General features: G+C 59.2%; 44 protein-coding genes (2 of these 44 cut by a window edge). 26 read left to right on the top strand and 18 right to left on the bottom strand.

The genetic code is table 11. The annotated features are described in order from the left end of the window. The 3 genes in view from B3M52_RS16870 to B3M52_RS16880 are tightly spaced (at most 35 nt apart) and all read right to left on the bottom strand, a layout consistent with a single transcriptional unit that may run on beyond the window. A protein-coding gene (locus B3M52_RS16870) for an enoyl-CoA hydratase (RefSeq protein WP_036202464.1) crosses the window boundary here: on the bottom strand, positions 1–36 show its start. It extends 744 nt beyond the left edge of the window; the window shows 36 of its 780 coding nt (coding positions 1–36); its start codon is at positions 34–36; its stop codon lies beyond the left edge, outside the window. A gap of 35 nt (positions 37–71) precedes the next feature. Then, complete coding sequence (locus B3M52_RS16875; RefSeq protein WP_041333630.1) at positions 72–1238, bottom strand: acyl-CoA dehydrogenase family protein; 1167 nt, start codon at positions 1236–1238, stop codon at positions 72–74. A 9-nt stretch (positions 1239–1247) separates the two neighbouring features. Then, positions 1248–2738 carry a CoA-acylating methylmalonate-semialdehyde dehydrogenase gene (locus tag B3M52_RS16880; RefSeq protein ID WP_075195413.1) on the bottom strand — a complete coding sequence of 497 codons (1491 nt, stop codon included), beginning with the start codon at positions 2736–2738 and terminating at the stop codon, positions 1248–1250. A 149-nt stretch (positions 2739–2887) separates the two neighbouring features. On the opposite strand from B3M52_RS16880, the gene B3M52_RS16885 reads away from it, so the two are divergent. The 7 genes from B3M52_RS16885 (at position 2888) to B3M52_RS16915 (ending at position 11699) form a co-directional block, all read left to right on the top strand. Continuing rightward, positions 2888–3763: an AraC family transcriptional regulator gene (locus tag B3M52_RS16885; RefSeq protein ID WP_041333627.1), complete on the top strand. Its 876-nt coding sequence runs from the start codon at positions 2888–2890 to the stop codon at positions 3761–3763. A gap of 111 nt (positions 3764–3874) precedes the next feature. Then, the gene (locus B3M52_RS16890; protein WP_075195414.1) at positions 3875–4930 is read left to right on the top strand and encodes an NAD(P)-dependent alcohol dehydrogenase; all 1056 of its coding nucleotides are present in this window, start codon (positions 3875–3877) and stop codon (positions 4928–4930) included. A 158-nt stretch (positions 4931–5088) separates the two neighbouring features. Continuing rightward, positions 5089–6282 carry a GGDEF domain-containing protein gene (locus B3M52_RS16895; protein WP_075195415.1) on the top strand — a complete coding sequence of 398 codons (1194 nt, stop codon included), beginning with the start codon at positions 5089–5091 and terminating at the stop codon, positions 6280–6282. A gap of 34 nt (positions 6283–6316) precedes the next feature. Further along, positions 6317–7123, top strand: coding sequence for a crotonase/enoyl-CoA hydratase family protein (locus B3M52_RS16900; RefSeq protein WP_075195416.1), 807 nt, complete (start codon positions 6317–6319; stop codon positions 7121–7123). Beyond that, positions 7120–7740 carry a metallophosphatase domain-containing protein gene (locus B3M52_RS16905; protein WP_041333624.1) on the top strand — a complete coding sequence of 207 codons (621 nt, stop codon included), beginning with the start codon at positions 7120–7122 and terminating at the stop codon, positions 7738–7740. The genes B3M52_RS16900 and B3M52_RS16905 overlap by 4 nt, the downstream gene beginning before the upstream one ends. A 9-nt stretch (positions 7741–7749) precedes the next feature. Next, positions 7750–9450 carry a VRR-NUC domain-containing protein gene (locus B3M52_RS16910; protein WP_075195417.1) on the top strand — a complete coding sequence of 567 codons (1701 nt, stop codon included), beginning with the start codon at positions 7750–7752 and terminating at the stop codon, positions 9448–9450. Beyond that, positions 9447–11699 carry an ATP-dependent DNA helicase gene (locus B3M52_RS16915; protein ID WP_075195418.1) on the top strand — a complete coding sequence of 751 codons (2253 nt, stop codon included), beginning with the start codon at positions 9447–9449 and terminating at the stop codon, positions 11697–11699. The genes B3M52_RS16910 and B3M52_RS16915 overlap by 4 nt, the downstream gene beginning before the upstream one ends. On the opposite strand, the gene B3M52_RS16920 is transcribed toward B3M52_RS16915, so the two are convergent. After that, on the bottom strand, positions 11696–12892 hold the full coding sequence (locus B3M52_RS16920; protein ID WP_075195419.1) for an MFS transporter: 1197 nt from the start codon (positions 12890–12892) through the stop codon (positions 11696–11698). The two genes, B3M52_RS16915 and B3M52_RS16920, sit on opposite strands and share 4 nt — an antisense overlap. A gap of 189 nt (positions 12893–13081) precedes the next feature. Here B3M52_RS16920 and B3M52_RS16925 point away from each other — a divergent pair, with 189 nt between their 5' ends. The 4 genes from B3M52_RS16925 (at position 13082) to B3M52_RS16940 (ending at position 18669) form a co-directional block, all read left to right on the top strand. Next, positions 13082–15073 (top strand): ExeM/NucH family extracellular endonuclease, encoded by a 1992-nt coding sequence (locus B3M52_RS16925; RefSeq protein WP_083637190.1) that lies wholly within the window; start codon positions 13082–13084, stop codon positions 15071–15073. 127 nt (positions 15074–15200) lie between these two features. Next, positions 15201–17036, top strand: coding sequence for an NAD nucleotidase (nadN, locus tag B3M52_RS16930; protein ID WP_075195420.1), 1836 nt, complete (start codon positions 15201–15203; stop codon positions 17034–17036). Positions 17037–17114: 78 nt separating this feature from the next. Then, the gene (locus B3M52_RS16935) at positions 17115–18119 is read left to right on the top strand and encodes an LLM class flavin-dependent oxidoreductase (protein ID WP_075195421.1); all 1005 of its coding nucleotides are present in this window, start codon (positions 17115–17117) and stop codon (positions 18117–18119) included. A 19-nt stretch (positions 18120–18138) separates the two neighbouring features. Further along, positions 18139–18669: a YqiA/YcfP family alpha/beta fold hydrolase gene (locus tag B3M52_RS16940; RefSeq protein WP_075195422.1), complete on the top strand. Its 531-nt coding sequence runs from the start codon at positions 18139–18141 to the stop codon at positions 18667–18669. Positions 18670–18680: 11 nt separating this feature from the next. On the opposite strand, the gene B3M52_RS16945 is transcribed toward B3M52_RS16940, so the two are convergent. The 4 genes from B3M52_RS16945 to recC are packed head-to-tail and all read right to left on the bottom strand — an operon-like array spanning position 18681 to position 28646. Continuing rightward, positions 18681–19139, bottom strand: a complete 459-nt coding sequence (locus B3M52_RS16945; RefSeq protein WP_075195423.1) for an META domain-containing protein — start codon at positions 19137–19139, stop codon at positions 18681–18683. Between the two features lie 35 nt (positions 19140–19174). Then, complete coding sequence (gene recD, locus B3M52_RS16950) at positions 19175–21346, bottom strand: exodeoxyribonuclease V subunit alpha (RefSeq protein ID WP_075195424.1); 2172 nt, start codon at positions 21344–21346, stop codon at positions 19175–19177. Continuing rightward, positions 21343–25050 carry an exodeoxyribonuclease V subunit beta gene (recB, locus tag B3M52_RS16955; protein WP_083637191.1) on the bottom strand — a complete coding sequence of 1236 codons (3708 nt, stop codon included), beginning with the start codon at positions 25048–25050 and terminating at the stop codon, positions 21343–21345. Before recB ends, recD begins: the two co-directional genes overlap by 4 nt. Continuing rightward, positions 25047–28646, bottom strand: a complete 3600-nt coding sequence (gene recC / locus B3M52_RS16960; protein WP_075195425.1) for an exodeoxyribonuclease V subunit gamma — start codon at positions 28644–28646, stop codon at positions 25047–25049. The genes recB and recC overlap by 4 nt, the downstream gene beginning before the upstream one ends. Before the next feature lie 182 nt (positions 28647–28828). Between recC and dctP the strand changes: the two genes are divergently transcribed. The 5 genes from dctP to B3M52_RS16985 all read left to right on the top strand — a co-directional run bounded on the left by dctP (position 28829) and on the right by B3M52_RS16985 (position 33787). Then, complete coding sequence (gene dctP / locus B3M52_RS16965; RefSeq protein ID WP_075195426.1) at positions 28829–29857, top strand: TRAP transporter substrate-binding protein DctP; 1029 nt, start codon at positions 28829–28831, stop codon at positions 29855–29857. 109 nt (positions 29858–29966) lie between these two features. Continuing rightward, the gene (locus tag B3M52_RS16970) at positions 29967–30560 is read left to right on the top strand and encodes a TRAP transporter small permease (protein WP_036202413.1); all 594 of its coding nucleotides are present in this window, start codon (positions 29967–29969) and stop codon (positions 30558–30560) included. 33 nt (positions 30561–30593) lie between these two features. Further along, on the top strand, positions 30594–31877 hold the full coding sequence (locus tag B3M52_RS16975; protein WP_075195427.1) for a TRAP transporter large permease: 1284 nt from the start codon (positions 30594–30596) through the stop codon (positions 31875–31877). Positions 31878–31910: 33 nt separating this feature from the next. Further along, positions 31911–32351, top strand: coding sequence for a universal stress protein (locus B3M52_RS16980; protein ID WP_041333611.1), 441 nt, complete (start codon positions 31911–31913; stop codon positions 32349–32351). 23 nt (positions 32352–32374) lie between these two features. Beyond that, on the top strand, positions 32375–33787 hold the full coding sequence (locus B3M52_RS16985) for an alanine/glycine:cation symporter family protein (RefSeq protein ID WP_075195428.1): 1413 nt from the start codon (positions 32375–32377) through the stop codon (positions 33785–33787). Between the two features lie 15 nt (positions 33788–33802). On the opposite strand, the gene B3M52_RS16990 is transcribed toward B3M52_RS16985, so the two are convergent. Then, on the bottom strand, positions 33803–36040 hold the full coding sequence (locus B3M52_RS16990; RefSeq protein WP_226909965.1) for a sensor domain-containing diguanylate cyclase: 2238 nt from the start codon (positions 36038–36040) through the stop codon (positions 33803–33805). A gap of 246 nt (positions 36041–36286) precedes the next feature. Here B3M52_RS16990 and phnD point away from each other — a divergent pair, with 246 nt between their 5' ends. From phnD to B3M52_RS17015, 5 genes are read left to right on the top strand one after another with little or no spacing between them, the layout of a single operon-like run. After that, a complete protein-coding gene (gene phnD, locus B3M52_RS16995; RefSeq protein WP_075195430.1) occupies positions 36287–37237 on the top strand; it encodes a phosphate/phosphite/phosphonate ABC transporter substrate-binding protein in 951 nt (316 codons plus the stop codon). Positions 37238–37257: 20 nt separating this feature from the next. Then, positions 37258–38076, top strand: a complete 819-nt coding sequence (gene phnC, locus B3M52_RS17000) for a phosphonate ABC transporter ATP-binding protein (RefSeq protein ID WP_075195431.1) — start codon at positions 37258–37260, stop codon at positions 38074–38076. Positions 38077–38078: 2 nt separating this feature from the next. Beyond that, complete coding sequence (gene phnE / locus B3M52_RS17005) at positions 38079–38882, top strand: phosphonate ABC transporter, permease protein PhnE (RefSeq protein WP_075195432.1); 804 nt, start codon at positions 38079–38081, stop codon at positions 38880–38882. Then, positions 38879–39694, top strand: a complete 816-nt coding sequence (phnE, locus tag B3M52_RS17010) for a phosphonate ABC transporter, permease protein PhnE (RefSeq protein WP_075195433.1) — start codon at positions 38879–38881, stop codon at positions 39692–39694. The genes phnE (B3M52_RS17005) and phnE (B3M52_RS17010) overlap by 4 nt, the downstream gene beginning before the upstream one ends. 4 nt (positions 39695–39698) lie before the next feature. Then, positions 39699–40655 carry an HAD-IIA family hydrolase gene (locus B3M52_RS17015; RefSeq protein ID WP_083637192.1) on the top strand — a complete coding sequence of 319 codons (957 nt, stop codon included), beginning with the start codon at positions 39699–39701 and terminating at the stop codon, positions 40653–40655. A 30-nt stretch (positions 40656–40685) separates the two neighbouring features. On the opposite strand, the gene B3M52_RS17020 is transcribed toward B3M52_RS17015, so the two are convergent. The 6 genes from B3M52_RS17020 to B3M52_RS17045 all read right to left on the bottom strand — a co-directional run bounded on the left by B3M52_RS17020 (position 40686) and on the right by B3M52_RS17045 (position 47323). After that, on the bottom strand, positions 40686–41729 hold the full coding sequence (locus B3M52_RS17020) for an ABC transporter substrate-binding protein (protein ID WP_075195434.1): 1044 nt from the start codon (positions 41727–41729) through the stop codon (positions 40686–40688). Further along, positions 41726–42496 carry a spermidine/putrescine ABC transporter permease PotC gene (gene potC / locus B3M52_RS17025; protein ID WP_041333605.1) on the bottom strand — a complete coding sequence of 257 codons (771 nt, stop codon included), beginning with the start codon at positions 42494–42496 and terminating at the stop codon, positions 41726–41728. Before potC ends, B3M52_RS17020 begins: the two co-directional genes overlap by 4 nt. Then, the gene (potB, locus tag B3M52_RS17030; protein ID WP_286749908.1) at positions 42493–43353 is read right to left on the bottom strand and encodes a spermidine/putrescine ABC transporter permease PotB; all 861 of its coding nucleotides are present in this window, start codon (positions 43351–43353) and stop codon (positions 42493–42495) included. Before potB ends, potC begins: the two co-directional genes overlap by 4 nt. Beyond that, positions 43346–44476 carry a spermidine/putrescine ABC transporter ATP-binding protein PotA gene (gene potA / locus B3M52_RS17035; RefSeq protein ID WP_286749911.1) on the bottom strand — a complete coding sequence of 377 codons (1131 nt, stop codon included), beginning with the start codon at positions 44474–44476 and terminating at the stop codon, positions 43346–43348. Before potA ends, potB begins: the two co-directional genes overlap by 8 nt. Further along, positions 44473–45543: a TRAP transporter substrate-binding protein gene (locus B3M52_RS17040; protein WP_286749913.1), complete on the bottom strand. Its 1071-nt coding sequence runs from the start codon at positions 45541–45543 to the stop codon at positions 44473–44475. The genes potA and B3M52_RS17040 overlap by 4 nt, the downstream gene beginning before the upstream one ends. Before the next feature lie 103 nt (positions 45544–45646). Beyond that, positions 45647–47323, bottom strand: coding sequence for a methyl-accepting chemotaxis protein (locus B3M52_RS17045; RefSeq protein WP_286749915.1), 1677 nt, complete (start codon positions 47321–47323; stop codon positions 45647–45649). A gap of 265 nt (positions 47324–47588) precedes the next feature. On the opposite strand from B3M52_RS17045, the gene B3M52_RS17050 reads away from it, so the two are divergent. Further along, positions 47589–48950 (top strand): CHAD domain-containing protein, encoded by a 1362-nt coding sequence (locus tag B3M52_RS17050; protein ID WP_286749917.1) that lies wholly within the window; start codon positions 47589–47591, stop codon positions 48948–48950. Positions 48951–48957: 7 nt separating this feature from the next. On the opposite strand, the gene rarD is transcribed toward B3M52_RS17050, so the two are convergent. Beyond that, entirely contained in the window at positions 48958–49857 is a 900-nt protein-coding gene (gene rarD / locus B3M52_RS17055) for an EamA family transporter RarD (protein WP_286749919.1), read from the bottom strand. Further along, positions 49854–50312: a YchJ family protein gene (locus B3M52_RS17060; RefSeq protein WP_286749921.1), complete on the bottom strand. Its 459-nt coding sequence runs from the start codon at positions 50310–50312 to the stop codon at positions 49854–49856. Before B3M52_RS17060 ends, rarD begins: the two co-directional genes overlap by 4 nt. Positions 50313–50452: 140 nt before the next feature. Between B3M52_RS17060 and B3M52_RS17065 the strand changes: the two genes are divergently transcribed. Beyond that, positions 50453–51184 carry a sulfite exporter TauE/SafE family protein gene (locus tag B3M52_RS17065; RefSeq protein WP_286749922.1) on the top strand — a complete coding sequence of 244 codons (732 nt, stop codon included), beginning with the start codon at positions 50453–50455 and terminating at the stop codon, positions 51182–51184. A gap of 8 nt (positions 51185–51192) precedes the next feature. On the opposite strand, the gene B3M52_RS17070 is transcribed toward B3M52_RS17065, so the two are convergent. Continuing rightward, positions 51193–51873 carry a hypothetical protein gene (locus tag B3M52_RS17070; protein WP_286749923.1) on the bottom strand — a complete coding sequence of 227 codons (681 nt, stop codon included), beginning with the start codon at positions 51871–51873 and terminating at the stop codon, positions 51193–51195. A gap of 216 nt (positions 51874–52089) precedes the next feature. Here B3M52_RS17070 and B3M52_RS17075 point away from each other — a divergent pair, with 216 nt between their 5' ends. The 3 genes in view from B3M52_RS17075 to B3M52_RS17085 are tightly spaced (at most 4 nt apart) and all read left to right on the top strand, a layout consistent with a single transcriptional unit that may run on beyond the window. Next, the gene (locus B3M52_RS17075; protein WP_286749924.1) at positions 52090–54786 is read left to right on the top strand and encodes an endo alpha-1,4 polygalactosaminidase; all 2697 of its coding nucleotides are present in this window, start codon (positions 52090–52092) and stop codon (positions 54784–54786) included. A 4-nt stretch (positions 54787–54790) separates the two neighbouring features. Then, positions 54791–56353 carry a tetratricopeptide repeat protein gene (locus B3M52_RS17080; RefSeq protein ID WP_286749925.1) on the top strand — a complete coding sequence of 521 codons (1563 nt, stop codon included), beginning with the start codon at positions 54791–54793 and terminating at the stop codon, positions 56351–56353. Further along, positions 56350–57671: the 5' portion of a tetratricopeptide repeat protein gene (locus B3M52_RS17085; protein WP_414673602.1), read on the top strand. Its footprint extends 586 nt past the window's final position; 1322 of the gene's 1908 nt are visible here — the first part of the coding sequence; the start codon lies at positions 56350–56352; its stop codon lies beyond the right edge, outside the window. Before B3M52_RS17080 ends, B3M52_RS17085 begins: the two co-directional genes overlap by 4 nt.

The raw sequence follows: 57671 nt of genomic DNA on the forward strand, positions 1-57671 counted from the left end.
GTGGCCGCGCTTTTCCAGCTGAATCAGTTCGCTCATGTGAATTCTCGCCTTTTGTTAGTTGGCAGAAGCGTTTATTGAATAGCTTCAGCGACACCAGGCTCCAGTAGCCGGCGGGCTACGATCAGCCGCATGATTTCGTTGGTGCCTTCCAAAATCTGATGCACCCGCAGGTCGCGTACGTAGCGCTCCAGCGGATACTCGCGGATATAGCCGTAACCACCGTGGAGCTGAAGTGCTTCGTTGCACACCTCGAAACACGCATCGGTGGCGAAGCGTTTGGCCATGGCGCAATGCAGCGTGGCTTCGGTATCGCCCTGATCCAGCCGGTAGGCTGCCAGGCGAACCATCTGCCGTGCGGCTACCAGGTTGGTTGCCATGTCCGCCAGCTTGAACTGCAATGCCTGGAAGCCCGCCAGGGCCTGGCCGAACTGCTCGCGTTCGTGCATGTAATTGCGCGCGCGCAGCAGCGCCGCCTGGGCACCACCCATGGAGCAGGTGGCAATGTTAAGGCGCCCACCGTCCAGGCCTTTCATGGCGATCATGAAGCCCTGACCTTCTTCACCCAGCCGGTTATTGGCCGGCACGCGTACGTTCTCGAAGGTAATCTGGCGGGTGGGCTGGCTGTTCCAGCCCATTTTTTCCTCGGCCTTGCCGTAGTGGATGCCATCACTGTCAGCGGGCACCACAAACGCACTAATGCCCTTGGGACCACTGCCCGGCTCACCGGTACGAGCCATCACCACCAGCATCTGAGTGGCGCCAGCGCCGGAAATAAACACCTTGCTGCCATTCAGTACATAGCTGTCGCCGTCCCGTGTGGCCTTGGTGCGCAGGTTACCGGCGTCAGAGCCGGCACCCGGTTCCGTCAGGCAGTAGGAACCCAACCATTCACCACTGGCCATTTTCGGGGCGATCTGTTTCTGGATATCGGCATTGCCAAACTGCGCCACCATCCAGGTCGCCATGTTGTGGATGGTGATGTAGGCGGCCGTGGAAGGACAGGCAGCCGCCAGCTCTTCCACGATCACGCTGGTATCCAGCCGCGACAGCCCCATGCCGCCCTGGGCTTCCGGCGTGTAAATACCGCAAAAGCCCATCTCACCGGCCTCGCGAATCACTTCCACCGGGAACACATGCTCGGCATCCCATTTGGCAGCGTGAGGCGCCATGGCCTTCTCCGCGAAGGCCCTGGCGGCCTCGCGGAAGGCCAGCTGATCTTCAGTCAGATCAAAGTTCATGGGCTCCCCTTACCGCATGCGGATGGAGAAGTTGGTTTCAGCCACCGCATCGCTGCTGAACCAGCGACAGGTAATGGTCTTGGTCTCGGTGTAGAACTTCACCGCCTGCTTGCCGTAGGCGTGCTGGTCACCGTAGAAGGAGCCTTTCCAGCCAGTGAAGGAGAAGAACGGCAGGGGCACCGGAATGGGCACGTTGATACCCACCTGACCCACTTCGATCTCATGCTGATAGCGACGTGCTGCACCACCGGAGCTGGTGAAGATGGAAGTACCGTTACCGTAAGGACTGTCGTTTACCAGGTTGATGGCATCTTCCAGGGTGTCCACTTCCATGCAGGCCAGAACCGGGCCAAAGATCTCTTCCTTGTAGACATCCATCTCCGGCTTGACCCCGGCGAACAGCGTCGGCCCTACCCAGTTGCCGTCAGGCAGACCATCAACGGTGCAGTTGCGGCCATCCAGCAGCAGCTTGGCGCCTTCTTCCTCACCGCGGGTAATCAGCGATTCCACGCGCTGCTTCGCCTGCTTGCTGATAATCGGCCCATAATTGGCTCCCTTGTCGTTCCAGGCACCGGGTCTGACCGCAGCCAGGGCTTCCTTCACTTCCGGAATCCACTCCTGGGCCTCGCCCACGAACACGGCCACGGAAATCGCCATGCAACGCTGGCCGGCAGCACCAACCGATGCGCCTACCAGAGCTTTGACCACCTGATTCTTGTCCGCGTCCGGCAAGATCACCATGTGGTTCTTGGCGCCGGCGAAACTCTGTACACGCTTCATGTTACGGGTGCCGGTTTCGTAGATGTAACGGCCCACCGGTACGGAGCCAACGAAGGACACAGCCTTGATGGCCGGATCGGTCAGCAGCACGTCTACCTGTTCTTTACCGCCGTGGACAACCTGCAACACACCCTTGGGGGCGCCTGCTTCTTCAAACAGCTCCGCCAGACGCATCGGGGTCAGCGGGTCCTGCTCGGACGGCTTGAGAATGAAGGTGTTACCGGAGGCAATGGCCATCGGGAACATCCACAGCGGGATCATGGCCGGGAAGTTGAACGGCGTGATACCGGCACAGACACCCAGCGGCTGGGTGTAGGAATAGGTGTCGATCTCGCGGGCGACGTTCTCAACGGTTTCACCCATCATCAGCGAGGGGATGTTGGCTGCGTGCTCCACAACCTCGATACCACGCCATACGTCGCCTTTGGCATCCTCGAAGGTTTTGCCGGTTTCGCTGGACAGGATCTCGGCGATTTCATCATGGTGTTCTTTCAGCAGGGCCTGGTAACGCATCATCACCCGGGCGCGCTCGGAGACCGGGACCTCTTTCCAGGTCTTGAACACTTCGCCTGCGTTGTCGATAGCGCGACGCATCTCGGCGTCGGTGGTGCAGGGTGCACGGGCAATCACTTCATTGGTAGCTGGGTCAGTAACGTCAATCCACTGCTCAGTCTGGCTTTGGACGAACTCACCACCGATATAAAGGGGTACGTTTTTCATAGCAATATTCCCTGTCATTGTTGTAGGTCTTTGGGCCTGTGCCCTATGGTTGTCATCGATCCTAGCACAGCCTTCTGCCGCTTAATGATTGACTAAGTTTCGACCATGATGGACTATCTTTCGAATCCATCATGAAACAGGCGCCTACGATGACCAAAACATCACAGTGGCCCGTACCGCCGGACAGCATTCGTTATGTCATCCCTGACCCGGTCATACGCGGCCTGTCACGACATCCGCTGACCCGCGACCTGTACCCGCTCGCCTTCGGTCACTATCGCCGCGCCGCAGGCCACCACATGCACCGGGAGCACCACAATGACGATCTTTTGATCCATTGCACGGAGGGGGAAGCCTACCTGAATGTCGAAGACGAACCCTGCCTGATACGGGCGGGCGACCTGGTGCTGATACCGGCCGGCGCCGCCCACCGATACACCGCCGCACCGGAGAACCCATGGACAATTCATTGGGTGCACTATGCAGGCCCATTGGCGGAACACTTTCGGGAACACATGGGATTTACCGACGGCATCCGCGTTCAGCACATCGGTCGGCAACCCCGATTGCTGGTGGACTTCAACGGCCTGCTTTCGGTACGGCAGACCGGTTTCCGCACCCCCGGCCTGGTCCATGTGGCCAACCGGCTACGCCAGTTGCTGGCGGCCGTTCCGCTGAGCGTCGGCGAGGCCGGCCAGGCGCAGCAGCCAGACCTGGACATCATTCATAACTTCATGCGCGAGCATCTGGATGAGCGCATCACGCTCAATCAACTGGCGGACCTGACGGGGCTCTCACCCGCACACTTTGCCACCCGCTACCGGGCCCTGACCGGCGTCTCCCCGATCCAGCATTTCCTGCACCTGAAAGTGGAACAGGCCTGCCAGTTACTGGACACCACGGACCACTCCTTTACCCAGATCAGTAGCCTTCTGGGCTATGACGACAACTATTATTTTTCGCGACTGTTCAAGAAGGTCATGGGCCAGTCCCCCACCGACTACCGCCACACCCATCGTCATTAACCCTTGATGATATTCCTTTCATAAAAGGAACTTGCGGTTGAAAAACTGACTCACACCCGGAGTTACTGCGTACAGGTTTGAACATTTACCGACTAAGAAGGAACACGGACCATGGCGACTGCAAAAGGCTACGCAGCTGAATCAGCCGACTCAAAGCTGGCCCCCATCAGCTTCGAACGGCGCGAACCGCGCCCGGACGATGTCTCCATTGAGATTGACTACTGCGGGGTCTGCCACACCGATATCCACTTCGCCCAGAACGATTGGGGCGTCACGCAGTTTCCGGTAATTCCCGGCCACGAGATCATTGGCCGTGTCACTGCTGTTGGCTCCGACGTGACAGACTATAAGGTGGGCGATACGGTCGGCGTAGGCTGCATGGTGGATTCCTGCCGTAGCTGTTCCGCCTGCGAATCCGGCCTCGAACAGTATTGCCTGGAAGGCATGACCGCCACCTACAATGGCGAGGACCGTTATGACGGCTCCATCACCTACGGCGGTTATTCCGACCGGGTTGTGGTCAGCGAGCGCTTTGTGGTGAAAGTCCCGGAAAAGCTGGACCCAGCCTCCGCCGCCCCCATTCTCTGCGCAGGCATTACCACCTACTCCCCACTACGCCACTACGGCGTTCGACCTGGCGACAAAGTGGGCGTTATCGGCATGGGCGGCCTCGGCCATATGGGCGTGAAATTCGCCAAGGCCCTGGGCGCGGAGGTCACCATCTTCACTCGCTCCGAAAGCAAGGTGGCCGAGGCGAAGAAACAGGGCGCCGACCATGTTGTCGTCTCCACCGACGACAGCCAGATGGAAGCGGCCGCCGAATCCTTCGATTTCATGCTGGATACCGTGCCGGTACAGCATGACCTGAATCCGTACCTGAACTGCCTGACGTTCGACGGCACCCACATCCTCGTGGGCTTACTGGAACCGGTCGATCCGCCCCTGGAAGCCGGCGGCCTGGTATTCAAGCGCCGCGTGCTGGCAGGCTCTCTCATCGGCGGTATGCCCGAAACCCAGGAAGTGCTGGATTTCTGCGCCGATCACGGCATCACCTGTGACGTGGAAATGCTCGACATCAAAAACATCAACGAAGCCTACGAGCGCATGAAGAAAGGCGATGTGAAGTACCGTTTCGTGATCGACATGAAGACACTGAAAGCCGCATAACCAAACGGCCAGCCGCCAGCCACGCTCTGCCGGCGCTGGCGGCTGCGGCTGCTCCCTGTTAGCTTATGCACTAAGAAACGACACACAAAGCTTACTGATCGTAACGTCCCTGGGGGCGTACTCTGTGAAACTGCGAAAATCCGTCACCAGGGATGACTATGGGATTTACCGTTCACCTGCCGACTTTGCTGCTGCTTTCTGTCGCGATCAATCTATTGATCGGTGGGTTATTGTGGGCCATTTTCCGGCTGCGTTCCCGCCAGCATTGTTTCCGGTTGTGGGCACTGGCGTGTATGACCTTCGCGGTGGGTACCCTGTTCGCAGGTACACGCGCCTTTATCGATACGCCCTGGATCACCGTGTTCCTGGCTCACCTGTTTCTCGGCCTTTCCCCGTTGCTGGTATTGGCGGGCCTGCAGCGCTTCTCCGGCAGTGCATCGCGTAAAACCCGCCGCTCCCGCCATGCTCTGCGCTTATCCGCGGCCTGTTATCTGCTGATCCTGCTGCTCACCTTCCAAGGCGATCCGCTGAATGCCCGCCTGCTAACAGCCCTGTTCTCGGCCGCCATTTTCATTTTTGCGGTCTACACCCTGTCGAAACTGGATACCACACCGTCACTGCCCGTCAGGATTCTGAAAGTGCTGTTTACCATGCATGGGGTACTGATGATGTCCCAGGCACTGGTGATCGGCATGGACTGGCTTGGCCTGAACCAGGCCAATACCGGTTTCGTGCTGCAGTTAATCCTCGTCAACCATATTCTGCTGGCTACCGCGACGACCCTGGCACTGCCATTGCTGGCCTTTACCCATTCCGAACAGCGCCTGAGAGTGATGGCGGAGCGCGACGGCCTGACCGGGCTATACAACCGCCGCTCCCTGTTCCGGGAAGGCATCCGGGCCTTTGACCAGGCGACACAGTCCCAGACGCAGTTGGCCGTACTGATGTTGGACCTGGATCACTTCAAACAAGTCAACGACCGCTGGGGACATGCAGCCGGAGATGACGCCCTCCGCCTGGTCGCACGCACGCTGAAAAACGAACTCAGGGATGACGACATCATTGGCCGTGTCGGGGGAGAAGAGTTTGCGATGGTGCTTCGCATCACCGGTGATGACGACGTGCGCATCATCACCCGCCGTCTGCTGGACACCATCGCCACCAACGGCCAGGAAATAGACGGGTTGCCACTGTACATCTCCGCCAGCATAGGAGGTGTTGAAAAAGCCGGCCATCACAAAACCTTCGCAGATATGATGATCGAAGCCGACGCGGCGCTATACAATGCCAAGGACAAGGGCCGGAACCGGGCAGAATTCGGAAGACTGACGCCGGAGACAAGCGTTAGCTGAAACGGCCCGACAACAATAATTCGTTGGAGGCCATGTGACACCCCCATCCGTATACTCTCAAGCCAGCGGTCATGTGCTGACCATTGTTCTCGCCCGCCCGGAGAAACGAAACGCCGTCGACCGCGAAACTGCCAACGCCCTGCGCCAGGCGTTCACCGACTTTGAGGCTGATGACACCCTCAAGGTGGCTGTGCTCTGGGGCGAGGGTGGCAATTTTTGCGCCGGCGCCGATCTGGAAGCCGTCGGCGATCCGGAGCGCCGCAACGAGATCGAGCCAACCGGAACAGCCCACGGTCCAATGGGCCCTTCCCGCATGTCATTGTCGAAGCCGGTGATCGCTGCCGTATCCGGCTACGCCGTGGCCGGGGGACTGGAGCTGGCACTGATGTGTGACCTGCGAGTCGTAGAGGAATCCGCCACCTTCGGCGTGTTCTGCCGCCGCTGGGGGGTACCGCTGATCGATGGAGGCACCGTGCGCCTGCCACGCATTGTTGGCCACGGCAACGCCATGGATATGATTCTGACCGGTCGACCGGTCAATGCGGAAGAAGCCAAGGCGATGGGGCTTGCAAATCGGGTGGTGCCTGATGGACAGGCGCGATACGCAGCAGAAGCTCTTGCCGCCGACATTGCAGCGTTCCCGCAGAAGTGCCTGCGCGCCGACCGACACTCCGCCATTCACCAGTGGGACCTGGAACTGTCCGAAGCCTTGGCGGCGGAAGGCGCTGGCGGCTATCCTGTGGTGTTCAAGGAAGCCATCGAGGGCGCCGGCCGGTTTTCCGCTGGTGCCGGACGCCATGGTGTTTTTTATAGTCCCGACGAACCCGGCGAGCCATCATGAGACTGGTCTGCATATCCGATACCCACAGCATGCACCGCCAGGTGGTGGTGCCCGATGGCGACGTGCTGATCCACGCCGGCGACTGCCTGGGAGTGGGCACCCTTGAGGAACTCGAGGACCTGGACAACTGGTTTTCCGAACAGCCCCACCGCCACAAGATCCTGATTGCCGGCAACCACGACTGGTGCCTGCAGGATGAGCCTGCAGACGCCGAAGCACTGATCAGGAACGCCGTTTACCTTCGGGACAGAAGCATCGACATCGAAGGACTGAAATTCTGGGGCAGCCCCTGGACACCGATCTTTTTCGACTGGGCATTCAACCTCGAGCGTGGAGCGCCCATTGCGGAGCGCTGGGCACAGATACCGTCAGACACTGACGTTCTTATCACCCATGGTCCGCCAGCAGGCATCCTCGATAAGGTGAACGAGTCACTGGCGGTAGGCTGTAGCGATCTGGCCAGGGAGCTGGAACGGCTTACGCTCAAACTCCACATCTTCGGGCATATCCACGAAAGCTATGGCCAGCAAATGCTGAATGACTGCCTGCATGTCAACGCCAGCACCTGCACCGGCCAGTTCAAGCCGCTGAACCCACCGATTGTCGTGGATATCTGACGCCCAGCCATGCCCCTCGCATCAGACCAGCAGACTCACATTCCCGGCACCGCGGACCTGGACAATCCGCTGTACTATCTTGAGAACTTCGAGACAGTGGTGCGCTGGGTCCGGCGTTTTCACAGCGATCTGCTGACCGCCGATGAAATCGGAAAGGTAGATGGCCTGCTGAGCTTGGATCAGCCGGCAAGGGCACTGCTGGCTCGTATGGTCATGCGCACCGGCGACCTGTTCCGGGTGGAGAAGTTCAACTACCCGGAGATCGGTGTACCGGTGAATGACGCCGTGAGCGCGCTCGCCACCAAAGGCTGGATTGAGGACAATCCGAGCGTTCCCCTTGCCGAGCTGTTTCGCCTGTTCACGCTCGGCGAGCTTCGCACTGCCCTCGCTAACCAGATCTCAGCGGCCGGCCTGCCAGCGACGGCCGCCAAGGGTCTTCTGAAAGACACCCTGATTCCACTGCATCCCGACATCGCTCCTGTGGACCTCTGGCTACCAGACGTCTCCACACAGGTAATCCGCCTGAACCACATGGCCCTGTTTGACCGACTGCGGCTGATGTTTTTCGGCAACCTGCGCCAGAGTTGGTCCGATTTCGTACTGGTGGAGCTGGGCCACCAGCAGTATGAACAGGTACCGCTTTCTGCCGAGTCCCGGGCTTTTGACAAACGTGACGACGTGGATCGTTATCTGGTGATGCACCACTGCCGGGAACGCCTGGATCAGGGCGAGGCACCAGAAACGGTATGGCAGGACATCCCCACGGCCAATGAGAATGCCTGGTTGGAAAGCCGGCGCGGCCGCTTGCTGTTCGAACTGGGCAAGCTGGCGGAGCGCGGCGGTAACACCGAGCTGGCGTTGAAGGCCTATCGCCTCAGTGGGCACCGCGAATCACGGCTGCGCCAGCTACGCCTTCTGGAACGGCTGAAGCAACACCACGAGGCCTGGAAGATTGCCCAGGCCGCCACCGACGAACCCAGGTTTGGCGCCGAGGAACGCGGACTCGAACGCATCCTGACGCGGTTGGCGAAGAAACTGGGAGAGGCGCTACCCCAGCAAAGCGAACGCCCGCAACTGACGGCGTTCACCCTGGAACTGGACAATCCGGACGGCCACTCGGTGGAGTGGGCGGCCATGCAACACCTGAGCGAACCCGACACCCCCGTTGCCTATGTGGAAAACACCCTCATCAATGGCCTGTTTGGCCTGCTCTGCTGGCCCGCCCTGTTCGAACCTTTGCCCGGCGCATTCTTCCATCCCTTTCACACCGGGCCGGTGGACCTGTACCGGGAGGATTTTGTAGAACGTCGTCAGGCACTGTTTGACGACTGCCTCGGCACGCTGGCCTCTGACAATTACAAAACCCGAATCCGCGATACCTGGCAGGGAAAACAGGGCATCGCGTCGCCGTTTGTGATCTGGCCAATACTCTCGGAGGAATTGCTTGAAATGGCGCTGACGTGCATCCCGGCCCAACACCTGGAGCGGATGTTCCGGCGCCTGCTGGGCAACCTGCGCGAACACCGCAGCGGCTTTCCTGACCTGATCCGCTTTCGGCCCGACCACAACGATCCAAACCGGCGCTATGAAATGATCGAGGTCAAAGGCCCTGGCGACCGCCTGCAGGATCATCAGACCCGATGGCTTGAGTTCTGCGTTGACCACGGCATTCCCGTCTCCGTCTGCTATGTGCGCTGGACCGACCGATGACCGACCTCAACGTCGCGGTACGAACGCTGTGTGAATTCGCCGCCCGCAAGGGCGATCTGGACCTGCGCTACACCCCGGCGCCCACGTCGGAAGAAGGCATTGCCGGCCACGGTGCGGTGCAGGCCCGTCGCGGCCCGAGGTATCAAAGCGAAGTGGCCCTGGCCGGCCAATGCGGCAAACTGATGGTCAGTGGGCGGGCCGACGGTTACGACCCGATCGCCGGCCGACTGGAGGAAATCAAGACCCACCGCGGTGACCTGTCCCGGGTACGGGAAGCCCAGCGCAATCTACACCGTGCACAATTGCGGGCCTACGGAGCGTTACTGTGTCGACAGGAAAAGTTGAGCCAGATCGATCTCGCCCTGATCTACTACGATGTCGGCAAGGACAAGGAAACCCCCATCACCGAAACGGCCTTCGCGGAGGAATTGTGGCAGGAGCTGGAACATCTCTGTGAACACTACAGCGATTGGGCTGAACAGGAAGCCAATCACCGGCATGAAAGGGATCTGGCGCTAAAAAACCTGGCCTTTCCCTTCCCGGACTTCCGACCTCAGCAGCGCGCCCTGGCGGAAACCGTCTACAGGAACAGCGTCCGTCAACAGACATTGTTGCTGGAAGCACCCACCGGCCTTGGCAAGACACTTGGCACCCTTTTCCCGGCCCTGATGGCGATGCCCACGGCCAGACAGGACCGCCTGTTCTACCTGACCAGCCGCAATACCGCCCGGCAACTGGCCGTCGATGCCGTTCACCTGTTGCGGGAAAAGCAACCCGGCCCGTTGCCCCTGCGAACCCTGGAACTGGTGGCCAAGGATCATGCCTGCGAGCACCCGGACAAGGCGTGCCATGGGGACGCCTGCCCGCTGGCGAAGGGCTTCTTCGACCGGTTGCCGGCGGCCCGTAAGGACGCCGCCAATCACAGCGGCGCCCTGACCCAGATGGTACTGGCGGACATTGCCCGCCAGCACGGTATCTGCCCCTATTTTCTGGCGCAGGAAATGGCCCGCTGGTGCGATGTGGTGGTGGCCGATGTAAACCGGATGTTCGACCAGTCCGCCCTGCTCCATGCCCTGGTTCGGCAGAACGACTGGAAAGCCAGCCTGCTGGTCGACGAGGCTCACAACCTGGTGGACCGCGCCCGCGGCATGTACTCCGTGGAGCTGAGCCAGGCACATCTGCTGCGGGTTCGGAAACAGTCGCCCAAGGCTTTGAAATCAAAACTCGATGGCGTGTCTCGGGCGTGGCAATCGGTGATCCGCGACCATTGCCCCGACATCAGCCGTGAGCCGGTGATACTGGACAATCTTCCGGGTTCACTGACCGGCGCTCTGAATCGACTGGTCTCCGCCATTACCGACTACCTGGCGGACCATCCGCCGGACCTTGTCCTGCAGGAACTGTTGTTCGAAAGCCTGGCCTTCACCAAACTGGCGGAGGTGTTTGGCGATCATTCCCTGTGCGAGCTGATCAGGCCGGCGAGGGGAAAGGCCAGACTCACCATCCAGAACCTGATCCCGGCGGACTTCCTGGCCCCGCGCTTCGAAGCCGCCGACAGCACGCTGATGTTTTCCGCGACCCTGTCGCCTGGTGTCTATTACCGGGACCTGCTGGGCATGCCGGAGGACACCTGCTTCCGCTCCCTGCCGGGCCCCTTTACCCGCGACCAGCTTGAGGTGAATTTCACCCCGGACATCAGCACCCGGCGGCCGGACCGGGAACGCTCGCTGACGCCCATCGCGGAACTGATCCACCGGCAATACCAGCAGCGGCCCGGCAACTACCTGGCGTTTTTCAGCAGCTTTTCCTATCTCAACCGGGTACAAGAGACTCTTCTGCAACAGGCGCCCGACCTGCCGCTTCGAGCCCAGCGCCCCGGCATGTCCGCAGAGGAGCGCACGGCGTTTCTCAAGGCCTTCCATGAGGACAATACCGGCGTCGCCCTGGCCGTACTCGGGGGCGTGTTCAGTGAGGGCATCGACCTGCCCGGCGACCGCCTCATCGGCGCTTTCGTGGCAACGCTCGGCCTGCCGCCCTTCGACAATTGGCATGAAATTCTGCGCCAGCGGCTCGAGCAACGCTTCGGTGCCGGCCACGCCTATACCTACCTGATTCCCGGCCTGCAGAAAGTCGCCCAGGCCGCCGGCCGGGTTATCCGAACGCCGGAGGACACCGGCGTGATCTGGCTGATCGATGACCGCTTCCTGCAACCGCAGATCCGCAACCTGCTGCCAGCCTGGTGGGCCTAGGTCGGTTCCACGGCAGGCTTCCCCTGGCACATCATCAAGCCAATGGTCAGCAGGCAAAAGGCGGCGCCAGCGTAAAACGTAAGCGCGGGGCCAGCCCAGGTCCATAGCAGTCCCGCAACCGCACTGGCCAGAAACAGGGCAACACCGCCAACCAGATTGAAAAAGCCAAACGCTGTGCCTCGCAGCGCTTTCGGTGCAGTGTGAGCAACCATCGTCGCGAGCAGCCCCTGTGTCATCCCCATGTGCAGACCCCAGATAACAGAGCCGACAAGCGTCCAAAGCCAGTGGTTACCCAGCGCCAGCACCAAGTCCGCTATGAGCAATACCACCAGCCCCATTATCAATAACTGCCGATGGTCCATACGATCAGACAGCTTGCCAAACGGGTAGGCCGACAAAGAATAGGCAATGTTCATGACCACCAGAATGACGGGCAGCCAGGCGACGCCTAGTCCACCGTCTTCGGCACGCAACAACAGGAAAGCTTCGCTGAACCGCGCCAGGGTAAACACGGCACCAATTGCCACCACAGCCCAGTAGGCACGGCTCAGCCGCCTCAAACTCGCACGGCTTATGGGATTGGTACGCCTTTCGGTAATGGGCTTTTCCGGTTCGCGAATACCAACCACCAACAACAACACTGCCAACGCCGCGGGTACCACCGCCACCCAGAACACCGCCTGGTAATCATTCTGCCAAAGCAGCATTAGTCCGATCGCCATCAGCGGACCTATAAAAGCCCCTACGGTATCCAGGGATTGGCGCAGGCCATAGGCCGCCCCTCGTATTTCAGGGGCTGCGAGATCGGCCACCAATGCGTCGCGTGGTGCCCCCCTGATCCCCTTTCCCACACGATCAGTAAGCCGGGCTGCCAGAATCCACCCCAGCCCCGGGGCGAGGGCAAACACGGGCTTGGTCAATGCGCCCAGACCATACCCTATAACAGCCAACCCCTTGCGCTTACCGAGGTAGTCACTCAGCGCGCCCGAGAACACCTTGATGATAGGCGCTGTCGCTTCCGCCGCGCCTTCGATCAGCCCCACCATCAGAGCACTGGCGCCGAGAACGGAAACCAGATAGATCGGCAACAGACTGTGAATAATCTCCGATGAAATATCCATCAGCAGGCTGACAAAGCCGAGGATCCAGATGCCCGTGGGTAGCTGGCGTTTGGCAAGCGTGGATGTCGTCACATATGTTCCTTGATGATGCGAAGAAGCCTTTTCGAAAGCGGATAATTGTGCCTCAAATGCAAATGGATATCGATATCATTAATGACTGATTCATAAAACCAACATCCCCTCGTCACAGTCCTTTCCCAGACTGGAACAGGCGGCGCCGATCGCCCCCGACAACTTCAATGACCAATCAGGGAAAGAACCATGACGATAAAACAGTGTGCATTTGCTACCGCCATTGCCAGTGCCATCGCCACCTATGCCGGGCCGGTGGCCAGTGCGGAACCAGGCAACCCCGGCTTGCCGGATATGGCCTGTGGTAATCCCGCAAGCCTGATCTCCGACATTCAGGGCGCCGGTGACGTCAGCCCGCTTGACGATGAAAATCTGGTTGTGGAGGCCATCGTAACCGCCGCGTTCAACGGCGATGACGGTCTGGGTGGTTTTTACATTGAAGCCGCGGCGGACCAGCGCGATAGCAACCCCAGCACGTCAGAAGGTCTGTTTGTCTATGCGCCGGGCGAGAGCGTCACGGTCGGCCAGCGTCTGAGGATCGCCGGCGAGGTCACCGAATTCGGCAACCTGACCGAACTCACCAATGTGACGAACCTTGCCGACTGTGGCACGGCGCCACTTCCAGCCCCCATCAACATCACACTGCCCTGGGCCTCCGCCAATGCCCCGGAAGCCTTTGAGTCCATGCGCGTCCGCTTCAACGAGCCGCTAACCGTCAACGACAACTACGACCTGGGCCGTTTTGGCAGCCTGACCCTGGGAAGTGGCCGGCACTTCATTCCAACCAGCGTCGCAGAGCCTGGGGAAGACGCCGCGACTGTCGAAGAGCTCAATGCCCTGGACCGGCTGATCCTGGATGACGGCAGCAATCGCCAGAACCCGGCAATGGTGCCCTATCCATCACCAGAACTGAGTGCAACCGCCACCGTTCGCGCCGGTGACACCGTGAACGACCTGATCGGGGTGCTCGACTATCGGTTTTCCGAGTGGCGCCTGCAGCCGCTGTCAGCTCCCAGCTTCACTCAGAGCAACCCGCGCAACCCCAGCCCCGAACTGGAAGACAGCGGCAACCTGATCGTTGCCTCCTTCAACGTACTGAACTATTTCAACGGTGATGGCATGGGCGGTGGCTTCCCCACCGCACGCGGCGCCGATGATGCTGAAGAGCTGAGCCGTCAGACAGCCAAGCTGGTTAGTGCCATCAACGCGCTGAACGCCGACATCGTGGGCGTGATGGAAATTGAAAACGACGGCTACGGCGACAACAGCGCGATTGCGCAACTGGCAGACAGCCTCGGCGGCAACTGGTCCTACGTTGACCCGGGCCTGCCAAAGCTGGGCGGAGACGCCATCGCGGTGGGCTTCCTCTACAACGCCGACCGGGTGGAAACCGTTGGTGACGCAGCAACACTCGCCACCGCGCCGTTTGACGATCTGAACCGCCAGCCGCTGGCCCAGACTTTCCGCGCTACCGACAGCAACGATGCGGTGGTCATTGCCGTTAACCACTTCAAGTCCAAGGGCTGTGGCAGCGCCGACGGTGCCAACGCTGATCAGGGTGACGGACAGGGGTGCTGGAACCCGGCTCGCACCCAGGCCTCAAACGCACTGGTAAGCTGGCTGGCCTCAGACCCCACCGGTACTGGCGAGGAAGACGTACTGATCATCGGTGACCTGAATGCCTACGCCAAAGAAGACCCGATCCGCGCACTCGCCAACAACGGCTATACCGATCTGGTCGCTCAGGCGGATGGGGAAAGCGCATATTCCTACGTGTTCTTCGGCCAGGCCGGTTACCTCGACCACAGCCTTGCCAACACCTCACTGGCGCCGAAAGTGGCCGACACCGCGGTGTGGCACATTAACGCGGATGAGCCCCGAGCCCTCGACTACAACACCGACTTCAAGTCGCCGGAACAGCAGGCCAGCTTCTACGCCCCAGACAGTTATCGCGCCTCCGATCATGACCCGGTGATTATCGCCCTGAACATGGACTCCGCTTCGTTGTTCGACCGAGCCGACCTTAACGGCGATGGCCGCATCAACGGCCGCGACGTTGCCCGGTTCATCCTGGCACGCTTGTTCGGCAAGGCCTCCGTTGAGCACTATGACGTCAACATGGATGGGCAGGTTAACTTTCAGGATTTGAAGGCCATTCTGGAAGCAGCTCGCACGCGCTGACAACGAGCTGTACCCGTTAACGCCCGCCTCCGAGCGGGCGTTTCTTATTTCGGCAACAAAAGCATCACATCACTGACATCCGGGAAGCGGAACATGCGGGGGATAAATCAAACACAGGAGCAAGGAAATGATCCGTAAGTCAGCCTGGGTAGTACTCCCTCTCGTCGCACTGGTCGGTTGTGACAGCGACGATGACGACAACAGCAGCAACGATAACACCGCCAGCCCGCTGAGCCTGAACGTTCTCCACATCAACGATCACCACTCACACCTTGAAAGCGGCTCGCAGTCCCTGACCATCGCCGGGCAGGAAACCGAGTTCTCCGCCGGGGGCTTCCCCCGAGTTGCCGCCAAGATCGCCGAGCGTGAGATGGCCCTGGATAATGTGCTGAAACTGCACGCCGGCGATGCCATCACCGGCACTTTGTACTTCACCTCCTACGAAGGTGAAGCCGATGCCGAGCTGATGAACCTGGTGTGTTTCGACGCCTTTGCGCTGGGCAACCACGAGTTCGACCGTGGCGATGAAGGCCTGAAGAAGTTCCTGGATTTCCTCGCCAGCGGCAGTTGCCAGACGCCGGTTCTGGCAGCCAACGTAGTGCCCCAGGTTGGCACTCCCCTGGCCCCGACCGCTGTTGACGATTACATCAAACCCTATGTGGTGAAGGAGGTCGCCGGCCAGAAAGTGGGTATTGTCGGCATCGACATCGCCAACAAGACCCGGAACAGCTCCAGCCCGCTGGACACCACACAATTCCTGGACGAAACCGAGAGCGCCCAGGAAGCCATTAACGAATTGGAGGCCGATGGCGTCAACAAGATCATCCTGCTAACTCACTACCAGTACGAAAATGATCTGGTACTGGCCGGAGCCCTGTCCGGTGTGGACGTGATCATTGGCGGCGATTCCCACTCCCTGCTGGGTGACTTCGACGACTTCGGCCTGACGTCCTCCGGAGCCTATCCCACCGAGTTGACCAACGCCGACGGTGACAAGGTTTGTGTCGCGCAGGCCTGGCAGTATTCCCAGGTGGTGGGTGAACTCAATGTTCAATGGAACGCAGACGGCGTGGTGGAATCCTGTGTCGGTGTGCCTCACCTGCTATTGGGCGACGACATTGTCCGTGAAGACGGCGGTGGTAACGAATACACACCCGAAGGTGCGGAATTGCAGGCGATCATGGACGCCGTCGAATCTGCTCCGCAGTTGAGCATCGTCACCGAAGACGCCACCGTGGCAAACGCCCTGGCCAATTACACCCAGCAACTGGACACCTTCCGCAATGAGGTGGTGGGTACCGCAACCGAAGACCTCTGCCTGGAGCGCATTCCCGGCCAGGGCACCAGCAGTCTGCCCAGCTGTGCAGGCACGACAGGAGCGCATGGGGGTGACATCCCCAATGTGGTAGCCCAGGCCTTCCTGTTCCAGAGCAAGAATGCCGATGTGTCGATCCAGAACGCTGGCGGCGTACGCACGGACATTGAGGCCGGCGACATCACCATCGGCGACGGCTATACCCTGTTGCCGTTTGCCAATACCCTGGTCGATCTGACCATGACAGGCGCCGAAATCCGCCAGGTGCTGAACGAAGCTGTCGCCTTTGCCCATGCGCCCGATGGCTCCACCGGTGCCTACCCTTACGCCGCCGGCTTACGCTGGAACGTGGACATGAACCGCGCCGAGGGTGACCAACTGTACAACATCGAAGTGAAAGGCCGCGACGAGACCCAATGGCGCGCCCTCACCGATGGTGAAACCCTGAACGTGGTCACCAACAGTTTCACCGGTGGCGGACGGGACGGTTATGTGACCTTCGGCACCGTCACCGACGACGGCCGCTCGGAGGACACCTTCCTCGACTACGCCCAGTCCTTCGTGGACTACGTCAGCGAGCAGGGCACCATCAGCAAACCCGCGATGGATGACTACTCGACCCAGTCCTACACGCCACCAGCACCGTAACGGCAACCATCCCCTGGCCCGCTTCATAGCGGGCCGGTTTTTGTTATGCTGCCGGATAGTTCAAACCCGGAGCATTCAATGTCGCAGAATTCCAGCGCCCAATTCCCTGTCTATTCCCTTCTTGAGCTGGCCTCCGTTCGCGAAGGCGATTCCGTGGGGCAGACCCTGGCCAACAGCGTGGCCTACGCCCGCCATGCGGAAAGCCTGGGCTTTAACCGCTTCTGGCTGGCCGAGCATCACAACATGGAAGGCATCAGCAGTTCCGCAACGGCCGTACTGGTCGGGCACATTGCCGGTGCTACCGGCACTCTCCGGGTAGGGTCCGGGGGTATCATGCTGCCCAACCATCCGCCGCTGGTAATCGCCGAGCAGTTCGGCACCCTGGAAAGCCTCTATCCCGGCCGAATTGACCTTGGCCTGGGCCGAGCTCCGGGCACCGACCCCATAACCAGCCGGGCGCTGCGCCGGGACGGCCTCGGGGCAGAACAGTTCCCCGAGGATGTCGCGCGTCTGCAGTCTTTGCTGGGGCCACTCCAGCCGGGGCAGCCGGTCAAGGCCATTCCCGGCGCCGGCACCAATGTGCCCATCTGGCTGCTGGGTTCCAGCCTTTACAGCGCTCAGCTTGCCGCGATGCGGGGGCTACCCTACGCCTTTGCCGGCCACTTCGCGCCCCGGCTTTACCGCGAGGCGATCCAGACTTACCGGGACAACTTCCAGCCTTCGGATCAACTGGACAAACCCTATGTGATTCTGGCCGTTCCGGCCGTGCCAGCGGACACCGACGAGGAGGCCCAGTTCCTGGCTACCACCAGTTACCAGCGCATTCTTTCCCTGTTCCGAGGACAACCACTGTGGATGCGCCCCCCGGTCAAGTCCATGGAAGGTTTATGGAACAGCGGTGAGCAGGCAGGCGTGAAGGACTTCCTGTCGCTGCAGTTGCTGGGCAGTGAGGACACTCTCCGGGAGCAGCTGGAGCGACTATTGCAGACTGTGGACGTGGACGAACTGATGTTTACCGTGGATCTGTACGACCCCGAGAAACGGCGGCACGCGCTGGATATCCTGGCCGCCACCCGACACTGACCTCTTACCGGAGACAACCATGGCCACGCCCGAATTTCATGTTTTCCTGTCCCACGGCCTGGAAAGTGGCCCTGGAGGCACCAAAGTACAGGCGCTGAAAGCCGAAGCGGAAACCTTTCCCGGTGTAACCGCGATTGCCGTGGATCATCGCCGCACGAAAGATCCCGCCGAACGCCTCACACAGATGAGAGAAGCCATCTCCGAGGCGGGTGCCGACCCGGAAAGAACCATCCTGGCCGGGTCCAGCATGGGAGGCTGGGTGTGTGCTCGCACCAGTGCAGAAACACCGGTACTGGGGTGCTTCCTTCTGGCGCCGGCTTTGGCGATGTCGGCGTATCCGCAATCCAGCCCCCGGATTCAAGCCCGGCACACCCAGATCATTCACGGCTGGGACGACGATGTGGTACTGCCGATGCCGGTGATTGAGCTGGCACGGGAGCAGAAGCTGCCGTTGCTGGTACTTCCGGACGGACACCGCCTGGAAAACAGCCTGGCGCGGCTGGTGATCGAATTCAGGGGCTTCATGACCGACTGTCTGTCTGACGCCTGACGACCGGCGCCTTATTTCATCCGTGAGGCTTCGAACACTGCCAACTCTTCGCCGGCTTCACCCAACAACCGAAGCTCGATGCCTTCGAGATTGACACCAACGGTCTTCGCCAGGGCCGCGAACAGCAACTGTTCCGTCTGATTATCCGGGCAGGCCCTGCGAGTGCTGCTCATGGAATCAAACAGCAGGTTCTCACCCGTGACCTGATAGTTACCCATGTATTGATTGCAGCCACTGAAGCCACTTACCCGGCCGTCGTCCAGAAACAGAATGTGGGGTTTCTGGTCGGCGTTGGTTTCTGACACCGGTTCACCCCCGATGCTCAACAGCTGCCAATAGGTGTTGGTCAACGGCATCGCCACGATGTCATCGGCTGAACGGCTGGTAGCAGGTGACCCGACGCAACCGGCCAGGAAAAGCAGAGCAAACAGAATTGCCACATGCCCAGGTACCGACACGACTCCTCTCATGTGCTTTCTCCCTATAAGGGTTAACAATAGACGCTTCAAGCCAACAACCCAGCCAGCCCTGACGCCCTGATCACGCTACGCCCCACTGCCTCTTTCAGCACACCGTCCTGGCATACCGCCAGGCTGAGCCAGTGGCGTGCCCGGGTGATGCCGGTGTATACCAGCTCCCGGGTCAACACCGGGGTCAGGCGGTCCGGAATCACCAGGCAGGCGTGGGTGAATTCCGAGCCCTGGGACTTGTGCACGGTCATGGCGTAGACCGTTTCCATCGATTGCAAACGGCTGGGCGATATCCATCGGACACCTCCGCTACCGTCACTGGACGGAAAGGCGACCCTCAGGGTCTCAACCGGCTCACCCGCGTCGTTACGATCCCAGGGCACGCTCAGGGTGATACCGATATCGCCATTCATCAGCCCCAGATTATAGTCGTTTCCGGTGATCAGTACCGGACGACCGGCGTACCAACCGTCGGTGCGCTCGATCAACCCGGCACTATGTAAACGCCCGGCAATGTCATGGTTCAGTCCTTCCACTCCAAACGGCCCCTGACGCAACGCGCAAAGCACCTTGAAGCGATTGAACGCCGCAAGCACCTCGGTTGCCCAGGCGTCCCATGATTCACGCCCATCCGCCTCGACGTCGATGACAGGTTTGCGGTCACGAATCAGCTTTAGATAGTGGCCGTAGCCAACCGGAGGATCAACCGGCGCAGTGCCAACCACGCGCTGCATGCCCTGGCTGTGAAAGCGTTCCGGGCTGCCGGTCAGGGCGTGATTTGCCAACCACCCCATGTCGTTCTCACCAGTCAGCCAGGCCACATCCTCAAAGCCCTGGTTGCGGCATTGGCCGATCAATTCCCTGCTGAGCTGGCCCGCATTGGTGGCCGACGCCAGCACGCCGATACCGCTATGCTCGTCAAACCGATAGCTCTTTCGCAGCATGGCAACCGCCTGGTCCAGGGCCAGGCCTTCGGAGTCCAGCAGCTCTGATGGCAATTGACATCCGGTCACCGCTTGCAGCCATTGCGCCGTTTGCGGCAGGTAGTGTGCGCCTTCGGCGCGCTGGCAGAGCTCCCCCAATACCGCACCAGCGTCCACCGACGCCAGTTGATCCTTGTCCCCCAGCATAATCAGCCTGGCCTTGTCGGGCAGGGCGGCAAAGACCGACGCCATCAGGTCCACATCCACCATGGACGCTTCATCAATCACCAGGATATCCAATGGCAACGGATTGTCCTCGTTGTGACGAAAACTCCGTGAACCCGGGCGACTGCCCAACATCCGGTGTAATGTAGTGACCTGGGTTGGAATGGCGGATTTATCCGGTGCACCCGGCAGGCTTTCCAGCGGCAGACGGTCAACGGCACCCCCGATGGACTCACTGAGCCTTGCGGCCGCTTTTCCGGTTGGCGCCGAGAGGCGGATGCGCAGGTAAGGGTTGGCACCGGCGGTCTCAGCCGATTCACAAGCCATCGACTGCAAAGCCGCCAGCAGGTTGACTACCGTGGTGGTTTTACCGGTGCCGGGACCGCCGGTAATGACACTGAAGCGGTTCCGTGCTGCCAGGGCACAGGCCACTTTTTGATAATCCGGCGGGCCATCGGAATCGTTTTCCGTGCCGAACAGGGTATCCAGTGCCGTTTTCAACGGCGCGGTATCCGTCAACGCCACACGGTTGTCGAGACGTGTCCGAATACCGGCGGCAATAGCCTGCTCATAGCGCCAGAATCGACGCAGGTACAGCCGCGAGCCATCCAATACCAGCGGTGCTGCCTGCTCGCCGTTGCTGACAGCGCAGCTTTGCCCCAGCATCCCAATCAGTTGGTCAGCGTCGACACTGGCAAACAGATCCGACGGCCTAGGGCTGTTTTCAGGTAGAGAACCGACGCCTTCCGGCGGCAGCACCAGCGTTGGTTCCGTGGCACGACAGAGATGACGCACATCCAGGCAAACGTGCCCCCGCCCCACCTGGTGTGACACCATCGCTGACAGCAGCGCAAGCATGGCCACCGGCTGCTCTCCCTGTTCACGGACCATCGTGCAAACAAACGTCGCGAAGGCATGATCGAGGGCACGAATCCAGTCGCGCTCCACCCACTCATCCAGCAGGGCCAGAGCGTCGGCAGCGGTTTGGGGCAACCGTGGTGCCGGTTCGGGCTCAACGGCGTCGAACAGGTCCGCAATGGTTCCGCTTTCTCCGGTCATGCTGCTTTCTCCCCCTGGCCGCTGAACAGCCGGTCCAGTTCCTCAATCAGGGCCCTGTCCGGTCGTTCGGTAAAAGCGCCGGCGCCCGGTGCATCGCAGCCACGCAGGAACAGGTAGACGGCACCTCCCATGTGGCTGTCGTAATCGTAGTCCGGCAGGCGCGCTTTCAACAGGCGGTGCAACGCCAGCAGGTAGATGACGTACTGCAAGTCATACCGTTTCTCAAGGATTTTGTCTTTCATCACGTCAGGGATATAGGCCTGATCGTCCTCCCCCAGGAAGTTCGACTTGTAGTCCAGCACGTAGTAGCGGCCTTCGTGTTCAAACACCAGGTCGATAAACCCTTTCAGCATGCCATTGAAGGTGGCTTGCTGAGCCTCGGGACGCGGATCACCACCCAGCGTATGCCGGCGGACCAGTCTGTCCATGGCGAGGGTGTTCACCTCATGGCTTTCAAACCAGAACTCTAGTTCCGGCCGAAAGGTTTCAAGGCCCGCCAGGGAGCATGTCCTGCTGCTGCCCGGAAGCGGGATGTCCATGGTGATCAGGGTGTAGATCCAGGTTTTCAGGGTGTCAGTCCAATCACTCCAGTTGCGTAACTGGCAGCGTCGCTCCAGCAGCTCGTGGAGATCCTCCGGCGCATCAGCCACCTTATGGAACCCCTCTCCAGCGCACCACTCCAGAATATCATGCAGGAAGGTGCCGGGGCCGGAGCCTTTCGGGAAAGCATGCTGGTTGACCGGTTGCGGCCCTTGCCAGTCGGGAATCATTGCGGCCAGGGTATCGGCCACAACGGGCTCGTCCTCGTCACGCAGGTTCTCCTGCTCCGCATCCTCACTGGCCGGTGCGAAGTCGTTCCCGTAGCCACCGCGAGCGCCATAGGTGATCGCGGAATAGCTTGCGATCCACCAGTTTTCCCGGGCTTCCCGCACTGGCTCCAGGGCGTTGCCAAGCTCCGGCTCCTCGTCGCCCGCGTAAACGTCGTCTCCTGGTTCAGGCATGGGCGCCACATCGATTGCGGGCTCGCCGGTGGCCACGGACTGCAGGAAGGGCATCAGGTCCGTGTCTTCATCGCTGGCATTGCGGCCAATCAGGTGCCCCAGACCACTCTGCCGCCAGCCTTTGATGCCGCTGGCGCCAACCCAGGTGGCGTGACGGGATCGGGTCAGGGCAACGTAGAGTTTGCGAATATCCTCACCCAGTCGTTCGCGGTCGGCCCTGGCCAGGGTGTCTTCATCCGGCTCAAGGGAAATCTGCAGTCGGCCTTCGTCATCGTGGTACTTGATAAACGCCTGGTTCGGCTTTTCCTCGCGGAATTCGGTGGCAAACGGCAGGAACACCAACGGGTACTCCAGGCCTTTGGACTTGTGGACAGTAACCACCTTGACCAGCCCGGCATCACTTTCCAGGCGCATGGTGCGGTGTTCGTCCTCATCGTCGGAATCCTGCAACATCTCGGTGTAGTGGTGAATGAGCGCATGTTCGCCGTCCAGCTGCTGGCTGTCCTGCTGAAGCAGTTCGGCAATATGCAGAATGTCGGTCAGGCCGCGTTCGCCGTCAGGCCCGGACAGCAGCTTCGCCGGCACGTCATAGTCCATCAGCAGGCGCCGCAGCATCGGCAGTACGCCCTGTTGCTGCCAGAGTTCACGGTAGCCCTGAAAGCGGTTGATCTCGCGGTCCAGCGCATTCTCGTCACTGTACAGACGGTCCAGCTCCTGATAAGCCAGGCCCATGGTGGGCGTGGCGAGTGCCGCGCGAATCAGCGGAAGCTGGCCCGGTTCGGCGCAGGCCTGCAGCCACTGCAACATCTCCACTGACTGGACCGACTGCAGCACGGAATTACGGTCTGAGAGGTACACACTGCGAACGCCCCGGGCGCCCAATGATCGCCGGACGGCATTCGCCTCGTCACGTTTGTTGACCAGCACAGCAACGTGCTCCGGTCGCACGGGCTCAAACGGCGTGCCCTCGGCCCCAAAGCCCGCCTCGCCGCTCTGCCCCAGATTCAACAGGCGGGCAATCTCCGCCGCACAGGCCTCGGCCATGGCCTCCCTGCCGGTTTCCTTGGCGATAGGGCGCTCATCGGTCAGGGTCCAGAACGTCAGTGGTGGTCGCGGCTGCCCGTTAACAAGCCATTGCTGGCTGGTACCTTTGGCCTCCACGGGGCTGAAGGGCAACGGGTTGTCGTCCCCGGCTCGAAACAGGAAGGCCCCTTCGGGCAGGGACTGGTCGGCCTGGGCGAATACCCGGTTGACGCCGTTTACCATGGCGACAGCTGAGCGGTAGTTGGTCCCCAGCGTGTAGGTTCGGCTGCTGACCGCCCGACGGGCATCCAGATAGGTGTAGATATCAGCGCCACGGAAACCGTAAATCGCTTGTTTGGGGTCGCCAATCATCAACAGGCTGGTGTCTTGGTCGTTGCTGGCCACCCGGTATATACGGTCAAAAATCCGGTACTGCACCGGGTCGGTATCCTGGAATTCATCGATCATCGCCACCGGAAACTGCCGACGAATAGTGCCTGCCAGGCGTTCGCCCTGGGGGCCGCCCAACGCGGCATCCAGTCGTGTGAGCAGGTCGTCAAAGCCCATACTGGCCAGGCGCTGTTTTTCGCTGTCCAGGCGACGGGCGATCCAGCAGGCGGCATGATTGAGAATGTTCGCTTTCGCCACCGGCATGGTTTTCAATGCCGGTTTGAGTTCGGTGATGGCGTCCATGGCAGGATGATGCGGAGGCTCATCCTCGCCGGTCCATTTTTCGGCAAACGCGTCCGCCTCCAGGGTATCGAAACCCTTGGTGCGCTTGCTCGACAAGAACTCATGCGGTTCAGCCGCATCGGTTGTGGCCCATTCTCGAAGGTGTTCCACGGCTTTTTGAAGGGAGTTTTTGGTGGTGCCATGCAGCGGTTTCGGCTTTCGCTTCGTGGTTTCCGCCAACAGCTCTTCCAGTTCGTCGCACCAGGCCGGCCAGGGGGCTTTCAGAGCCTGCAGTTCCACCTCCCGCAGGCGTTTCGCTTCCTCCGCAGCGGCCAGTGGGTCACGTTCCGGCACTGGCAGGGCATCAACGTGTGGCAACAGGTTGCGCACTGACTGGCGCAGGCTTTCCGGGGTTTTCCAGGTGTCCAGCACCTCCCCCATCAACTCCGGTGGCATGGGGTAGATAAAGGTACGCCAGTAATCCCTCACAACGTCATCCAGCAGGTCCGTCTGACTGGTCTCCAGGGTCTGACGGAACAGGCTGCCGCTGTCGAAGGCATGCTCGCTGAGCATGCGATTGCACCAGCCGTGGATGGTGGACACGGCAGCCTCGTCCATCCATTCCGCGGCCAACAGCAGTTTGCGGCGGCAGGCTGGCCAGTCGGCCGCTGGGCAGGCATTGCGCAGATTCACCAGTGGGTCTTTTGACATCGCCGCGGTGTCGACGGTGTCCGGTTCAGCCGCGAATAACGCCGCTGCTTCGGTCAGGCGGGCGCGAATCCGGTCCCGGAGTTCCTTGGTGGCGGCCTCGGTAAAGGTCACCACCAACAGGTTGGGCGGCATGATGCCCTCACCGAGTGGCTCCTCCACGGTGCGATGGCCCAGTACCAGGCGCACGTACAGCAACGCCAGGGTAAAGGTCTTGCCGGTGCCGGCACTGGCCTCTATCAGCTGGCTGCCACGCAACGACAGTGTGAGGGGGTCGAGCTTGCGGATCTCTTCCATCATTTTGTCGACCCCCGTCCCGCACCGCCAGGCTTGGCCCGACCGGCCTGTTCGGCGTGCCAGAGTGGCTCATACAGTGCCGACACCAACAGCGGAAATTCGTCATCCGCCAGCAGTTGTTCTACCTCCGGATAGGCCCGGCGCAGGTAACCACTGTCGCGCTCCAGAGCCTTGCCGTAGGCGTCCGTCGCCTTCAGCAGTGCTTTGTCTTCACTGCCCTCGCCCCTGGCGGGAAAAAGGCCCCGCAAATAGCCGAAGGCCGCACCCGACTCTATCGGCAGCGGCCGCGTCTGGCCCTGAATCCAGTAGCCCAGGATGCCGGCCAGGTATTCCCTGGCCTGGTCGGTGTCCAGAGGCAACAGGTTGACGACACGCTTTTCCTCTTTGGCGATCACCAGGGTGTGGAAAGCGTTGTAGCGAATATTACCTGCCAGGTGTGCCACCCAGTGTTCCAAGAGGGCCGGGAACTTTAGCTGGCGAGCGCTTCCGGACCCTTCCAGCAGGTTGCTACTGGCAATCACCACCCGGCAGAAGTCACCGCCCGGGCGGGTACGCAGGTTGCCCAGCCTGTCGTTAACGGTGACCGTCGCGTCGCCATGCTCATGGCGGCACTCAAAGCCTGAGATATCCTCCACCGGCTCAGGCCAGAGCGCCACGGCCTCCTGATAACGCCGGTACAGGTCTGGCATGCGGCTTTCCAACTGCCGGGTCAGGGCGGTTTCGGTCACTCCCATGCCCAACTCGCCTCGCCGGGCCATGCTCGCCAGGGCAGCCTCCAGCCGCTGATGCAGTTCGTCCTCGGTGCCCGATTTCATTACCGCATGACGGATCAGTTCGTCCTCCAGACGCCAGTGGTGCAAGCCGTCCATGGCGAACGCCTCGTTGTCGGTGTCCAGGCTCTCCACATCGGTAAACCGGACCTGCAGCCGGCGCTGGTAAAAGGTGTCCACTGGTCGTTTGAGGAAAGCGCCAATATCGGCAATCGTCAGTGGCTCCGCCGCTGGCAGGAAAGGCAGTTCGGCTCCCACCACATCGGTTTCCCGTTGCTGGTGCGCACTGAGCCATTCACTGTCATAGGTGAACAGGCGCCGCGTTGCCAGCACCGCGTTCACGTCCGGCGAGCCATTGTGCCCGGCTCCGCGATTTCCGGCGGGAAAATACTCACGGCTGAACGGCTGCAGCGGGTGTTTGATCGTCAGGGCCGGAGAGGCTTTTCGGTCCGACTTCTCCACCTGCCACACCGCATCAAGATGGTCACAGAGCTGGCTGACCAGTACCGAGGGCGGCCGTTCCGAATCATCACGGATGCTGCGCCCTACCCAGCTGATGTAAAGCTGCTCCCGCGCGGAGAGCAATGCCTCCAGAAACAGGTAGCGGTCGTCCTCCCGGCGGGAACGGTCGCCCGGCCGGTAATCCACGGCCATCAGGTCAAAATCCACCGGCGGTCGCGAGCGCGGGTAGTCACCGTCGTTCATGCCCAACAGGCACACCCGCCGAAAGGGGATGGCGCGCATGGGCATCAGGGTTGCAAAATTGACCTTGCCGGCCAGGAAGCGCTGATTGAGGCCGCCTTCTTCCAACCCTTCCAGCAGAATTTCCCGCACGATGCTCAGGGGCAGTTCCACGTCTTCCATGCCCGCACTGTTGCAATCCTGGAGCCACTGCTCTGCCTGTCGGCGTAGCCGGTTCACCAGCAGTAGATCGTCGTCAGACAGTTCAGCGAAGAAGCGTTCGAGGATGGACTGCAGCCGATCGAGCCAGCCGGCAGGCGTCGCAGTGCACCTGAGCTCGTGCCAGAGCTCTTCCAGCCGATCCACAAAGCGGTAGAGATTGCCCGCCACACCTGCCTGCAGGCCGCCGATTTCCTCGAACGGTTCGATGCCCTGCCAGGGATCATCACGGCCAGCGCCATAGCCCAACAGCATCCGCCGCAGCCCCGCCTGCCAGGTGTTGCGTTCCAGCCCCTCAGGCAAGTCGAGACTGCTGCGATGTTCGCTGTGCAGACCCCAGCGAATGTTGGCGCCGTCCACCCATTGGCGTACCAATGGAAGATCGCCCTCGGCGATACCGAACCGGCTGCGTACGGCCGGCACTTCCAGCAGGCTGATGATCTCGCTGACGCCAAAACGGCTTTCGGGCAGCGCCATCAACGTGTCCAGTGCAATCAGCACCGGCTGACGATGCCGCTGGCCCTGGTCGGAAATGGTGAACGGGATGTAGCGCCGGGACGACGACGGGTAACGGCCAAACACCGCCTGGATGTGAGGTGCGTAGGTATCAACGTCTGGCACCATGACAATCACGTCGCGGGGCCGAAGCTGCGGGTTGCTGTTGAATGCCGCCAGCAACTGGTCGTGAAGAATCTCCACTTCCCGTTGCGGGCTGTGGGCATTGTGAAACACCACGGAATTGTCCTGGAACGGATCGAGGGTCCGTGCCTGCCCCAGCATCTCTGCCTGGGAAGTGAGCGAACGAATGTCGTTCTGGATCTGGTGCAACAGCGCAGGCTTATCCGGATCTCCGTGGGGCGTGAAAATATCGATCCGGCCCTCCGGAGTTGCCACGCGGCCCTGGTACGCCTCGGGGTTGTCGAATTCGTCCAGCAGGCGAATGTAGTCCCGCCCCTGTTTGCCCCAGGCCGCCAGCAGGGGGTTAGCGTGCTGGTGGAGGGCATCAGGGTCGGTCAGTGCCGCCAGTTCCGGGTGGGTCTTGCCGCGCTTGCGGTCCGCCGTCAGCAGGTCACGGTCGCTGATGATGTCGGCCCAGTAAAATTCGCTGGGATTATGGACACAGAGCACCACCTGGCTGACCCGGCTGAGAACGGACAGGGCTTCCAGCGCCTGCTTCGGCAGGGATGACACACCGAAGACCACAATACGACGGGGCAGGTTTGGAGGCCGGTCTGCGGCTGTCAGTGCCTGCCCTTGCGCCATGAACCGGGTGTGAATGCGTGAACGGCTGGTACCCGCGAGTTCGCCCACATCGGCCACCAGCCTGCGCCACAGTACCGCCTGCCAGCGCAGCTCATCGCCCAGCTCACGGTATTCGCCGCGCGCCATCCGCAGCCGGTCATGGCCGGCTTCCCAATCCGCCAGCCAATCGGCGCGGAAAACCTGATACTGGTCGAACAGGTCCGCAATCTTGCCGGCGAGCTGGTAGCGTCGGGTTTCAGTATCCGTTCCGGCCATGAATCGTCGCAACGGCGCAAACACGTCGTCGTCCGCGATCAACTCCGGCAGTAGTCGGAACAGGCGCCAGACCAGTCGGGACTTATCAAACGGGGACTGTTCCGGTACGCCCTCCGAGGTCAGTACCGCACGGTAGGCCTGCCAGATAAAGCGGGCGGGAAACAGAAAATCCATGCCGGCCGCAATCCCCAGGCCGCCGACCCCGACATCAGCACCCTCCTCGGACGGGTCTTCAGCCAGTGCCAGCTTGAGCCATTGGGCAATACCATTGCTCTGCACAAGAAAGGTTTCACTTTCCAGCGGTGGCAGGGGGCTTTGCCGGCTGATCCAGACCACAGCCCGGCGCAGGTCTTCCAGATGATTCGCGTGGATGGCGTGAAAGCCGGGCTCGATGGATGGCGTTACTGGCATACCTGCCCTGTGTGTTGTTTCCGGTAAGAAACAAAAGCCTACCACAACTTGCATGGGCGACCGGAACGCGTCGCTTTCGGCCCCAGGTAAATTCGCCAATTTCTTGCGAAATCGGGATTGTTTTGCCAGTCTAAATAAATGTAACAGATCATTTCAGCAAAAAAATAAGCGGAGACAACGCGATGAGCACCATGAGCAAGTTCAAGAAACTGGCCGGATTTTCTGCGTTTGCCTTTGCCGCAATGACAGCGGCGAATTCGGTGAATGCTGCCAACTGGCGCTATGCGCACGAAGAATATGAAGGTGATGTCCAGGACGTATTCGCTTACGACTTCAAGGAATACATCGAAGACAACTCCGACCACACCTTGCAGATTTATCGTTTTGGTGAGCTCGGCGAATCCGACGACATCATGGAGCAGACCCAGGCTGGCATCCTTAACTTCGTCAACCAGTCTCCCGGCTTCACCGGCTCGCTGATTCCGGAAGCGCAAATTTTCTTCATTCCTTACCTGATGCCGACCGACATGGACACGGTGATCAAGTTCTTCCGTGAAAGTGAGGCGATCAACGAGGACTTCCCGGAGCTGTATGCCCAGAATGGTCTGGAGCTTCTGCAGATGTACCCGGAAGGCGAAATGGTTGTAACGGTGGACGAGCCCGTCAGCAAACCGGAAGACTTCAACAACAAGAAGATCCGTGTCATGACCAACCCGCTGCTGTCGGAAACCTATTCAGCGTTTGGTGCAACCCCCACGCCGCTGCCCTGGGGTGAAGTTTACGGTGCCCTGCAGACCAACATGATCCAGGGTCAGGAGAACCCGATTTTCTGGATCGAATCCGGCGGTCTTTATGAAGTTTCCCCGAACCTGGTCTTCACCAGTCACGGCTGGTTCACCACTGCCATGATGGCCAACAAGAACTTCTACGACGGCCTGTCCGACGAAGACAAGAAGCTTGTTGAGGACGCTGCGGATTACGCGTTCGAGAAAATCATCGTTCACATCGATGGTCTCGCTGAAGAAGCCCTTGAGAAGATCCAGAAAGCCAGCGACGAAGTCACCGTCACTCGCCTGAACGACGAACAGATCGAAGCCTTCAAGGCCCGCGCGCCGCAGGTTGAAGAGAAGTTCATCGAGATGACTGGCGAAAGCGGTAAAGAACTGCTGAACCAGTTCAAGGAAGACCTCAAGGAAGTTCAGAGCAACTGATCCTGAAGGAACCATTCCCGCCGGCCCTGCCCGGCGGGAATCTGTTTTAACCCCGCCCCGCCGGGGACCTCCTGCCGGCTGGGAGCGATATGTTCTGGAGCAACCCCCCATGTCCGAGAACTCCCCGGATCTAGAAGACGATACCGGCACCTACGAGTCCGGCCTGCCCGGGTTTCTGGGAACCATTGATGAAGTTATTGCTAAAACTGAGGCCGTGATGCTCGCGGTTGGCGTCATCCTTATGGCCGTCAACACATGCATCAACGTTATTGCACGCTTTGTCTTTGGAGAAGGCCTGTTTTTCTCCGGCGAGATTAACCGGATTCTTATTATCCTGATTACGTTTGCCGGCATCGGCTACGCGGCCCGCCATGGCCGCCATATCCGCATGTCTGCGGTTTATGATGCGATCCCGCCAAAAGGGCGCAAAGTACTGATGATTTTCATCGCCCTGTTTACCTCTTTGGTAATGTTCTTCCTCTGCTACCACTCCTATGGATACGTCGAGACCCTTTACAGCCGTGGGCGAATTCTCCCTGCGTTGGGCTTTGAGATCTGGTGGATTTACGTTTGGGCGCCAGTGGGCTTTGCGATTACCGGCATTCAGTATTTCCTCACAGCGATCAAGAATCTCACCAGCAAGGATGTTTATCTCTCCACTGGTGTGATCGACGGCTACTCTGATAGTGAGTCGGAAGTCTGAACCTGCAGCTGCTTTAACAAAGGATAGAAACTCATGGCGACTATAATGATGGTAATCATGATCGGGCTGCTGCTCCTGGGCTTCCCGATGATGGTTCCGCTGATTACCGGTGCGGTGGTCGGTTTTGTAATGATGTTTGATGGCTTCGGCCAGATGGGCACGTTCGTCCAGCAAATGATGGGAGGTATCCGTCCAGCCTCTTTGATTGCTGTGCCCATGTTCATTCTGGCGGCTGATATCATGACTCGCGGGCAGTCCGCCGACCGCCTTATCCATATGGTGATGGCCTTTATCGGGCACATCAAAGGCGGGCTGGCGATCAGTACAGCCACCTCGTGTACCCTCTTTGGTGCGGTATCCGGCTCCACCCAGGCGACGGTTGTGGCTGTTGGTTCTCCCTTGCGTCCCAAACTGCTTAAAGCGGGCTATTCCGACTCGTTCTCCCTGGCGCTGATCATCAATTCCAGTGACATTGCCTTTTTGATCCCCCCCAGTATCGGCTTCATTATCTACGGGGTTATTTCCGGAACCTCCATTGCCGAACTGTTCATTGCAGGCATCGGCCCGGGCGTCATGATTCTGATGATGTTTTCAATCTACTGCCTGATCTATGCATACATTAACAAGGTCCCCACCGAGGAAAGGGCCGGCTGGAGAGAACGGGGGGTCGCCGTCCGCGAAGCACTATGGCCTCTTTTCTTCCCGGTCATCATTGTTGGTGGTATCTACGGCGGTATTTTCAGCCCTACGGAGGCCGCCGCTGTGTGCGTGCTGTACGCCTTCTTACTCGAATTCGTGGTGTTCCGCTCGCTGAAATTGCCGGATATCTATCGGATTGCCAAGTCCACCGGCCTGATTACCGCTGTGGTTTTCATACTGGTTGCCGTGGGCAACGGCTTTTCCTGGATTATCTCGTTTGCACAGATTCCACAAACAATACTGGAAGCAGTTGGCGTCAATGAAGCCGGCCCGGTAGGTGTCCTGATTGCGATCTGTATCGCCTTCTTTGTTGCCTGCATGTTTGTTGACCCGATCGTGGTGATACTGGTGCTGACGCCGATCTTTGCACCGGCGATCGAAGCCACCGGTCTGGACCCAGTGCTCGTCGGGGTTCTGATTACACTGCAGGTCGCCATAGGCTCTGCAACGCCACCCTTTGGTTGTGACATATTCACCGCCATCGCCATATTCAAGCGCCCATACTGGGAAGTAATCCGTGGTACGCCACCGTTCGTCTTTATGCTGGTGGCAGCGGCCGGGCTGATCATCGCCTTCCCGCAAATTGCGCTGTTCCTTCGTGACGTTGCGTTCCGCTGAGGGATATAGAGACCGGACTTCAGGGAGAGTGAAATGTTCAAGAAAATTCTGGTGGCCGTTGACGGTTCCAAGTCATCCTTCAAGGCCATGGACAAGGCCATTGAGCTACAAAAACTCATGGACACCGAGATCTATCTGATCTGTGTTTACAAGCATCACAGCCTGTTTGAGGCATCTCTGTCGATTGGCCGGCCGGATAGCATGGATATCCCTGACAAGGTGCTATCGGAATACGCCAAGGAGATCGTCAACCATGCCAAGGAAAAGGCCAAGGAAAAGGGGGCGGTAAAGGTTCGGGGCTTTGTTAAAGCCGGCCGTCCTTCCAGCGTGATCGTCAAGTTTGCCAAGGACAAGGAAGTAGACCTGATTGTGGTCGGTACCCGGGGCACTCACAGCGATAAAGAGGGTATGCTGCTTGGCAGCGTGTCCCACCGCGTCGCTTCCAAGGCGAAATGTCCAGTGCTGGTAGTTTAACGACAACTGTTTAAGGAAGAACTATGACCACTATCGTAGATTCGCTGAACTCCATTCTGTGGGGCTACGTTCTGGTCTACGGCCTGCTGGGCGTTGGTGTCTTTTTCACCATCCGTCTGGGTTTTCTGCAATTCCTCAATTTTGGGGAAATGATCCGCGCCATTCGTGGCTCCCGTGACAGCGATGTCCACGGTATATCGCCGTTCCAGGCCCTATGCACCAGCCTTGCCTCTCGCGTGGGCACCGGCAACCTCGCCGGTGTCGCGGTGGCCCTGTATCTTGGCGGTGCTGGCGCCATCTTCTGGATGTGGATGGTCGCCCTGGTCGGCATGGCAACCGGCTACGCGGAGAGCACGCTGGCACAGCTCTACAAGGTACGTGATGGCAAAGGCCAGTATCGGGGTGGGCCTGCGGTCTACATAACCAAGGGCCTGAAGGCGCCGTGGGCGGGCAGTATTTTTGCCGTCTGCCTGATCCTGTCCTTCGGACTGGTCTTCAACGCTGTTCAGGCAAATTCCATTGCCGATGCCATGCAGGGTGCCTTTGGAGTGCCCAAGATTTGGGTTGGCATTGTGATCGCTGTTCTCGCGGGCATTGTCATCTTTGGTGGCCTGCGCTCCATCGTCCGGTTCGCAGAACTGGTAGTGCCGCTGATGGCGGGTCTCTATGTGCTTATTGCTCTGGTGATTATGGCCATTAACATCACTGAAGTGCCGGGCGTGCTGATGACCATCGTAAAGAGCGCCTTCGGGCTGGAAGAAGCCGCCGGCGGCGCAGCGGGTTCCATTACCGCCGCCATGCTCAATGGTATCAAGCGCGGGCTGTTCTCCAACGAGGCCGGCATGGGCTCGGCGCCCAACATTGCGGCAACGGCCACACCAGCGCCCCACCACCCGTCATCCCAGGGATTGGTGCAGGCGTTTGGCGTGTTTGTCGACACCATCATTATCTGCACCGCAACAGCAGTGATGATTTTGCTCTCCGGCGTCATGGAACCGGGCTCCGGCATTACCGGAACCCAGCTTACCCAGGATGCCATGCAAAGCCACATTGGCGAGTCTGGCGCCTATTTCATCGCCATTGCCATCCTGTTCTTTGCATTCACGTCCATTGTCGCCAACTACACCTACGCAGAGAATGCCCTGATTCACCTTGGCGGTGACAGTACCATCGCCATTACACTGCTTCGCTCTGCCGTCCTGGGGATGGTTGTATGGGGCAGTTACGAGGCGGTGGTGACTGTTTTCAACGCCGCTGACGCATCCATGGGTCTGATGGCAACCATCAACCTGATTGCCATTGTCATGCTTTCAGGTACGGTGGTGAAGCTGACAAAAGACTATCTTGCCCAGCGCAAACAGGGCGAGGTACCCCACTTCAAATCAAAAGACTACCCTGAGCTGCACGAAAAGATCGACGGCAACATCTGGCATTAGTACCCGTTCCGGCGCCTATGAAATTTCTACCCGGTCCCTGCCCGCCTCCTTGGCGCGGTAAAGGGCCCGGTCGGCAAGTCCCAGCAAGCTGTCTGGGGAATCGCTGCACTCGGGCCAGCTGGACACCCCCACCGATATGGTTACATGGCCCAACTCAAAGCCACCATGTTCCACCGGCATGGCACGGACGGCATGGGCCAGTTCTCGCGCCTTATCGTAAGCGGCTTTTGCGGTGGAGCCAGCCATGATGATGACAAACTCCTCGCCTCCAAAACGACAGACCACATCGCTGTCGCGGAAATGCCGCGCCAACACACCGGCCACGGCTTTCAGAGCGGAATCGCCGGCTTCGTGGCCATGAGTGTCGTTAAAGCGTTTGAAATGATCGATATCCACCATCAGCAGTGACAGCGGCTGGTCACCACGCAAGGCCACCGCCGACTCGTGCTCCAGAAGCTGATCAAAATAACGGCGATTCTTCAGGCCGGTGAGCGCATCCTCATACGAGTATTTCTGCAGTTCCTCCCGCAAGCTGATGCTTGAGAGCGCGATACCGATTTTCTGCACCCCCTGACTTAACGTCTGGAACAAGCGGGCCACGCCGTAATCCGTGCCGTCAGCCGCAAACTCGTCCGGCACTTCCACAAACAACAGCGCCATTGTCACCGCCCCCTCGGTTGCCGACTGCAGATTGATCCACAAACACAATGACTCATCCTCGTCCTTCTGCCACCCGGACCAGGACTGATCCAGGTCCTGAACATGGCGGGCCGGTATCTGGCTATGGGGCGGCGGGCCCTCAGGAGTTTCGATGCGTAATGGTGATTCCGGTTCCCCTGCATACCCCCAGCGAGTCAACAGTTCATAGGCGCTGCCGTTTTCCACACGCTGATATAGCCTTCCCCGCAGAGGACTGCACAGGTCAGGAAGTCGTCGCGCCAGGATATGGAACGTCTGGTTGAGGCTGATGCAATCCTGCAGTTCCCCGTTGATGTCGTTCAGAACACGGGTTTTTTCATTCTCGAACGTGAGCAGCCTCACCCTGGCCTGCTCACGGCGAGCCAACGATTCCGCCTTCTGGGTTCGCTCTGTTACCTGCTGCTCCAGCGACAGGTTCAACCGATGGAGCGCCTGTTGGGTTCGTGCATAATGCCAGAGGGAAATCATCACTACGGCCAGCGAGAAGACCAGCGTTCCCCAACTGACCGGTACCCGCCCCCAGGGCAGGACGCCGTGGGCAACGGCCATATCCACCACCAACAAGCTGCAGAACACGCCATAAGCGGCGAGGATGATCTGCTGTTCAATCTTCAGTTGTCTGAACCGCTTTACGACAACGACCGTGACGGTTGCAAGGGACGCTAACAGCAGCGCATCAAACGGCGGGTACGTTGATGACAGGTCAACCACACCCATTAATGCCAGCCCTATCGCCACCACCGCGTAGACAAGGTGAATCTTCCAGACCAGATTAATCAACCAGGGCCGGCGATCACTGAACCACTGCTCCAGCAACAATGCCATGGCCACCGGCAGCATGTAGTAGGAACCAGCGGCCAGATAGTCCCACATCATCGGCAGGTTCCAGATCAACTGACTGGCCTGGCTGTCGGACAGAAGCAGAACAGCGGACGACAAAGAGAACAGGGCAATGCTGCCGAAACTCTTCTTTTCCGTTTGCAACAGGGCAAAGATCATCGCTAGCAGGGCAATCAGGGCTGAAAAGCCGGAAATGACCAGGGCTTCGAGGGAGTTTTTCACGATAAACAGGGTCAGGGCCGGCTGCTCCATAATGGAGACTTCACCCCACAGACCAATGTCGGTGTAATCAGAGAAAATGCGAAAGTAGATCGGCGTACCCGCAAACTCTTCAGGCAGCGGAATCGCGTGCCAGGGCCAACCTTCAAAACGCCCCCGGCCCTGATCATCAAACGTGCCGTACTGGTAGATGTTCTCGCCGTCGAGCCAGACCTGGACAATCAGATCGACACTGTAGATATACAGAACCGGCTCCTGCCACTCGCCCTCCGGAAGGGTGATGCGATACCACACATGTTCTTGTCCGTTGCGACCAGGCGGGTTGGATGGAAAGCTGATAGCGTTCCATTGCCAGGGGGCCTGACCCAGAGTCCACTCCGGCACCCCCTCCTCGGTCAATGGAGAATCGCCCCACCGATATTCCCATCCCTCGTCCAGGTCCACTGCCGCATACGCCGCCGAAGGCACCAAAAAGCTCAAAGCGATCAGGAGCATCAGCCTTACGGCGTTTAGGGAGTACAACATCTGCATACAGTGGGCTTGCCTGTCGCCAAATAGTACAGTAGTGCAATTATACAACATCTATGGAGTTAAACTCGCTCAGGCGCGCCATAAAAACAAGTGCTAACTGAAGCCATAGCAACGCTTTCGCGTTTTTGCCCGTTCTACCTGTCACAAAACCATCACACAGTTTCCGTAGTGTCATATTCACGTCATCAACAGGACACAAGGAACTGCCTCATGAACCGTACCATTGCTGCTATCACCATTGCCTCAATACTCCTGCCCGTCGCTGCCCACAGCGCCTTCAAACTGGATTCACGATACCAGGATCGTGATGGCGACCTTGTTGCCGACATCCCGGAACAGACCGAAAAGCAGACCGACCCGTCCACCCTCGTATTTGCCTATACACCGGTTGAAGATCCAGCGGTCTATCGTGAGGTGTGGTCCGGTTTCCTGGACCACCTGTCGGACATCACCGGCAAGCAGGTGCAGTTCTTCCCGGTTCAGTCCAACGCCGCCCAGATTGAAGCGATGCGTGCGGGTCGCCTTCACATTGCCGGCTTCAACACCGGTTCCAACCCCCTGGCCGTTGCCTGCGCTGGATTCCGTCCATTCACCATGATGGCTGCCGCCGATGGCTCCTTCGGATACGAGATGGAAATCATCACCTACCCGGGCTCTGGTGTTGAAAAGGTGGAAGACATTCGCGGGGGAGAGCTGGCGTTCACCTCCCAGACCTCCAACTCCGGCTTCAAAGCGCCGTCAGCCATTCTCAAGGCCGACTACAACATGGTTCCTGACCAGGACTTTGAGCCAGTGTTCTCAGGCAAACACGATAACTCCATTCTTGGCGTCGCCAATAAAGACTACCAGGCCGCGGCGATTGCCAATTCGGTACTCAACCGAATGTTGCAACGGGATGTCGTGAGTGACGAACAGATCGTCAGCGTCTACAAATCACAAACCTTCCCGACCACCGGCTACGGCATTGCCCATAACCTGAAACCGGAGCTCCAGGAACAGATCCAGGAAGCCTTCTTTACCTTCGACTGGAAAGGCTCCGAACTGGAAGAAGAGTTCTCCAAATCCGGCGAGGCACAGTTCATTCCCATCACCTTCAAGGAACACTGGGAAGTGATCCGCAAGATCGACGATGCCAACGGCGTTGAATACAACTGCCGTTAATCCGGCCACGGCAGGTTACTGTGCTCGAACTCAAACACCTTTCGAAAACCTACCGCACCGGCGACCAGGCCTTGACCGACATCGGCTTTACCGTGCCGGCAGGGCAGGTCGTTGGCCTGATCGGCCCGTCCGGTGCGGGAAAATCCACACTGATCCGCTGCATCAACCGGCTGGTTGAACCGTCCCGGGGCTCAGTCGTCCTGGGCGATACCGAACTGACAACCCTCCGCGACCGGGCGTTGCGCAAAGCCAGAAGGCGTATCGGTATGATTTTCCAGGAGTACGCCCTGGTGGAACGACTGACCGTGATGGAGAACGTCCTGTCGGGGAGACTGGGCTACGTGGCCGGATGGCGGTCGTTTTTGCGCCGTTTCAATCGCGAGGACATTGCCCTGGCCTTTTCGTTGCTGGAAAAAGTCGGCCTGGCAGAGCACTACAATAAGCGCGCGGATGCCCTGTCGGGCGGCCAGCGACAGCGTGTGGGAATCGCACGGGCGCTGGAGCAGAACCCGGAGCTGCTTCTGGTGGATGAACCCACCGCCTCCCTGGACCCCAAAACCTCCCGTCAGATCATGCGCTTGATCCAGACGGTTTGCCGGGAACGCAACCTGCCCGCGATCATCAATATCCACGATGTCATGCTGGCCCAGCAGTTCTCCGACCGTATCATCGGCCTGCGCGCAGGCGAGGTGGTGTTTGACGGCAAACCGGAAGAGCTGACGGACGACGTGCTAACACGCATCTATGGTGAGGAAGACTGGGCCCAGGTACGCAAGGACCAAACAGATGAAGACAACGACAGGGCATCCCCAGCCGTTGATCTGGCGGAGGGTGTCTAGTTTTGTCCAACGCCACGCCCTCTACCTGGAGACGCCCGCCCGTTCTGCTGAAAAACCCGCTCTGGCGACGGGCATTCTACCTTGGCGCGATTGTCTATCTGGCACTGGCCCTGCAAAGCGTCGAGGTCAACTGGATGCGGGTGTACGATGGCCTTGAGCGCGGCTGGCGATTTGTGGAAGGCTTCCTTGTACCCGATTTCACGTCTCGTTGGACCGATATCCGGGCAGGGCTGATCGAAAGCCTGACCATGACGGTTACTTCTACAGTCGCAGGCATCCTGATCTCGGTGCCCATCGGCATAGGCGCTGCCCGCAACCTGGCGCCTGCACCCGTTTACCTCGCCTGCCGGGCCATTATTACCCTATCCCGTTCCTTCCAGGAGGTGATCATCGCCATCCTGCTGGTGGCAATGTTCGGATTTGGCCCCTTTGCCGGCTTCCTCACCCTGGCGTTTGCCACCATCGGCTTTCTATCAAAGCTGTTGGCCGAAGATATCGAGGCCTGCGATCGCAACCAGATTGAGGCGATCCGCGCTACCGGCGCAGGCTGGTGGCAAGTGGTTAACTACGCGGTGCAGCCCCAGGTGATGCCCCGCCTTGTGGGTTTGTCCCTGTACCGTCTGGATATCAACTTCCGAGAGTCAGCGGTGATCGGCATTGTCGGGGCCGGAGGCATAGGCGCCACCCTCAACACCGCCATTGATCGTTACGAATACGACTCCGCTGGCGCCATCCTGATTATCATCATCGCCATTGTACTGGCGGTTGAGTATTCCTCTTCACATATCCGCAGGTGGGTCCAGTGATAGACGTGAGCGCACGACACCACGCAGACTGGCAGTTCCATTCCGGTAAACAGCAACTGGCGCGATGGATCGGATGGTTTTGGCTGGTGGCCCTGACGGTATTCTGCTGGGAGTTGATGAACCGGAATACCATTTGGGCTTTCGTATCGGACGCACCGGACCAGGCCGCCGATATTGGTGAACGGATGTTTCCACCCGCATGGAGCTACGTGAACCAACTCTGGACGCCACTGTGGGACACTCTCAATATCGCAACCCTGGGCACGATTATCGGTGTGATTATCGCCATCCCAGTAGCCTTTCTGGCCGCCAGCAACACCACGCCCAGCCGTCGTTTCGTGCGGCCAGTGGCACTGCTCATCATCGTCTCCTCCCGCTCCATCAACTCGCTGATATGGGCGCTGTTGCTGGTAGCCATAATCGGTCCTGGTCTATTGTCGGGTATTGTCGCTATCGGACTGCGCTCCATCGGGTTCGTCGCAAAGCTTCTGTACGAAGCCATTGAGGAAATCGACGTCAAACAGGTTGAGGCGGTGCGCGCCACCGGAGCCTCCGGAGCGCAGGTCATTGACTATGCGATTGTGCCGCAGATCCTGCCCGCCTTCTGGGGCATCAGTGTTTTTCGCTGGGACATCAACATCCGCGAATCCACCATCCTTGGGCTGGTGGGCGCGGGCGGGCTCGGCCTGCAGCTGCAAGCATCCCTGAGCACCCTGGCGTGGAATCAGGTCACCATGATTTTCGTGGTGATACTGGTCACGGTGGTGGCCTCGGAATGGGTTTCCGCGAGGGTGCGCCAAGCGGTACTCTAGGCCAATGATCGATACCCACCCCATCTCGTTTAATGGCATAACACCCACTCCAGCCTGGGCTTTCCACCAGTATGAGCAGATCCGTCGCTGGCTGCCTGCGGGCCTGCCGACCTCAGAACAGCCTGGACCAGTCACGCTGGAGGATATGGCGCCGCTGGCGGACCGGTTCCAGGTATACGTGTTCGATGCCTTTGGGGTACTGAATGCCGGACCCAGGGCCTTCCCCGCAGCCATTCAACGGTTTCGCGAGCTGCAACGAATGGGCAAACACGTCCAGATTCTCTCCAACGCGGCTACCGCCAGCCACGCCAAACTGGTGGAGAAGTATCGGCGCATGGGGTTCGACATCACGCCGGAACAGTTGATCTCCAGCCGCTGGTTGTTGGAGCAGTCTCTGTCCGACCGGGGACGCGAAGGGCTATGGGGTGTCATTGCCCCGGAGAATTCCGAACCGGACACGCTGCCGCTAGACTGGCAACCGGTGCGGCCCCCCGTCACGGAGCAACTGAAACGAAAACTGGATAGCTATGACGGCCTGATCATGCTCAGCAGCGAGGATTGGAACGAGGAGATGCAGGCGGCACTGGAGGCCACACTGACAGAACGGCCGAGGCCACTGGAAATCGCCAATCCAGATCTGGTGGCCCCCCGCGGCGACTGCCTGACGCTGGAACCCGGATTCTTCGCCCACCGGGCGCGGCAGGCCAGCGGTGTCCAACCGCAGTTCTACGGCAAGCCCTATGCACCTGCTTTCCAGGCTGTGCTTGAGCGCTTCGCGGACGTGCCGCCGGGGCAGATACTCATGGTGGGCGACACCCTTCATACGGACATCCTGGGCGGGCAGAACGCCGGCATGAAAACCCTGCTGGTTACGGCCGAGGGCTCCCTGCAGGGTATGGATATACCGCGCTGCATCGCGCAGTCTGGTATCGCGCCTGACTTTATCGCCCCGGAGATCTGATTTCCGGGGCGGATCAAGCCGTTTGCGGGTTTACTGCCCGGACTTCAGCATTTCCCAGTATTTGGTATAGACCTGCATGGCATCGTCACCCACGTCCTTCTGGAACTCGGCGTTGGTCAGGTCTTCCGGTGTCGGGTAGCTGGTGCGGTCGTTGGCCACTTCATCGCTCAACAATTCGCGGGCCGCAAGGTTGGGCGTGGCATAGCCGATGTCTTCACTGATCAGCGCGGAGATTTCCGGCCGCATGACAAAACTGATGAATTGATGGGCAGCGTCTGCATTCTCGGCGTTCTTGGGAATCACAAAGCTGTCGAGCCAGACAATGATGCCCTCTTCCGGATAGACGTATTCAAGGGACGGCATGTCCTCCTCACCCATCACGGCTTCACCATTCCAGATCATGCCGATGTCGGTCTCGCCTTCAAGATAGGGCATTCGCGGTGCATCCGAGTTGAAGGTACGCACCGCAGGCATCAGTTCGGTCAGCTTGTCATAAGCCGCCTCGATCTCTTCGGGATCGGTGCTGTTGCCAGAGTATCCGAGCACTCTCAGCCCGATGTGGAACACCTCGCGCATGTCGTTGGTGAGCATCACGCGGCCTTCGTATTTCTCGTCCCACAGATCCGACCAGGCCGTTACCTCTTCGCCCTCAACATCATTGGCATCGTAGGCCAGCCCTGTGGTGCCCCAGAGGTAGGGAACGCTGTATTGGTTTTCAGGGTCGATATCCAGGTTCGTCAGCTCGGGGTCGAGCTTTTCGAAGCCTTCCAGTTTCTCGTGGTTGATCTTTTCCAGCAGCCCTTCCTCACGCATTTTGTTGACGTAATAGGTGGAGGGCAGCGCAAGATCGTACTGGCCGCTGTCATCCAGAAGTTTCAGCCGCGCATACATAGCCTCATTGCTGTCATAGGTGGTGTAGACCACCTGGATACCGGTTTCCTCCTCAAAGCGGTCCAATACCTCCTGGGGCATGTACTCAGACCAGTTGTAGAGGTTCAGTACCTGCGGCTCTTCCTGCGAGCTGCATCCGGTCAGGGTTGCAGCCATCAGGCCCGCCAACGCCAGTTTCTTCATCGTTTGCTCCTTGTCAGTATCCATTGGGACAGCATCAACATTGCCAGGGAAAACACCAGCAGCAGGGTGCCCAGGGCATTCACTTCCGGCTTAAGGCCCACACGCACCATAGAGTAGATGCGAAGTGGCAGAATTTCATAGCTGGGACCACTCACAAAGGTGCTCACCACCACATCGTCCAGTGACAGGGTGAAGCCCAACAGCCATCCAGCCAGCAATGCTGGCATGATTACCGGAATCAGTACCGTGCGGGTCATGGTGAAATCATTGGCGCCCAAATCCCGCGCCGCTTCGGGCAGGCTTTCATCGAACCCGCTCAATCGTGCCATTACGGTGATCACCACAAATGGCAGGCAGAAGGTAACGTGGGCCAGCAGAAGAGAGACAAACCCCAGTTGCAGGCCCACCAACAGGAACAACGCCAGCAAAGAGATGGCCAATACAATCTCGGGCGACATCATCACCACAAACAGCATCCCGCGCAGCACACGCTTGCCACGAAAGCGATACCGGTGAAGAGCCAACGCTGTCAGCGCGCCAATAATGGTCGATACCGTGGCCGCCGCCAGTGCCAGCCAGAGGGAATTCCACATGGCCTGGACCATGGCGTGGTTATTGAACAGCGACTCGTACCATTGCAGACTGAGCCCGCCCCAGCGGTAACCGGTGCGGGAACTGTTAAACGAAAACACCACCAGCACCAGGATCGGCAGGTAGAGCAACACATACACCAGGGTGAGATAGGTTTTCGGCAGCCAGCGATTCATGCCCTGGCCTCATCGCCGAGTCGCCGCTGGCTGAGCCGGTGCGCAAACAGCAGGACAGCCATGGCAACCGTCAACAGGATGCTGGCGGCGGCTCCAAAAGGCCAGTCACGGGCATCCAGGAACTGGTTCTTGATGACGTTGCCGACTAGCAAATTGCGGGAACCACCCAGTATGTCCGCCACGAAAAACAGGCCCATGGCGGGCAACAGCACCAGCATCACGCCAGCCAGCACGCCCGGCAAGGTCAGCGGTATCGTCACGTGCAGAAACGTCGAAAGCTTGCCCGCTCCCAGGTCGTGCGAGGCCATCAACAGTTCTTTCCTCAGGTCATCGAACACGGAGTACAGCGGCAGGATCATGAACGGCAGCAGCAGGTATACCAGCCCGATGACCACAGCACGTTCGGTGTAGAGCATTCTCAGCGGCTCGTCGATCAGCCCCAACCCCAAGAGTGCATTGTTGATCAGGCCGTTGGTGGCCAGCAGCAGTTTCAGGGCGTAGGTGCGTACCAGGGAGTTGGTCCAGAACGGCACGATCAACAGGAAAATCAGCAGCGTTTGGCGCTGTTTGCCCAGGCCGGACAGTGCCCATGCAAAGGGATACCCAATCAGCAGGCAAAAGACGGTCGTCATGCCGGCCATGTAGAGGGAATTCAGGAATACGTCCAGGTACAGCGGATCGAACAACTGCCGGTAACTGTCCAGGTTCAGCGGCAGCGAGAGGAAGGTGCCGGGGTCACGTGTCATCACGCTGGCACCCACCACCAGCAGGTTCGGGGTGAGCACAAGAAGCAACAACCAGCCCCAGACCAGAATCAGTACCGCGGTTTTGAAGGGCTGCTGTAACACCCTATGCATTCGTACTCAGCCCTTCTTCTGCATCGTTATTGACCGGCTCCAGTTCAACCGGCAATAACCATTCCCAGCCGTCCACCCAACTGACCCGGACCGGCTCGCCCAGCTTGTAGTCAAAGGTAGGGTCGTCTTCATCAAAAAATTCACTGGCCAGCACTTCAGTACCGTCTTCGAGGTGAATCACCGAGTCCAGCGTGCTGCCCTTGTAGTTACGCTCCACGATCCTGCCGGCCAGGCCCCTTTCGTCTTCAGGCGCCAGCACACGAATATCCTCCGGACGCAGCAGCACATTCACCTGCTCACCCTCGCGCAGCGTAAACCCGGGCCTCTGAAGGGTACGGCTCAGACCCAGGATATCCAGGGTAATGCCATCGTTTTCGACAGAGGTCAGGTATCCTGGAAAAAGGTTGGTCTCCCCGACGAAGCGCGCCGTAAAGAGATTTGCGGGCCGCTCATAGATTTCCCGGGGCGTGCCCAGTTGTTGAATCGCGCCGTCTTTCAGGACCACCACCCGGTCCGACATCGACAGGGCTTCTTCCTGATCGTGAGTCACGAATACAAACGTGATGCCCAACTCCCGTTGCAGTCGCTTCAACTCCACCTGCATGGTCCGGCGCAACTTGTAGTCAAGCGCAGACAGAGGCTCATCCAGCAACAGGAGTTGCGGACGTTTGACCACGGCACGGGCAATGGCTACCCGTTGCTGCTGGCCACCCGAAAGCTGATGCGGCTTGCGGCGGGCAAAATCCTGCAACTGCACCATCGCAAGGACATCGTCCACGCGCTGACGAATTTCGGCCCTGGGCCGCTTCTCCATCTTCAGGCCATAGGCGACGTTTTCGTACACCGACATATGGGGAAACAACGCGTAGTTCTGGAACACGGTATTCAGAGGGCGATGCTCTGGGGCGGCATGGGTAATGTCATGGCCAGACAGGCTAACTACCCCGGTGTCTGGCTGCTCAAAACCCGCCATCAGGCGCAGCAGGGTGGTTTTGCCGCAACCCGACGGCCCCAGAAGGGTGATGAACTCGCCGTCCAGGATGTCCAGGTCCAGCGAGTTCAACACGGTTTTGTCATCGAACGCCTTGGAGACGTTCTTCAGGGAGAGAAGGCTCTCGTTCATTCACCCGAAACGCTGTTCAGGTAGGCCTTATCGGAAATGTTGGTCCACTGACGGACCTGCTTCAGATAATCCCGTTGGGAAGTGATGATTTCCCGCGCCAGTTCATCCTTCTCCGCCTCTTCGGCCAACAGCTTCTCTGTGGCATCACGAAGCGCTTCAATGACCTCTGGCGGGAAGGTTTTATGGGTGACGTCCGGATAGTCTTCCTTCATACGATCCCAGGCCACGCCACTTTCATGCATGCTCTGGATATACATGTCGTAGGCGGCGGTGCGCATAGCCACCCGCAGTACTTCCTGGAGTTCTTCGGGAAGCTTGTTCCAGGTTTTCTCGTTAATCAGGAACTGAACTTCAGCGCCTGGCTCCTGCCAGCCGGAGTAGTAATACTTTGCGATCTGATGGAAGCCCATCTGGAAATCCAGTGCCGGGCCTACCCACTCCAGAGCGTCTATCGTGCCTCGCTCCAGCGAACTGTAAAGTTCCCCAGGCGGAATGTTGGTCACCGCAACACCCACTTCTGACATAACTTCGCCGGCAAACCCGGGGGTGCGCATTTTCAAACCCTGGAGGTCCTCAACACTCTTGATTTCCTCGCGGAACCAACCACCCATCTGGTTGCCGGTATTGCCGCCGGGGAACGACAGCAAGCCATGGGGGCGGTATACTTTTTCCATCAACTCCATGCCGCCGCCGTAGTAAAACCAGGCGTATTGCTCAGGTGCGATCATCCCGAAGGGAACGGTGGTGAAATACATGGCATTGGGGATCGAGCCTTTGTAGTAATACGAGGCCGTATGCCCCATATCGTACTGGCCCGCCTTCACCATATCGAAAATACCGAATGGCGCCTTATGCTTGTTGGATGAGTCAATCCGGAACTGCAGGCGGCCGCCCGACATTTTCTCGGCCATCGAGGCCATGTGGCGCGTTGTTTCACCCAGAATTGGAGAGTTAGGCCCCCAGGTTTCTGCGAGGCGAAGCGTATAGGTTTCCTGGGCCGATAGCGACGCGCTTGCCAGCGCGAACACCAATGCCAGGACGGTCATAAAAGATTTGTGAATAGTCATAGCGAGGTCAGGTTCCGTTTTTTGTAGTGGTCGAATCAGATCGCCCACATCATAGCTTGCTGGCCGGCTAACGCCAATCATCGACCGGCCAGAAGCAACGGTTCTATACCTTGAACTGACCTACCAGCTCACGCAGACTCTCGCCCAGCCGCGCCAGCTCGTGGCTCGCCTCATTGGTCTGGTTTACGCCTGTATCGCTACGCTGCGCCGCGTCCACGATACGCACCACGTTCTGGTTGATTTCCTCGGCCACCTGGCTCTGCTGTTCCGCCGCTGTGGCAATCTGGGTCACCTGATCATGAATATGGCCCACAGACTTCTCAATGGTGCGCAGGGCGTCGGTGGCGTGGTTGATGCGCTCTACCGTTTCGCTGGAACGTTGGCGGGACGCATCCATCCGCTCCACCGCAGCGCGGGACTCAGTCACGAAGCCGTCAATCATACCGCGAATCTGATCAGCGGATTCCGCACTGCGTTTGGCCAGTTGGCGCACTTCATCGGCAACCACCGAAAAACCGCGGCCATGCTCGCCGGCCCGGGCCGCTTCAATCGCCGCATTGAGGGCCAACAGGTTGGTCTGGTCAGTGACGGCGTGGATGACATCCAGTACCTGGGTAATCTCGTCGGTTTTTTCAGCCAGGTTACTGATGCGGGTAGAACTGGATTCAATCTCCTCCGACAGCTGGTTTACAGAAGCCTGGGCGTTAGCAATGGTCTCGCCGCCATCCCGTGCAAGCCTGTCTGCGTCGGAGGCCGCGCTTTCCACCGAGTTGGCATTGCCGGAAATCTGCTGGATCGTGGCCGCCATTTCGTTAATGGCTGAAGCAATTTGATCCGTTTCGGAACCCTGCTCCTGCACCGAGGCCCGGGTTTCATTGGCAACGCGGCTGAGTTCTTCCGCTGCGGAAGCAACCTGGTCGGTAGTCGCGCCGACATCGCGGATGGTGTCCTGGATTTTCACTACGAAGGCATTGAAACGCCGCCCGAGCTCTGCAAGTTCGTCGCTACCTTCGTCCGGCAGGCGGTGACGGAGATCGCCCTCACCCTCGGCGATGTCCTTCATCATGGCAGTAACGGTGTTCAACGGTTTCGTCACCGTACGACCTACAAACACACCGATGAGCAATGCGATGACGACCACAATCACGGTTACCAGAACAATAAAACCGAGAGTTTCAGCGATCTCAGCTTCAATATCCGCGCGTGCGGCAGAAACTACTTCCGCGATATCGGTGACATACACACCGGTCCCGATCATCCAGCCCCAATCGGGAACAATCGTGGTAAATGACACCTTGGGCTCAACCTCGCCAGAGGCGGGGTTGGGCCAGTCATAACCAAAAAAGCCATCCTTACGTGCCGCTTCAAACAGTGATCGTATCAGCTTCTGAACATCTGGGTTGGTCGTAGGTCCTTCCCGGGAAGGATCCGGCGCGTAGGCCAGGTTTTCCAGATCTTTGGCATACGCAAAAATATAGTTGCCGCCCCCAAATTGGATAGAGCGCAGACGATCCCTTGCCGCTTCGCGGGCCTCGGCATCCGAAAGGTCCGGATCGTTCTTTGCGTCCAGCACCACGGAACGGGCGGTATCCACCAGATTCTTCAATTCTTCCTTGCGGGCACTGAGCAAACTTGCTTCCAAACGTTCAAGCTCGGCCTCACCACCGCTTTTGATCTGGGCGACCGTAATCCAGGCAAGGGTTGCCGCCGTTATTACCACCGGGACCAGAACGCCCAGCAGAAGACGGGAACGAATGCGTAACCGGCTCAGCAATGTCATTAAGGACTTCTCCGTATGAGATCAACTATTCAGGGCAATTATCCACAACCGGGCACCAGAGTGTGTTCCAGTTTGTAATACCGTGTGTTCGGATTCGGGGTATAAAGCTGCGACACTGCCACAACTCACTCATGCATTTGCATTTATTGTTGAGAGTATTAACGGCTGGTAGGCGATGGACTTGAACCCGCGTTAGACTAAAGGTCTAGGCACAAACGTCCGATTCATCAAATCTGGCCCAATAAAACCGGCGTCAAGGGCACGGATGAAACATCTCTATCTGATTCGCCATGCGAAATCCAGCTGGGCCGACGATGGTCTTCGTGATCACGAGCGCCCTCTCAACAACCGCGGGCTGAAACAACTGGAGCCAATGGGCAGGGCAATCGGTGCGGAGGGGGCGCTCGACGGAACGGTATACTGCAGCAATGCCGCCCGCGCCCGACAGACCCTGGAAGGTCTGATCCCGAGCAACCTCCAGCACACCGTTAATCTGGCGCCTGTTCTCTACACGTTTAACCATGAGGTCGTGCTGGACTGGTTGCGCGACCGGAGCGAAGACGGCATTACCCTGATTGGCCACAACCCGGCGCTGGAGGATCTGGCATGTCTGCTGTTAAAACACGCACCTGACGCTTTCCCCACTTGCAGTTGCATGCACATTGCGCTGCCAATAGAACACTGGCACGAGATCGGCAAAAACAAGGGCCGGCTTGAAAAGTTACTGACGCCAAACGACGTCAGCTATGAGCAGTTTCATCGCAAACGCACGAAAATCCATATCGATGAGCACCTGCCCCTGCCAGGGCATATCCCAGAATCGCTGTTACACCAGTATCAACGCATCAGGGATCTGGAACCCGGCGTCTTGCAGGGATACGACGACGAGTTTCTGCATCAGTACCGCATTGCCATCCGCCGTAGCCGGGCCATCGCTGAAGCGGTTGTCGACATCCGTGGTGACGGCGATTTACGCAAGGCCGTCGAGGTATTGAAGTGGCATGGCCAAGCCACCAGCCGGCTCAGAGACCTTCACGTATTACTGGGTGACCTGGCGCAATGGCCGCTGGAGGAAGATACCCAGTTGGCCCTGGTGAGCTCCGGCGCCCGCAGCCATTTTGCCAACCTGGCAGACGTTGAACACCAGGAACTGACCAAACGCCTGAACAGTAGGCAATACCGCAAAGACATGGATGGGTGGTACCAGCGACTCATCTCCCGCCACTTGACAAAGGTAACCCGGAAACTGGCCACCGAAGACATCCGCAAAGCCCTGGAAAAGCACATACACAAGCACAATGACGTGGCGCGGCAACTGAACGAACAGTCCCCGGACGATCACTTTCACGACCTGCGCAAACGACTGAAACGCATACGCTACCTGGCCGAATTGGACAAACCGGCGTTCCGCGACATGCTCAGGCAGTTAAAACATCGACAACAACGGTTCGGTGACTTCCAGGACCTGCACGTGCAGATAGACATGCTATCGGACTTTCGCGATAGCACTGCCACGGAGCCTGACATGCTGGCACCAGTGGCGGGCCTGAACACGCTGATCGCAAACCTTGCCGAGGAGAAAAACCGCTGGCGGGATGACATACTGACCCTTGGTGGCATTGGCTGACACCCCGCTATTTGGGGACGGGATTCATCCCACGCCCCATCCAGGCCGACCAGGAATAAAGCCCCAGCGCCACCCAGATCATCACGAAGCTCGCCAGCTTCTCCCCACTCATGGGTTCATCAAACACAAACAGCGCGATGAAGAACTGCAGCGTGGGGTTGATGTACATCAGAAAGCCCACGGTCGCCAAGCGTAGCCGGCGGGCAGCACCCGCAAAGAACAACAGGGGGATGGCGGTGACGATACCGCTGGACATCAGAAGCAGCGTGGTCGAGATATTGTCATTGAAGTGGGATTCCCCGACGGAACTCAGCAACCCGAGAGCCAGCAGACCAACGGGCAACAGAAGCAGCGTCTCCACAAACAGGCCCGAAAGGCCATCCAGCTCCACCTGCTTTCGGAGCAGGCCGTAGGTACCGAAACTGAACGCAAGCACCAGGGTGATCCAGGGAACCACGCCCAATAGAAAAAGCTGGTAAAGGATGGCGATGGTCGCCAATGCAACCGCCACAATTTGTAGTCGGGAAATGCTTTCCCGCAACACCAGCATGCCCAGCCCGACATTCACCAGCGGCGTGAGGAAATACCCCAGGCTCGCCTGGAGCACATGCCGGGTTTCCACGGCATAGATATAGACCCCCCAGTTCAGCGCAATGAACACCGCACACCCGAATACGAAGCCAAGCTTCCTGGGGCGAGCCAACGCAGCAGTGATGGGTTTCCAGCGCCCCAGGAAGCTCACCACAATGGCGAGAAAAACACAGGACCAGACGATCCGGTGAACCAGCACTTCGTAGGATGGCACACCCTCGAAAAGGGCGAAATAAATAGGGAAACAGCCCCACAAGGTATAGGCGGACAGGCCGAAACCCACGCCTTTTGCCGCTTCAGGCGTAGCGTGTTTCACAGGCAACAGGCCTTATATTTTCTGCCACTTCCGCAGGGGCAGGATTCGTTCCGGCCAGGCTTGAGGGTCCCTTCGCGGGTATCGCCTGACACGTAGTACCAACGCCCACCGTCGCGAACGAAGCGGGAGTTCTCTTCCAGATACCCCCAGCCACCGTCTGCCCGGTAAAGAGCGCGAAAGTGCACCCTGCCCTCGTGTTCACCTTCATCTGACGACAGTACCTGCAGCGACACCCACTTCGGCGACTCGGTAAGATCAAGGTCTTGGGGCCGGGTGCTGGTGTGCCATGTGGCTTTCAGATAGTCCGTCAGATTCAGTACAAACGCGCAGTAGCGAGATCGCATAAGGGCTTCCGGTGAGGATGCCGGTTTGCCCTGATGGCATGGCTCGCAACAAGTGCTGTACGGTTGGCGGCTGCCACAGGGGCAGTCGTCCGGGGTAATCTCTGGCGCCATCGGGTCGTCCTTATCGCCGGTTAGTGCTGTTCACGGACCCGGCAGACCCAGGACACGTAAATGATTCATTTTAACAGTTTTAGTTGCCCTGCGGCTGTGCTATCAACAATCATCAATTGACCTGATCGAGTAGCCCGATTGTGACTGACCTTTCCCTGCTGCAGATACTACTTGCCAACCTGGCTTTGCTGGCCGGCGCCTGTTTGCAGGGCGTGGCAGGTTACGGCATCGGTACGCTGGCGGCACCATTGCTGTTCCTGATCAGCCCCATGCTGATACCGGCGCCGCTGGTTCTGAACGCCGTGGTGCTGACGATTTTCATGCTGCTGCGGAACCGGGGCGCCTTGCAGGTCCGCGAAGTGCGCTTTGCCATTGGCGGGGGCGTTGGCGGCATGATCCTGGCCGGAATTACGCTGATGCTGATTTCACCCACGGGATTTGAGCTGGCGTTCGGCGTTCTGATCCTGATTGGCGTATTATTGAGCGCAGGTGGTTTGCGACCTGCCCTGAACGCTCGCAACAGTATCCTGGCCGGCGCTGCCTCGACCTACATGGGAACCATTACCGCCGTTGGCGGCCCACCGATTGCACTGATCTACCAGAATCAGAAGGGACCACTGGTGCGGGCCAATATGTCGGCCTTCTTTCTGGTGGCGAGTTTTTTCAGTATTGCCGCCCTGGTGGTTTCCGGCTACCTGGGGCAGCGAGAGCTACAGTTGTTTGCTGTCACCTTTCCGGGGGTTCTCATCGGCTTCTGGCTTTCCGGCAAGCTGGTCAACCGCATGCCTTTTGACGGACTGAGGCCGGTCATTCTCGGCATCGCAGCCGTTGCTGGTGTGGCGGCACTGGTTCGTGGGCTGATGTCGCTCTGACCTCTGAATTACTCAGCCCACAGTCTCGCCCGGAAACGACTCTGTTTCCACAATACCGCGACCCATATCGCATGAAGATTGATCAAAAACGCCAAAACCCATTCGAAGGCGTCGTCTACCTGGCTGTACACCTCTGGCACAACGGCCGTGAGGATAACCGATAGAATACCCACCGCCAGTATCAGCTCACATAGCCACAACAGTCGCCTGCCATTGGCATGCCATCGCGGATGCCCCTTCAGTGCCGAGCTGATCAGCAACTGCGCGATGAACGTCAGCGAAAAATACAGCACGACACCAATCCGGCGAATCAGGTTGAAACCATCCCCTTCGTGACCCAGGGCCAGCGTGTAGGCGGCAAGAGACATACATGCGACAAAGCCCAGCCAGGGGACCCAGGGCCGACCGCGACTGGTGGCACCCAGTTGCAGTAGCCAACGACCGTTGAGAGCCCAGAACAGAATGCCGAGCATCGCCGCCGGCAACATGGTGCCCTTGAAAATGAAATAGCTGGTACCGTATCGGCCAGTGCGGCTGATGCTCGTGCAGCTGTCCCAGTATGGAATACACCAGGAAATGTGCCCTTCCAGTACCGACACCGCGAAAGTCGCGTGAATGGTGATCAGCGGCGTCAACGTGGCGGCCATGGCCAGCCACCACAGGGGGATGCCGTTCTTCACCGAGGTCATAACACTATTCCCTCATTACAAAATGCTCTTATAATCGAGTGCTTGCACATTGTCATCTATACTAGATTAGCAACGTATTACTCATTCGCGATGACATTGCGCGCATCATTCAGTCGCTGCTTTACCTGATTCCGGTCCCACATGATAAGACGACACCCTCTGCTTCAGCTTCTTGCAGTCGCCCTACTGTTGCCCTTCAGTTTTACGACCAATGCCGTGGGCCAACCGCCTAACATCGCGTTCTACTATGGCCATGAAGCTCCGATAGGCAGCCTGATGGCTTACGACTGGGTGGTGTTGCAACAGGACCAGGCCAGCGACGCACGTGTCGACCTGCTGGCCGGGGCCGGCACCGCTCCCATTGCCTACGTCAGTGTCGGAGAGATGGCCCGCAGCCATCGACTGTTCGGAAGCCTGCAGAAAAGCTGGCTGGTCGGCAAGAACCCGGCCTGGTCAAGCGCTGTGCTGGACCTGCGCAACCCCGACGTTCGCACCTTTCTGCTGGACAACCTCATTGACCCGGCCTTCAAGCGCGGCTTCCAGGGGGTGTTTCTCGATACTCTGGACAGCTTTACGCTTGCTGCCAGTGGCGAAGCGCAGACGCAAGCCTTCGCAGAAGCTCAGACACAACTGATTTCGGACATCCGCGCCCGGCACCCGAACGGCAAGATTATCCTCAACCGCGGCTTCCACCTGCCAGACAGCGTTATCGGTCAGGTCGACGGGCTCGCCCTGGAGTCCTGGCGCAATGGCTACAACGCCAAGGAAAAACTTTACTACAAAGTTTCTGAAACAGACCGGCAGTGGCTGGACAAACAGCTACAGCGCTGGCGTGAGGCGCGGCCGGACATGCCCATGATTGCCATCGATTACGTAGCGGACGCCTCCCGGGCCGGGGAACTTGCAGGCCAGCTACGTCGCGACGGTTTTGTGCCCTGGGTGGCCAACCCGGCCCTGGATCGCCTCAGCCCGTCCCAACCCGCACAGGTGAAACGCCACGTCCTGGTGATTCATGACTTGCCAGAATTCAACATGGACCGAAGCGCCGCCCATCGTTTTGGTGGCATTGTGCTGGAGCGTTCCGGATTCATCCCACAGTATCACTCCGCGCTGGAACCTCTGCCAACGGAGCCCACCGAAGACCGGTACGCGGGCATCCTGGTGTGGTGGGAAACAGGGGATCGCCACAACGGCCTTTGTTCATGGCTTGCCCGGCAGCAGGACAAGGGCGTACCCGTGGTGCTGATGGGGCTGATCCCCGGCAACCCGGCGTGCAGCGGCGTGATGGCCGCCAGCAGCACCACTGTGCCCGCTGCGCCTCTGAGTCATGAGCCCGCACACCCATCGGTGGCCAACTACGAAGGTAGGCGGCTTCCTTCCCTGACCACACAGGCCCTGCCGAAAGTAGAAGAACACACGCCCTGGCTGACCATCACCGACGCGCAGGGCCAGCAATTTTCGGCCATCTACACCCATGATCGGGGCGGCGTGGCCTCAGCGCCCTTCCTGTTCGAAACCGGGCCCGACAACGAAGCCTACTGGCTGTTCAATCCCTTCGAGTTTATCCAGCAGGCCTTCGGTGCACCTGCCATGCCGGTGATTGATACCACCACTGAGAACGGCCGCCGCATACTCACGGCCCACATTGACGGCGATGGCTTCGTCTCGCGGGGGGAGTTTCCCGGCAGCCCGCTGAGCGCTCAGGTCATCCAGGATGAGATTCTGTCGCGGTACGAGGTACCCCACACCGTTTCGGTCATCGAAGCGGAAGTTTCACCCGAGGGCCTATACCCGGGCGCCAGTAAAGAGGCGGAACGCATCGCCAGGGCCATATTCAGATTAAATTCGGTGGAAGTTGCATCTCATACCTACAGTCATCCGTTCTTCTGGCAGTCGATAGAAGGTGGCCCCGCCCCGAGGCTTGAAAACACGCTGTATGGCTATTTCATGAACATCCCGGATTACCAGGCTTCCCTTGAACGCGAAATCGAAGGCTCGGTGGGATACATTAATCAACGCTTGGCCCCGGCGAACAAGCCCGTATCGGTGTTCCTCTGGACAGGCGACGCCCGGCCCGGCGCCAATGCCCTGAAACGGGTTCGGGAAGCCGGCCTGGTCAACGTCAATGGCGGCAACACCAAGCCATTGCCCTACGCTTCCGAGCTGGCAGAAACCTGGCCTGACGCTCGCCCAGTGGGCGATGAGCTACAGGTGTACGCACCGGTGATGAACGAAAACGTCTATACCAACGACTGGACCGGCCCTTACTATGGGTTTCGCAATGTGACGGACACTTTCCGAATCCTTGAGGACAAAGGCCGGCTGAAACCCATGGGCATTTACTACCACTTCTATTCGGGCACCAAACCCGAGGCCCTCGGAGCCTTACATGAGGTCTACAAATACGCCCTAGATCAACCCGTCACACCGCTCTATCTCAGCGACTACGCCAAGCGCGTGCAAACCCTCTATTACTCGGCGTTGCTCAGGGACGATAACGGTGGCTGGCACTGGCGCGGTATTGGCCAACCCCACACCGTCACCATTGAGCAGGACCGGTTTCCCGACCTGGAGAGAAGCACTGGCGTCGCCGGTTTCCACGATGCTGCCGGCCACCGCTACGTGCATCTGACCGGTGATTCGCCCCGCCTGCTCCTGACCGACTCCGCCCCGAAAGGCCCCTGGCTGGCCCACGCCAATGGGGTACTTACCCAATGGCAGCGCGAGCAGGTAGCCGGGAAATGGCGGATAACGCTGGGTTTGCAAAGCCATCGGAACGTGGAATTCACCCTTGCCGGAACCCGCCGATGTACAACCAGCGGCGGTTCGGCACGGATGTCACGGTCGGGTGAACAGGTGCGGATTGTTCTCAGCAGCCGGCAAACAGAATCCCTGATGCTGGAGTGCCAATAGCGTTATGCGTCGGAACAGGGAGTCCTTTTTCAGCTTGCCCGCGCTGGTCCTTATGGGAGCGCTTATCGCGCTGGCGTTGTATCTGCTGTTTCCGCGACAGGCAGTGTTCGAGAACCCGGAGTACCTTGAAACGCCAGACGCCCTTTCCATCGCCTATCTGGAAGTGCTACTGCGTTCGGATTCAGACAACGTTCCCTTACGCCTCAGCCTGGCCCGGGCCCTGAGCACAACCGGCCAACTGGAACGCGCAGACCAGGTACTGGCCCCCTTGATGGCACAACAGACGGTGCCGGAGGAGGCCTTTGAGTTTTACCTGGAACTGCAGGCTCAACGCCTGTTTGCAATCCCAGAAGGCCCCCGGAGGGAGGCCCGGAAAGACCAACTCTTTGCCGACGCCCAGGCGCTGGTCCGCCAATCCTATGAACCGGAACGCATTCTGGAGCTCTTAAGGCCAGCCTCCAGCTGGCTGAGCCAGCCCCGTTACCTGACATTGCTGCAAGGCGTCGAGGACCGGATGACCAGCCCCGGCCAGCGGCTTCAACTGGCCCGTGAAATCGCTCGGCTGGAGGAAGCACAGTCCCGGCCTGGCATGGCTGCAGCCACCTTGCGCCCTTATATTGATACCGTCCGCCCCGAGGCCCGCGATGAGTTCATCGACAACATCATTCGCCTGGAGCTTGCCGGTGGCAATCCGAAAGCGGCGCTGGCACTCTTCAAGCAAAAACTCCCGGATACCCGGATGTCGGAACCAGCACTGACCGAAGGTATCCAACTGGCAAGGCTGGCTGGTTCAGCTTCGGATGAAGCCACCTGGATTCGGCAACGGGCCGACCGCCATCCCGTCAACACCGCGTACCAGAGAGAATTACTCGCTTTCCAACTCGCTTCCGGAGACCCAAAAGCGGCGCTCAATACTATCCGGAGGCTGCAGAAGACGCCGGACAGGCTCACTCGCGAAGATCGGCAAACCATTGCTCAAGTGCTGGAGTGGAACGGCCTGCCGCAGGAAGCACTGCCTGTCTGGGTATCCCTCTATCAACAAACCGGTTCCGCGCAAGCCTTCCAACGATCAGTGGATCTGGCGCGCGGGCTTTTCCAGTGGGACACACTGCGAGTGCTGTTAGTCGAGAGGGCCAGGCAAAAACGCTTGCAGCCGGACGGCTATATCACCCTGGCCGAGGTATTGGTGGGTGCCGGACGCTTCGATGATGCAAGGGAATGGCTAACGGAAGGCCGATCACGGTTTCCCCGGTCCGACACGCTAAGGGAACGACTGCTGACACTACTCATTAACCTGCGTGACTTCCCCGCAGCCATTGAACTGCTGGAAAACGAGCCACGGTTATCCGACGCCGACCGCATACAACTGGCCTCTCTTTACTGGCGCACACGGCAACCTGAACGCGCCCTGGCACTGTTGGATTTCGAGCCTCAAGACCGGCAACTGGCCGAGACTGTTCAGATCATGCGAATGGACCTGGCTACAGCCTGGGTAGAACCGACATCCTGGAGCGGGATTATGAAAGTCTCCTGGCCAGAAGCGACAGCGAGCTTACGCCGAATTTGAAGGAGCGCCTGCTCAACCTGGCAGCCCTTTTCGAGGACTACCCAAGGGCCCTGTCGTTGAGCGAACGTCTTTTCCTCGAAACCGGGGAACCCCGGTTCTTGGCCGCTATCGCTGAATACCAGTTGGCTCTCGGGCAATGGCAGGAACTGGAGCAAACCCTCGAACGCTGGCAAACGGAAATCCCCACTGCCCGCAACAACCCGCGCTACTGGTCACTTCGGGCATTGATTCACCAACGCAACAACGAGGTCCTGGCAGCAAACGATGCCTACCGCGCCGCGTGGGAGCTGGCACCCGACGACGAGAACCTGATGATCAGTTGGGCCTGGCTGCAGCTTGCCAATGCGGAACGGTTCGCCGACACCCTTCCGGCCCTGCTGGCCCGAATCGGTGATACACCTTCTCCCGCCGCCTATCCGGTCCTGGGCTACGGTTACAGTGCCCTGGGCCAGCCAAGACGGGCTCTGAACTGGTTTCGTCAGGGTATGGATACCCGCAGTGATGACATTGAGTGGCTTCTGGCCACGGCAAGACTGATGGATCAGACCGGTGCACCCGGCACCGCAACCGATCTTCGCCAAAAGGCCGCGAAAAGATTACAGGAAGACCCATCCACCCGCTCCAGCCGCTTTGCGGTGTACAGTGGGGAAGGGTTACTCAAACTGGCCTGGCAAACCTTGGCGACCTTTCCCCGCAGCGGCGAAGGCGACGACCCTGACCAGAGGGGATTACGCGAAACCCTGGCGTACTTCGCGTCCAACCAGGGTGACACGCTGGTCGCGGAGGCCCTGCTACCGGCACCGGACGGCCGAAACGCAGCGGTGCGCCAACGCATCGGACAAACCCTACGGTCTGCGCCGGAAAACCGCGAACAACAGACAGGCCGCTATGTTCGGCAGCTTGATCGACTCAACAGTCCGATGACGGCGGAACAACAGAGAGTGACGATGCAGGACACGGTCAATCTGCACCAGACGTTCAACCGTGCCATTCAAGTGGGCAGCCGCTGGCAGAACCTGGGTAACTTTACCGTTCAGCGCAGCGGGATAACCGGGCAGTTCAGCGAAGACGAGTTTCGCTGGAAATTGTCTGCCAGCACTCTCAAGGCGAGCGATTCCGGGCGCCTGATAAGCACCCCCGGGCGCAGCAGCGAGACTTCTTTCGAGGTGGACAGGCGCTCAGGCAATAGCGCCTGGTCGCTATCGGTCAGCCAGTTGCCACGCTACCAGCAGGATGACCTGGCCATCAGCGCTGCCTTCGACCAGCAATGGTCTGACCGCACCGCCTTCGGCGCCGGCTACCATTTCCAGGAACGCAC

This window comes from Marinobacter sp. UBA2688, from assembly GCF_002352785.1.
Classification (GTDB): domain Bacteria; phylum Pseudomonadota; class Gammaproteobacteria; order Pseudomonadales; family Oleiphilaceae; genus Marinobacter; species Marinobacter salarius.

Coding starts and splice junctions, on each gene's coding strand:
- B3M52_RS16905 (WP_041333624.1), top strand. CDS start 7,120: ATGAGACTGGTCTGCATATCCGATACCCACAGCATGCACCGCCAGGTG.
- phnD (WP_075195430.1), top strand. CDS start 36,287: ATGAACCGTACCATTGCTGCTATCACCATTGCCTCAATACTCCTGCCC.
- recC (WP_075195425.1), bottom strand. CDS start 28,646: ATGCCAGTAACGCCATCCATCGAGCCCGGCTTTCACGCCATCCACGCG.
- B3M52_RS16970 (WP_036202413.1), top strand. CDS start 29,967: ATGTCCGAGAACTCCCCGGATCTAGAAGACGATACCGGCACCTACGAG.
- B3M52_RS17020 (WP_075195434.1), bottom strand. CDS start 41,729: ATGAAGAAACTGGCGTTGGCGGGCCTGATGGCTGCAACCCTGACCGGA.
- B3M52_RS16985 (WP_075195428.1), top strand. CDS start 32,375: ATGACCACTATCGTAGATTCGCTGAACTCCATTCTGTGGGGCTACGTT.
- B3M52_RS17045 (WP_286749915.1), bottom strand. CDS start 47,323: ATGACATTGCTGAGCCGGTTACGCATTCGTTCCCGTCTTCTGCTGGGC.
- B3M52_RS16975 (WP_075195427.1), top strand. CDS start 30,594: ATGGCGACTATAATGATGGTAATCATGATCGGGCTGCTGCTCCTGGGC.
- potC (WP_041333605.1), bottom strand. CDS start 42,496: ATGAATCGCTGGCTGCCGAAAACCTATCTCACCCTGGTGTATGTGTTG.
- dctP (WP_075195426.1), top strand. CDS start 28,829: ATGAGCACCATGAGCAAGTTCAAGAAACTGGCCGGATTTTCTGCGTTT.
- B3M52_RS17050 (WP_286749917.1), top strand. CDS start 47,589: ATGAAACATCTCTATCTGATTCGCCATGCGAAATCCAGCTGGGCCGAC.
- B3M52_RS17070 (WP_286749923.1), bottom strand. CDS start 51,873: ATGACCTCGGTGAAGAACGGCATCCCCCTGTGGTGGCTGGCCATGGCC.
- B3M52_RS17040 (WP_286749913.1), bottom strand. CDS start 45,543: ATGACTATTCACAAATCTTTTATGACCGTCCTGGCATTGGTGTTCGCG.
- B3M52_RS16890 (WP_075195414.1), top strand. CDS start 3,875: ATGGCGACTGCAAAAGGCTACGCAGCTGAATCAGCCGACTCAAAGCTG.
- B3M52_RS17080 (WP_286749925.1), top strand. CDS start 54,791: ATGCGTCGGAACAGGGAGTCCTTTTTCAGCTTGCCCGCGCTGGTCCTT.
- B3M52_RS17060 (WP_286749921.1), bottom strand. CDS start 50,312: ATGGCGCCAGAGATTACCCCGGACGACTGCCCCTGTGGCAGCCGCCAA.
- B3M52_RS16880 (WP_075195413.1), bottom strand. CDS start 2,738: ATGAAAAACGTACCCCTTTATATCGGTGGTGAGTTCGTCCAAAGCCAG.
- potA (WP_286749911.1), bottom strand. CDS start 44,476: ATGAACGAGAGCCTTCTCTCCCTGAAGAACGTCTCCAAGGCGTTCGAT.
- potB (WP_286749908.1), bottom strand. CDS start 43,353: ATGCATAGGGTGTTACAGCAGCCCTTCAAAACCGCGGTACTGATTCTG.
- B3M52_RS16885 (WP_041333627.1), top strand. CDS start 2,888: ATGACCAAAACATCACAGTGGCCCGTACCGCCGGACAGCATTCGTTAT.
- B3M52_RS16980 (WP_041333611.1), top strand. CDS start 31,911: ATGTTCAAGAAAATTCTGGTGGCCGTTGACGGTTCCAAGTCATCCTTC.
- nadN (WP_075195420.1), top strand. CDS start 15,201: ATGATCCGTAAGTCAGCCTGGGTAGTACTCCCTCTCGTCGCACTGGTC.
- B3M52_RS16990 (WP_226909965.1), bottom strand. CDS start 36,040: ATGCTCCTGATCGCTTTGAGCTTTTTGGTGCCTTCGGCGGCGTATGCG.
- B3M52_RS17015 (WP_083637192.1), top strand. CDS start 39,699: ATGATCGATACCCACCCCATCTCGTTTAATGGCATAACACCCACTCCA.
- B3M52_RS16915 (WP_075195418.1), top strand. CDS start 9,447: ATGACCGACCTCAACGTCGCGGTACGAACGCTGTGTGAATTCGCCGCC.
- B3M52_RS16935 (WP_075195421.1), top strand. CDS start 17,115: ATGTCGCAGAATTCCAGCGCCCAATTCCCTGTCTATTCCCTTCTTGAG.
- B3M52_RS16940 (WP_075195422.1), top strand. CDS start 18,139: ATGGCCACGCCCGAATTTCATGTTTTCCTGTCCCACGGCCTGGAAAGT.
- B3M52_RS16925 (WP_083637190.1), top strand. CDS start 13,082: ATGACGATAAAACAGTGTGCATTTGCTACCGCCATTGCCAGTGCCATC.
- B3M52_RS16910 (WP_075195417.1), top strand. CDS start 7,750: ATGCCCCTCGCATCAGACCAGCAGACTCACATTCCCGGCACCGCGGAC.
- B3M52_RS16945 (WP_075195423.1), bottom strand. CDS start 19,139: ATGAGAGGAGTCGTGTCGGTACCTGGGCATGTGGCAATTCTGTTTGCT.
- recB (WP_083637191.1), bottom strand. CDS start 25,050: ATGATGGAAGAGATCCGCAAGCTCGACCCCCTCACACTGTCGTTGCGT.
- B3M52_RS16895 (WP_075195415.1), top strand. CDS start 5,089: ATGGGATTTACCGTTCACCTGCCGACTTTGCTGCTGCTTTCTGTCGCG.
- B3M52_RS16875 (WP_041333630.1), bottom strand. CDS start 1,238: ATGAACTTTGATCTGACTGAAGATCAGCTGGCCTTCCGCGAGGCCGCC.
- recD (WP_075195424.1), bottom strand. CDS start 21,346: ATGACCGGAGAAAGCGGAACCATTGCGGACCTGTTCGACGCCGTTGAG.